Consider the following 54,115-nt stretch of genomic DNA (forward strand, 5'->3'; position numbering starts at 1 on the left):
CCACCCAAGATCGAGCCCTTTCCGAGCGCTACCGCACATGGCTCAATGAACAACCGAAAGTCAGCGCTTGACAACAATAGGAGCATCAAATTCCGAACAGCCGATGTCATTTTCGGTGCTCGTTTGCACGATTGCCCGCATGTTTTCAGGGCTGTGCAGGTAAGTGCTGAAAATGACGCACTGCTGGCGCGTGAATCTCAGAGGCAGGTGGTGACGTGTGGGTTGCTGGTCTCGTCAAAGGAACCTTTACTGAGATGAAGCTCCGCATGAAATGTCAGTGCTGGTGAGCGGCGCAGTCGCCTTCTGAATGTGACACTGTGAACGGGCTATGCACCCAGATATACCCGGGTGCATGGCTGGAAATGAATACGTTTTATCAGGACTGTCTCGTATACGGTGTTTCCGGTCGGCCGCGCGGGCCGGGGCGTCATGGTTTGGCCGAGTCAGCAGCAGACGTTGTGCTCGGATACCTGCTCGCCGGTGAGGGATGCGACGGGGACAGCGCAGGTGTCGCCCTTCCACGCCTCGATACCCTCTTTGATGGCGAAGCCGGCGATCACGAGTGCGGCAAGAGAGTCGGCCCAGGCCCAGCCGAGCAGGGTGTTTAGCAGCAGGCCGATGAGCAGGGCCGCGGACAGGTAAGTGCACAGCAGGGTCTGTTTGGAGTCGGCTACCGCCGAGGCGGAGCCGAGTTGTGTGCCGGTGCGTCGCTCGAACCAGCTCAGGAACGGCATGATGAGGAGGCTTGTCGCGGCCAGGACGATCCCGACCGGGCTATGCTCGGCTTCGCGCAGGCCCAATAGTGAAAGTGCGGCGTCGATGGTGACGTAGGCGGCGAGGCCGAAGAAGGAGAACGCGATCACGCGCAGCGCGACCCGTTCGCGTTTTTCCGGGTCGGGCGCGGAGAACTGCCAGGCGATCGCTGTGGCGGAGAGCACCTCCACGATGGAGTCGAGTCCGAAGCCGACAAGAGCTGCCGAGCTGGCGACCGTGCCAGCGGTTATCGCGATGACGGCTTCAATCACGTTGTAGGTGATCGTGAGAGCAACAATCCACCGGATACGGCGTTGAAGAACGCGCGTGCGGATTGGACCGAGGATGCGCACGGTTGCACCGGTTGTGGTGCTCATGCGGCCGTCCCGCAGCACACGGGTACGTCGCAGTTGTGGTCGGCGCACTCCTCGCCATCGTCAATAGCGAGCACAACGTCGACCAACGATCCGAGCGCACGGGTCAGATGTGGGTCGGAGATCTCGTACCGTGTCTGGCGCCCTTCAGGGATCGCAACGACAATGCCACAGCCGCGCAAGCACGACAGGTGGTTGGAGACATTCGATCGGGTCAACTCAAGTTCATGCGCCAGCCGAGCGGGGTACCCCGGTTGGTTGAGGAGGCTGAGCAGGATCCGAGATCGTGTCGGATCGGCCATCGCCCGTCCGAGTCGGTTCATGACGTCAAGGCGTGAGACGAGAGTCAGCATGTACTGACCATACAGTGAAGACTGACGTAGTTGGAGGAGTGTAATCCGGCTAAACGTAAGACTGCGCTCAATCCTTCTGGTGTTCCCGGCCAGTGTTGTTCAATAGCGGCGCTGCCGGCTCGTCGGGTGGCGAAGCGGAGTGCGATCACCACGACGAGTGCGTCGTCGGCGTAGCCGAGCACCGGAATGAAATCCGGTATCAGGTCGATCGGTGAGATCAGGTACACCAAGAGGACAGCCAACCAGATTCGCACGTCTGCCGGCACGGTCTTGTCTGTTGCCAGTCTTTTCAGAAGGCGCGCGACGTCGGGGGCGAGGCGGAGCAGATCGCATAGCGTTGCACTGTCGGGCTGCCGGCGTTGTTCACGCCAGAGGATGAGCACCAGGCTCAGCCAAGGAGTACGAGGCCGCCGATGATGCTGAGGAGCACCTGCCACCATTGCGTCATGATCTATTCTCCTGCGTGTTCGATGGTTGAGTGGTCATGGGAGCGGGACAGGCGCGAGGTGATGAACATGATGATGGCCAGTGCCTGCAATGCGATGGTCACTCCGATGAGGGTGGGGATTGAGATTCCGTAGAGCGCGCCGGTGAGTGCGCCGCCGCCGGCTGTGGCGACGCCGAGGACGGCGGCGAAGATTCCGTAGGCGGTGCTTCGCCGGTTGGAGGGGACGAGGTCGGCGATGGTGGCGCGGAGGGTGGATTCCTGCACACCGAGTGCTGCGCCCCACAGTAGCGATCCGATAATGACGGGCCAGAGGGCGTCGGTGAAGGACAGGATCGGCACGAGCGCTGCAATTACGGGCAGAAAGAGTAGGAAACCTGGCCCGAATCGGTCGTAGGCCCATCCGGTTGTCAGGGCTGCGATGGCGTCGATGAGCATGACTCCGGCGTAGAGCACGGGCACGAGGGCGGGGGGAAGGATTCCGCGTTCAACGATATGGAAGGACAAGACGCCGAAGGTTGCAAATCCCAGCATCGTAATGCCGGTGAATACGGAGTACAACCAGAACGTGCGAGGCAGGCGCACAGCGGGCGTCGTGCTCGCGCGTGGAAGTCCTATGGCCGTGTTGACCGTGGTGGGGGCATTTTCGTAGTCCAGGGGATGGCGTGCTTGTGAGCGGAGCCAGACCAGGAGTCCGAGTGCTGTCACCCCGGGGAGGGCCAGCACTGCAAGCGAGGGGCCGTAGTCGTTGCCGGTGAGGGCGAGCATTCCGGCGACGACGAGGGGCCCGATGATCGCTCCCATCTGGTCCAGGGCTTCGTGGACTGCGAACCCGCGCCCGCGACCGGTGGATGCGGTAGCGAAGGAGAGCAGCGCGTCGTTGGCTGGCGAACGGACGGCTTTTCCGATGCGTTCCAGGATCACGAGGGTGCACGCGACCCACAAGACGCCGGAGAACCCGAGAGTGGGGACGCTGATGACGGTGAGCGCGTAGCCGGCGAGGGTCCACGCCCAGAACCTTTTGGTTCGATCGGCCAGAGGCCCGGAGACCAGGCGCAGCAGCAGCGCTGCCGCCTCGCCGATGCCGGTGACAATGCCGACGACCAGCGCGGTGGCGCCCAGTTCGGCGAGCAGGGGGCCGGTGATGGAACGGGCGCCCTCGTAAACGAAATCGGCAAGTAGGCTGACCGTGCCAAACGTGAGCACGAATCGCCACGCACTGATCTTCAACCGAGTGACAGTTGTCACAGGGCCTTTCATTCACTATTTGGTCGCGCTCGTTCGCGAACCTGAGTTGATTATGCGCCTGTCGGAGGTCTCCTTTTTATTGGGCCCGTCGTTTGAAGGCGATGCGCTCGTGGTGCCCGTCTGCTTCGCATGGAGTAGTTCCGAGACGACCAGCATCCACCCAAGACGGACCGTGCTGCTGTGTCTCCCGGACGTGGTCGCTAGGGCGTAGTTTCGCACTTACAGTCGGGGCTCGCATTTGAGACACTGGAGCTAACGCTGAAGAGCGTTGTGGTGGTGGCTCTCACCGGCTGCCAGAACAGGCTGGAGGCCACTGGATGAGCGACACCGGATCACAAGTACCTGCTTCGGTCATCGTTGTCGCGGTCGAACTCGGCCAACCAGACGCTGTTATTTTGCAGGCGTGCGCTCTCGCCACGGACCTCAGATGCGAGCTGGTGTGTGCCCACGTGGATCTGGGGCGTTACCCGGTCCAGGAGCATCCTGACGGCACCATCGTGTCGGTGCCTTTCGACCCGGACTTGCCCGAGTTGGGGGAAGGAGAGTTCGACCCGAAACTCGCCGAACATGTTACGGCTGTACTCGCCCGGGTGAACGTGACCTACACATTGCGTGCTTTGGCTGGTGACCCAGCGCGTGCGCTGAGTCACCTGGCGGACATGGTGAATGCCCGGTTGATCGTCGTCGGCACACATCATCCTGGGATTCGACGCGGGGTGCGTGATTTCTTCAACGGTTCAGTTGCGGTGCATCTGGCGCACCGGCAACATCGCCCCATCGTTGTTGTTCCTCTCGCACCAGTGACTGGTGACGGCAAACTGCCCTGGGAATGATCTGGGGTATATTGGGCGGACGGTGATGGATCCCGCCGGAGCGTTTTCAACGTTCGAACCGCACCGCACGCTGATGGTTCCTATCTCTTCGACCGAAGGATAGGACACCTATGCCCGCATACCTGCACCCTCGCTGGTCGCCTGCCGCCGAAAGGCTGAACGGGCAGTGACGGATACGACGAGTGGGCACACATGTTCAGTCGACGGCCGCGGGCTTCCCGTCGACAGCGATCTCGAGGTCGCTGAAACTTCCACCGGGGCGCCGCGGCCGGTGCATCTGCGGTGGCGATACCTGGGCCTTGTCCTGATCGGTGGCAGTGTCGGCACCGCCGCCCGGTATCTGCTGACCGAGGTTCTCCCCGTGTGGCGCGGGATTCCGCTCGGAACAATCATGATCAACGTCATCGGTGCCTTCGCGCTCGGCGTTCTGCTGGAAATCCTTGCGCGCCGCGGTCCTGATCAGGGGATGCGCCGCACCCTGCGCCTGCTCATTGGCACGGGACTGCTGGGCGGGTTCACCACCTACAGTTCGTTAGCGGTGGACACCGACGGTCTGCTCGCCAGCGACCAGATCTGGCACAGCATCCTCTACGCGGCCGCCACTCTCGCGATCGGGGCAATCGCGTCAACCGCCGGCATCCTCGCGGGTGCCTCCAGTCACGGCTGGCGACCCACCCGAGCCACGTTCAACCTCCGCAACCGGGGAGCGCGCAGATGAGTCCAGTCGTGATCGTCGCCCTGTCCGTTGCCGGCGGCATCGGTGCGGTGACCAGACTCGTCTTTGACGGATTCCTCCGCAGCCGGGTCACAACCTCGTACCCGCTCGGCACCACCGTCATCAACGTGACCGGCTCGCTCCTGCTTGGACTCGTCACCGGTCTGGCACTGGCTCATGCGATGCCCCTCGAGTGGCGTCTGATCCTGGGGACGGGTTTCCTCGGCGGTTACACCACCTTCAGCACGGCGAGCTTTGAAACGGTGCGTCTCGCGCAACAGGGACGTTACGCCGCAGCCCTCACTAACGGGCTCGGCATGTTCCTCGGCGCCCTGCTGGCAGCTGGCGCAGGGCTCTGGCTCGGTAGCCTTCCGTGGTGACACGAACAGAATCCGTGTTCCCTGCACCATACCTCCACCCATCTCTCGATTGAATAGGCGACCATGACCTTCCTCCAAGCATTGATTCTCGGGATTGTTGAGGGTATTACCGAGTTCCTTCCGGTCTCCAGCACGGGGCACCTCACCTTCATCGAAAAGCTCCTCGGACTCCGCATCGACGACGCAGGGGTCACCGCGTTCACCGCGATCATCCAGCTCGGCGCCATCGCCGCCGTCCTCGTTTACTTCCAACGGGACATCCGCCGCCTGGCAGTGGCATGGTTCCATGGGCTGGGGAACCGTCAAGCACGCGATCAGGACTACCGCCTGGCTTGGTATGTCATCTTCGGCTCCATCCCCATCGGCATCGTCGGATTCCTCGCCAAGGACGTCATCTCCGGTGGGCTCCGCAACCTCTGGGTCGTCGCCATCGCGCTCATCGCGTGGAGTGCTGTCATGTACATCAGCGAACGCGCCGCCACGTTGAGACGAGACGAACAACAACTGCGACTCCGAGACGCCATCGTCATCGGCGTCGTCCAATGCGTCGCCCTGATACCCGGCGTCTCTCGCTCCGGTGCCACGATCAGCGCCGGTCTCTGGCAAGGGTTGAACCGTGTCGCCGCGACACGGATCTCATTCTTCCTCTCGATCCCCGCGCTCGTCGCTGCGGGCGCGTATGAAGGAATCACCCAGGCCGGAGCCGTCTCATACAGCGTGGGCTGGGCACCAACACTCGTCGCGACCGTTGTTAGCTTCATCGTCGCCTACGCATCCATCGCCTGGCTACTGCGCATCGTGGCCAAACACCCCATCACCGTCTTCATCGGCTACCGCATCGCCCTCGGCAGCCTCATCATGGTCCTGCTCATACTCGGGGTCGTCTCGGCCACATAAGTCATCATCTACCAAGCCCGTGCTGGCACTCAATCTCGTCAAACTCAGCTCGAAAACTAGCCGCCAGTTCAATGCACCAACCGCACCTAGCTCAATGAGAAGGGAACGCACATGGGAAACCATCAAGATCCGTCTGTTTTGCCCCCGGCCGATGAACCGGGTCCGCGCGGGAAGACTGCTTGGGGACGGTACATCGCCAGCTGTGTGCAATGGATCAGCGACCGGCTAGGTTCCCGAGCCACCCTTATTCTCATCCTCGCCGTGGGAGCTCTCCTCGTCGTGGGTCTCACGGTGCTCTCCGCGACCGTCTATGACGCCGTGACGGAAGGGGACGGGGTGGCCGCCCTGGATCACCCCGCACTTGCTGCTGTAAAGAGCATCCGCTCGCCCGCCTTGGACGTATTTGCCACCGCATATACGAATACTGCCGGCGGGATCGTCATGCCGATCCTTACCGTGATTGCCCTCATCGTTCTTTCGCTCAAACAACGCTCCTGGACACCGACGATCCTTATCGTCGCGGCTTCCGTCGGATCGCTCCTGATGACCATTGCTGGCAAACAAATCATCGGTCGCGCCCGACCACCGCTCAGTGATGCCGTGCCACCGTTTGAATACTCCGCATCGTTCCCGAGCGGTCACACACTGAACGCAACGGTGATCGCAGGGATCATCGCGTACGTGCTGATTATGCGGCAACGTTCTGTTCGCGCCCGCGTGCTCACTCTCATAACCGCAGCCATCTTCTCGATCAGCATCGGGGCGAGCCGGGTATACCTCGGGCACCACTGGCTCACCGACGTGCTCATCGCCTTCACCCTCGGGCTGACCTGGTTAGCGATCGTGATCACGGCGCATCGCCTCTACGTGACCACCCGAAAACGATGATCAGAAACAAGGACTACCTGTGAAACGGTGCCTCTGGCCGGACGCGCTGGACTTGGGTCTGGAGGCACCGGTTAGAGACAGTTCTTACAGCCATTCATCGTCGCCATTCACGCGTGGAAGTGATCGGAGTACGTCTCCGCAAAGGAACCCTTACTGAGATGCCCGACCCCTCGGACCGACTCGGTCGTGGCGACGACTACCACTTCGGCAGGCTCGTTCGGTTAAGGCTATGGCTGCCGCCCTGGGCGTGAAGAACCTACGGGCTTTGGGAAGCTGACCGAGTCTCGGTCAGGCGCCCCAAGAGTGATCGACGCACTTTTCGAGCAGACTAATGGCTTCGCGGGCATCTCCGGTTGTGAAGCCAAGAGAGGATCCGGACCTCGATGCCGCTGCCCGGTGGAGCAGCTCAGCATGTTCTGGCCAGCGCTCTGCCGCGTATGCGGCTGCGGCACTTTTGGAGATGATCTTCCCCGTCTCGATCGTCGCAACCAGTCGAGCCGGCCCGAGCGCCATCCATCGCACCGCGGTGGCTTCCACGACAGCATCCTCCTCACGATCGGCGAGCCGCTGGTGGGAATCAGCACCGAGACGAGCCCAGTATTCGCGAAGGTTTGCCCGCGAGAACGACCGCACGCCGTCGTCAGCCCCGGCGAAGCGGCGGCGTGATGGCCGCCATTCGGAGATGCCATTGGCGGTAGCGCTTCCCTCGACTCCGTGTTCTATCTCGCGCCAGGTCACCCACGTCAGTTGAGCCCCTGATTCGCCCTGCAACAGCTTTCCTTCGACGACTTGTGTCGCCGAACTGATTGATGCGGGACCGTTTAAGAGTTGCTCCTCGGTCAGGTAGATGCCGTCGATCGGGCCATCACCTGCGGAATCAGCGTGCAGCTTACCCACCGCGCTCAGTTCCAGCTCCGTGAGTGAACGGCCGAGGAGCAGCACCAGATCGATGTCGCTTACCCCCGGCCACCAGTCGCTTACGATCGCCGATCCGATGACAATTACGTCCATCAATGCGTCTGGCGCGATCGTGCGATGTGCACGCACAAACTTGTCCACTCGATGCTGCAAAATGTCCGGTAGCAACGTGTTGCGATCCACGAACTCAAACTAACAGATGAGGGCGAGGAGCCCCTGAGGAGTCAGCGCCCATGAGCGGGTGCTTCTACACGAAACGCCGGGGTGCAACTTTCTGGCCGGGTGGCTCAGTCAAACCTGTGTCGCTCCCAGAGTTTCGCATGACCAGCTGACGTCGGAATCGAAAAGTTAAATGAAGAGGGTCGGCTGCGGTTCCCAATAAGGGAACCCTTATTGAGATGATAACTGGGAATAAGTGCAAACGACTTCTGACATTCGTGCAGCCGGCTTCTTGACGTGTGGCTTTCGGATTTATTTGGTGGGGTTCTGTCTGATTTATTTGGTGGTGTCGGTTGAAGTCACTGCGATGACGCGGGTGAATATGCACCGCATTCACGCGATTGCGGGCAGCCGTTCGCCTGACGGGTGAAATTACGTAAGCGGGGAGATGTGCCAGCCACGCACGCGCGGCGTCAGCAATCGTATCGAAGTTGAACTAAAGCCGGCAGGCTTGTACCAAGTGCTTACGAACCGCTGTTCGCGAAAACGCTCGAAATCGAACGTGCCGAAAGTGCGTCATTTCAATAGCAGGGGTACTGGCCGCTAATTGGTCACAGGTGGGAATTAAAGAACTCGAGCACCTCGGAAGCGACGAGAGTTCGCACCTTACCGGGATCGTCCCGATTGCCGAGGAAGATATAGTGACCAACGTCTGGGCCGAGAGTTCGACCTACGGCGTGAGGGATGAGGTCTCTATAGACGAGAGCATTGTCCCCGGGGGACGTGTTCTCGTCGGCGTCGCCCCATCGCAGCAGAACCGGGGCCACGATTTGTTGCAAGGACTCCGGGGCCAGCAGCCGTCCGATTCCCGGAGCCAGGAGCACTCCGGCGCGAACCCGCGTGTCTTTCATCGAGGCCGAGCCGGCCTGTGCGATTGCAGCGAGCTCGGCATCCGTGTATTTGGTTCGGAGGGCTTCGATCAAATCGGGAAACTCCGGCACGTTGGGGGCGGGGATGTGTCCCTGGAACATAGCGGCCATGATGGCGGGGTCGATGCGCGCGCCGAGGAGCGCCGCGACGGTGTAGCCGCCAAAAGAAAAACCGGCCGCACCGATACGGTTTACGTCCACGTCATGCTCTGCTACGAGGTGGTCGAGGAGCACCCTGACGTCCTGTGCCCTCTCCCAGGGGAAGGTAAAGCCCTCGACAAGATATTCGTCGTTATAACTGTTGCCGTGGTGGTCGATCGTTGCGACGAGGTAGCCGGCGTCGTTCAGCGGCGCGGCCAACCAATCCAGGTCTTCTCCTGCGCCGCCCGTACCGTGTGACAGCACAACAACAGGCGCCGGTGTCGTTCCTTGAACCGCCCAGATGCGTGCTTGCTGGGGACGGGTTTTGTGCGGATTCGACCAGCTCGTGCGTGATGGGTCCGTGATGCTGATCGTGTCGAACGTCATAGTCGAAGCCTATAGGGGGTCTTCGTTTGAAGAGGTTTGGGTCGCACCTCGATCGCATCGTCCCCGATGGAGAGCGTTTCGGGCGTCGCTTGGATCGCCGTAGCCAAGCAGCATCCGCGTCTTCGACTGATCGAAAGGTCAAGGCAGCATCGATTCGTCAATTTTGGCCGCGTGCGCGTGACTGAAAAAATCTCCCCAGCACCGCCAGATAAATCAGGAAGAACCCCGCCATTTACATCCGAAAGCCACAGGTTATGGATGCAGAACACGATGCTCCCAAGACCAGATCGGACTCCGTCGAGATCACCAGCACCGCCTGCGTTGAGGATCTTGACTGCGTGGAGGCGTACGACACGGATGAAGCAACATATGTCCGATTTGAGAGCCGCGATCGCGCTGCCAAGTATGGCTCTTCGCTGGATGATGGCGTCGTCGTGAACTACATCGTCATGAACTTCGCGGAAAGGATGCCGCGTCACCCCAGCATCAGCGCTCGGCGATGGAAGTACTCGCCGGGACCTGGCAGGACTACCACGGCAAGTTCCCAGACCGATAAGCCCGCCGACGCACAAAACCGCTGATCGGTGGGCACATAACATCTGTGCGCTATATCGCATGGGATGCAGAGAACGCGGTCTGAGCTGGCGACGCCGAATAGCATGCGAAAAGGCAGCCATTCTTCGTCGTATCTCACGGCGTAGGCGGACAACGAACGCTCAGGCCCGGCCAGTATTCTCGATCCTCAGAACCAGCTGGGGGCTCTCGTGACTGGGGTCGGCTGGTCGCTGTGTTGATGATCGTCATCGGAGCTGCTCGCTTTTCCCTGGTGGCCAATGCGTTTGTGCAGGTTTGCGGTGCCTGGTGCTGATGAGCGGCGTGGTGACACTCGTCGTAGACGAGCGGAAGGATGCGTCACGGGTGAAATGGCCGTGTCAACGAGTTCGGGGCGCTGGGGGAGTACTGTCCGGGGAGCTGTCAGCCGATCGTGAATGTGCCGACGATGGTGTGCATTCGATGACGACGGCGACCGGTGCGGGTATCCGTGCCGTCCGCCTATGTCGTCAGCGGCAAGACCTTCGGAGGGGGTGTCGATTCGCTCGATCGCGAACTGCAGGTTGGCAGGCATCCGGACGCGGTCCGGCTGCTGAGCCGGATGGACGTTGATGGAGACGTTGGCCTCGCCGCCGTGCCAGGTGACCCATTCGGCGGTGTGTCGGCCCCACCCTGCCCAGCGAGGGTCGTCTGGGGGGCCATTCGGTCTAGCCAAGGTCGAAGCCGTACCGGTGCGCATCGCCGCCGATGGCGTCGACGAGGTGCGCCAGCTCCTGCCCAAGGGCAAAGACAGTCGCGTCCTCGCCACTGAAGAAGACCGAGAGATTGGGGGCGTGATCCGCCGACCACAGGTCCCACGCCGGGCTATCCGGATGGAGCCAACGACCGCCCTCAGCGCCGCCCGCCTCGTTGTATGGCATTGGTTGTCAACGTCGCTCGCGATCGACGCCTAAAAATATTCAACCACTGCCACGCTCTCCATACCCGAAGCGGGCGAGGAAGACCGACCACAGAACAAGCGCGGTGCGGGTTCCCCTGCGGGACGGCAATGGCTGCGCTGACATCGAGCTCTCGCCTTTACTGTTTCGCAACTGATCTGCGTCCAAACTCATGGGTTTGCGGACTCGTGAAGCCTGCTCATGGCCCTTCGGGTCGCGATTGTCGCTCGGCCGGAACTCCTACCGAGGAATCCGACAGGCCCGCCCCGGAATCGGGGCCGATATAGTCCTGCTCACTAGCTGTTTGGACAACGATGGCGGAGGGCGCGATGAGACAGTCGAACAGGCTCCTGAGAAGCGGACTCTTTGTTGTGGCCCTGAGCGTCGCTTTGACCGCGTGCAGCGGTCCTGACGACCTCACTTTCAGCAACGAAAGCCCTGCCGATGTGACCATCTCTACTGGAAACGAGGAGGTCACGGTCTCAGCCTGGGGTGGGGCAAGCATCCTCGGTTCCGGCTGCAGTAAAGGAGACGTCATCGTGACGTTCAATTCTGGTCAAAAGGTTGTGGTCGCCGGACCAATTTGCCCAGGGGAGCAGATCGTGGTTCATGACGGCAAGGTCGACCTGCAACATTCCTAAAGGCAGCGCAGCGGTCATGCGGCGGAGGTGAATTCTGGCCTCTTGATGCGTCGACGCAACCAGGCGCGGCCGGATCAGGCACCTTCGCGGGACCACCTGACGGACGGGTCATCCGGGATTGATGTGGCCACGATCTGCTGCGCCGTCAGTATCCACAGGGGAGTGGGCCGGGTGAGCTGCTTGCGCGGAGCGTGGACGTCCGTGCGCCAGACAGGTCTTCGTCAGGTCTTTGTCAGGACTCGAATAGGGCCGTGACCTGCTTGGCGGCGGCGTGACCACTGTGGATGGCGCCGTCCATATACCCGTCGTTGACAGTCGCGATATCCGAGCCTGCGAGGAAAACCCGGTGTCCCGGAACTGAAACGGGAATCTCGGCCTCGCCGAGCCCCGGTGGGGAGTAAGGCCCGTACCCCCCACGGACGTTCGGCTCGTCCGCCCAGCGCGCTTCGTGGATCGCGAGGGGCGTTGCAGCCTCGTTACCAAGAGCCGAAACGGCGGCCGCGACGAAAATGCGGTGACGTTCTGAGACCGGCAACATCGAAACACGGTGGACAGCGTCGCCGACGATAAAGGCGTTGAGTACGCCCCCCCGGCCGCCGTCAGGCGTACTGTCGACGATCGAGGCAACTTCATCTCCGACGAAAATGGCGGATCCCGAACGGCCATACCTTCGCCAAAAGGGCTCCGAGTACTCTAACGCCGCTTTGATCACTGCGCCCATCGGCCGTCGCTGCAGCCCCTGATCCAGCCATCCGGGCAGCGCCGGAGCCCATCGTATGCGCGGGATGGCCACGGACGGGACGGCGAGCACCGCCGCTGCTGCTTCGATGTAGAAATCGCTGCAGCTGTCACCGGACTGCGAGTGGGAGACCCCGGTGACGTGGACACGCACGGCATCTTGACGTGAGGTATCACCAGGTCGGTTCTCTATGCGGACGACCAAATGCTCCAGCCGGACGGGTTCGGCTAATGCGCCCGCCAGTGCATGCGCGATGCTCTCAGGACCGCCCACTACCCGATCGCTTTCGCTGTCTCGTAGGAGCGTGTCACTTGCAAGGTCGGAATACAGATCAAGCAGCCCGGTGGCGCTGACCTGAGAAGGTTCAGCGCACAGCTCGGTCCGCACGACGTACGCGAGCGCGCGTGCCACTCCGTCCTCGACGTTTGCGGACAGCCACGATTGTGCTGTCTGCGAGTCCAATACCGCAAGGGCCTCGGGGTCCTCTTGGACGGTGGCGGCGAGTCGGTCCAGAGTCGCGATGGCATCCAGGAGGGCCGTTCGCGTCGCCATCGCCTCCGGGATCCGGCCAGTGAACGGTGTGGCAGAGCCGTCTCTGACGAGAATGTGTGTCCCCGCAGTGGGGACCGACACCAGATCGATGCCGAGTTCATTTGCAAGCAACCGAACCGAGTTATGTTCAGGTCCAACCCATTGCGCTCCGAGTTCTACCGATCCACCACTGGACAACACGACGTCACGGACTCTGCCGCCCACGCGGTCGCTCGCTTCGAGCACAACTACGGCCAGGCCCAGCCGCGTCAAGTCGTGCGCGGCCGTGAGCCCTGCCAGTCCAGCCCCGACGACCACCACGTCAGCCTTCAAGTTCGATTCCACGTTTATTTCCCTCACTTTTGAACTAGTCATCACTGATGACTACACCGCAGACTATGGTCGCGACGGCGCGATTGACAAGATGATACAGGTGACAGTTGAGGCGGAACAGCGACGGTTGCCGCCCGCGTCTCTCACGCGAGATGTAAATCGGCAAGCGGCGCTCACTCGACCGTGACACGTAGGGGGCCTCCACGAGGAGGGATCTCGCGGTCTCAGCACGCGCGCTCTGGCCTGACGACTCGGCGCTGATCCCACGGCAATCTATCGACACTTTCGGAGCACGGACGAGCTGTTAGGTGATCTCGTAGATGGTTTACTTTCCCAACTCCCTCCTCTCGAGACAGCCAGACCGTGGCGGGTACAAGTTGAAAACCTTGCCTTGGCCCCTCATCGAGTCTTGGTCGCTCGCCCCGGTTCGGTGCGGGTGTTTGCGGAGGGGCCTCACACCCCGGCGAGTACCGAGCGGGTCGAACGTCTCGTTGGGCTGTTGCTCAGTCACGATTTAGCGCCCGGTCTGGCGGCGACGACCATTCAGGCCGTCCTCGGCCTCGTCTCGGGATGGGCCACTCAGGCACCGTATGGATCAGACCTCGAAGAGCACTACTGGCAGGGTCTGCCGGAAGCGGCAATGCTCGTTGAGCACTTCCCCGCGTTGGCTCGGTGCCGCACGTCGGGGCTGGCCGAGCCTGAGCAGCAATTGAGCCGTGCTCTTGAACTGCTACCTTCAGGAGTTCCAGACCGTTCCCCTTTCGGGCCCGGCCCGGTGGTACCGCGCAACCTCGACGGGCCCGTGCCGGCCGAGGAGGATGATGACGACCTGCCCGTCAGCTCCAAGTCCGTGACTCTCTGAGGAGGGTTTCACCTCCGGTGGGTGTCCAGTAATGTGAGGGCATGTCCACCGCGCACATCACCTCAGTGCGACGTCGGATGTGGATTATCGGGATCGTCTGTAGCCTCGCGATTCTCGCATTCGGGCTGTGGGTGAGCGTGGCCACCGGTGAATGGATCGCTCTCCTCTGCGCGGGAGGCTTGATTGTTCTTCCCGTCGGTGGCGTGGCGACCCGTTTACACAAATCGTCGCGGTAGAGGTTCACAGTTGATTCTTGCTCGGCGCTGTTTTTTCATTGACCGATGCGCGCAACATGAGGAGCGGATCAGGCGAACGGGCACCGAGCGCGGTGGGATGATCTTGGAATGGAACTCAAGGACCTTTCAGGACCAGCGCAGATCGTTCTTCATCCCGTGCACGACGAGTTTGAATCGGTGACTGGGGATGACTGGGATGACAATTGGCTCATCATGGCCGGTTCGGTTGTCTCTGCGGAGAATGAGCGGTGGGCCTGTCGATATCCCGCTTTGGTTGTCGACCAAGCGATGGAGATCGCCGGTTGGTTTGAACGGGTTGCGACTCGGCTTGAGGCGCTCATGGAAGTGGGTGAGAACGGTGGCATTGCCCCGTCCCTTGCGTTCACTGAGCCGAACCTTGGCTTTAGCGTCCAAAGCTACGGCGAAGATACAGTCGTCGTTAGAGTTCACCTCTCACTGGAAGCATTGCCTCCAGATCGACGTGACCCGGAAGCCGATCACATCACAGAGCACACCTTCTGGATCGAAATAGAGACCACTCTCACGGATGCTGCCAGTGCCGCCGCGACCTGGCGGACGGAACTCGCCGCCTTCCCAGGACGATGATCGCTGAAGTATCCGCTAACCGTTCCCCTGCGGACGCCCGATCAAGAGCGAATTCCGAACTCAACCACACGTTCGCGACGCTCTGAAATAGCGCCCGCAGACCGTCCGGCTTGCCTGCGTCAGAGAGTCATTCAAGCTCCAGGTAGGTATGTCTTTCGACTACCAGTCAGCGGCGACCTTGATGGCCATCGCGGTCTGCGTTGGTGTGAGAACCGTCGTGTCGATCACCAGGTTGTCGAGAGCGGCGCGCTCTAGAATCACCGCAAGTTCCCGATTGCGGTCACGGTGCCAAACCAAGCCGGACGGGTCGTTGACGTGACGCATGGCCAGACGCGCATCTATTACCGATGCGTCAGCAGTGAGACGGCAAATGAACATTCGCTTCACGCCGAGGGCCGTGACGTAGCGGGCAATCTCGCGGCGATCTTCAATGACGCCCGCGAGGATGAGTTGATGGGCGCCGGCTTTGCGATAGTTGGTCGCCAGATCTCGGATGTTCTCTAGTTCCAGTTCGTGCTGAAAACGATCGTCGATCGGACTCGGCCACAGGCGTCGTACGGTGTCCACGTCGATGAATGCGTGAGGGTGACCGGCATCGGCCTCGAGCGCGCTCAGCGCTTCGCCAGCGGATGTCTTGCCGACTCCGACCGTCCCGTTGATGAACACTGCATCGACCACGAACAGATCATGTCATAAGGAATCTCGGGTCATGCCCGTCAGTAAGGTTCCCTGGCGGGCGCCCGATCCGGCACCCAGATAGCTGATATGCCGCCAGAACGCCAGCGGCGTGGTCTTGACCGTCGGTAGGGGGCTGCTCTGTTGATCCGTCGGGACACGCCTCCCGTGTGCTTATTCCGAGGTGGCCTGTTCAGACTGCTCCGGGGTGTCAGCCTCTCGGGAGTCGCGGCGCTGCCGCTGCTCTCGGGCCAGCACAACGATCCCACTCGTGAATATGACCAAGCCCACCCCGAGTGTGAGCAGCCTCAGCCACAGAACATCAGCTCCCTGGAACTGGAAGATGAGCGTCGGGGAGAGGAACACGAACGTCGCGCCTACGAAGTACCAGACTGCGGTTTGCGGTGTGGTGGTGCGCTGCGCCATGTGAGTCCCCGTTCTCTCGTCATCTTTACTACAGTACGCCGCGGAGCCTTCGGTTCTTTGTCACGGCAGCATTTACTCTGCACGTGTGGTCGTGCCCGCGGGAGTTGCCCGCGGGGGATCGTGGGATCCCTGCTTGGCCATCCATCAATCGCCGGCTTTGTGCCGCTGTCCGCTTACAGCATGGCGGATCGTTTGGTCAGGGTCTGGAGGGCGATGATGAGTGCTGTGCCTAGCAGCACGATTCCCGAGCCGACACCGGATACCACGGTGACAGTATCCGCGTTGTGTGTGGTGAAGGCGAGTACCAGGCCAACGATGCCGAGCACTGTCATGGCGATGGCGATCGCCACTATCTGAGCGCGACCTGGAGCCCACAAGCGGGAGAGTGGGAAGAAGTGAACCCCGACGACGAGGGCGATCCAGCCCAGGGCTGCCGCCGGTTCGACCTGCCGCACGATCGCGAGTCCGCCGAACAGCATGATGACTTCGACGCCGATGATGATCCAGTAACGGCCGGTGAAGCCGACGACGGCGTGATCTGTTTCGTTTTGGGCCCTTCCGCGCCGCCGCGTCAGGCGAGTTGTGCGGATGAAGGCAGCGATGATGACGATGAAGACGACCACGGCCAGTACGCACGCGACAATGCGAAGACCAAGCGCGAACGGTGCGCTGTTTACGAGTACGAAAACTAGACCGAATGATGAGCCGATGACGTGGCCGATGTATGTGGGAGTGATCGGGGGCTGCTGTGACAGGGGCTGGTAGGAGGTCATTTGTATTGAGTAGATCACCCGCGCTTCTGATCCGCGAACCCATCGACAGCGTTGTCGGACGAATACTGTCCGTTGACCTTCCGCTTGCGACACGCGGCCGACTTCCCGTCGGGCCGCTCGATCAGCACCGCACCGCCATCAAAAGACAAAAAAACACCGTCATCTTTCGGTGAAAGCCACAGGTATGACGACGAACTGGTTGCCTGACCCGTTTCAGGAACCTACATTGAGATGACCGGCGAAAAATCGGATACACAGGACTTCTGACGGTGCGGGCGACTCCTGAAAATGACACCAGCCAGCTAGCCGTTTTCGAGCGTTTCGTAACTGACGGCGTGTATCTGGAATCAGCCCGAGACTGACGAGACATAGTTGCGCGAATCGTCGTCCAGCCCGTTTCCGCGCCGTGTTGTTGCGCCGGCCCCGCAGCGACGAGACGCCTCGTATCCGTGGGATTATGCGACGACAAGGGCAGGAAGCCGGCTGCTGGACTTGGCGCAAGAAGTCTCCTCTTCGAATTGCGCTCCGTTTATCGATTCGGGACCGAGGGGTTCGAAGAATTCGCCTCGACGATTTCACGTTGGAAGACTGCGACGATGCAACGTTCCCGCCGAAGGAGCTTGAGCTATCTGGGCCTCATCGCGGTGTTGCGCGTCCTTCGAAATCCACCAAGGAGTAAGTCGACGCTTTCCTCGACCGATAAGGCACCCGTATCGATCAGCACGTCATGCTCCATCTGGGGCATTTCCTCGGCCCAGCGCGCGAATTCGTCGGAGAGGAATGCGCGTTCTCGGGAGATTCCGCGAGATGGATCGGCGCTCGCGCGCGCGAAGGCGACGTCGAACGTGCTCGTCAAGACCGCGATCATTACCGGCGTTCGCGGAGGGACCTCAGGGACAAGGGCGCTGACCTCTCCCTCGCTTCCCGGTCCCTCCGCGACGACCACAGTGACCGGGGTTGCAAGCCACTGTCCGACCACCGAGTTGAATGTGCCGTGTGCCGCACTCCAATCCGGAAGCGTCGGCAGAGCAATCTCTGCAATTTGATCCAGCTCCACCAGGGCTACCTGCTCGCCACCGGTTCTCAATCGTTCCGCGAGCGCCCGTGCAACAGTGCTCTTCCCCGCAGCGATCGGACCCGAGATCAATACCAGCATCGGACGGACATTGCTTTCGACATCACTCGTCAGGTTCATCACTCCAGCCTGGTCGAACCAACTCTGGCCGTGGGCCCGTCCGTTTCCGGGCCTGCTCATGTCTAGACGGATGCGTGACGCATAAACGTTCTCTGAGATGGCAGCAGATCTTCCAATGTTGGATTCGAGGGGATGCGATCATGCACAGTGAATTGTTGGCGACGATCTTTGGGGACAGGGAAGATCCACGTCGTCGACCGGAAAAGATATTCCGCGGAGTGTCACCGTCGGCAGGTGCGCCACCCGCTGCACGTGCATGGGCAGCGAGTGTGCTCGAGTAAGCGGGAGTTAACCCCGCCGCCTCCGACTTCGCAGTGATCAAATGCCTCCGAAAGGCGCAGCCTCGACTGACTCTGAGCGCGTCGGTCTACCTGGCAAAGGACGTGACCACACGCTAGCGATCACGGCGGTTGGATTTGTGTGGGTTGATCCGACACTGCGAGCAATGTCATCCAGAAGGGCGAGAGTGCTCAGTCTGCGCTTACGGGTGAACTGTGTTCATAGTGGCTGTCCGGCTGCTGTGGGCTCGTCATGTTGTGCACCGACGAGCGCTCCGTGGGATGCAGGCCCGACCAGGCGGGCGTATTTAGCGAGAAAACCGTTTCCGGCGGGGGTGGTGGGTCGCCGCCAGTTGTGGCGGCGTCGGGTGAGTTCGGCTTCGTCGACGCCGAGGTCCAGGCGACGGCCGACGAGGTCGATATGGATGGGGTCGCCGGTGCGGACTAGTGCAATGGGGCCGCCGAGGGCGGCTTCGGGACAGACGTGGCCGATGCTGATCCCGGTGGTGGCTCCTGAGAAGCGCCCGTCAGTGAGTAGGGCGACATCACGGCCGTGCCCGGAGCCCGTGACGGCCGCGGTCACGGCGAGCATTTCGGGCATACCTGGCCCGCCGCGGGGGCCTTCGTATCGGATCACGATCACGTCGCCGGGTCGGAGCCGGCCGGTTGTGACGTAGTTCATGGCTTCGGGTTCGTCGTCGAAGACCCGGGCCGTTCCGGTAAAGCTGCTGCGAGTGATTCCCGCGAGTTTTACTACTGCCCCGTCGGGGGCGAGGGACCCGTGCAGAATTGCCAGGCCACCGTCGGTACGAAGCGGCGAGTCCAGTGGATGGACTACCTGCCCGTCCGGTGCGGGGGGTGCCAGTGCGGTGAGGTTCTCTGCCAGGGTGGCACCAGTGACGGTCAGGGTATCGCCATGCAAAAGGCCGGCTCCTAGCAGAGTGTTCAGCACGGTGGGGACGCCGCCTACTCGGTGCAAGTCGCTCATGACAAACTGTCCACCTGGGCGCAGGTCGGCCAAGTGTGGAACCCGGCGGCTGATCCGGTCGAAGTCTTCCAGGGTTAGTTTCACACCGGCTTCGTGGGCGATAGCGAGGAGGTGTAGTACGGCGTTGGACGATCCGCCGAGGGCCATCACGGTGGTGATCGCGTTCTCGAACGCGGGCCGGGTGAGGATATCGCGCGCCCGAATACCTTGATCTAGAAGGTGGACTGCGGCGGCCCCACTGGCCTCGGCGAAGAGAATCCGATCGGAAGTTGCTGCAGGTGGGGTCGCTGAGCCGGGCAGGGCGATCCCGAGTGCTTCCGCTTCGGCGGCGACTGTGTTGGCGGTGTACATCCCGGCGCAGGACCCGGCCCCGGGGCACGCCGCGCGTTCCAGACTGTCCAGTTCCGTGTCGGAGATCCGGCCCGCCGCGTGCGCCCCGACCGCCTCGAAGACGTCCTGAATTGTAATATCGCGGCCGCGGTGACGTCCCGGCTGGCTGGTGCCCCCGTAGAGGAAGACAGCGGACACGTTCAGCCGTGCTGCGGCCATGAGCATTGCGGGCAGGCTCTTGTCGCATCCGGCGATAGTGACCAGAGCATCAAGCTGCTCGGCCTGCATTACACACTCCACCGAATCGGCGATCAGATCCCGGCTGGGTAGCGACGCACGCATCCCGGTGTGTCCCATCGCGATTCCATCCGAGATCGCCACCGTCGAAAATCGCATCGGCACGGCGCCCGCGGAGCGCACCCCGGCCGCAACGCTGGCAGCCAGATCATGCAAGGTGACGTTACACGGGGTGAGGTCGTTACCGGCAGCTGCTATCCCGATTTGCGGGAGGTCAAAGTCGGCATCTTCGAAACCGACGGCACGCAGCATTGCCCTCGCCGGAGCGCGCGCCGCTCCAACTGTTATTTGGCGGCTATGCGGCCGACGATCAATCATGCGCTGATTTCCTCTCCATCGGGTTCGGTGTCTGATGCGGCTGCATGGGGGAGTGCTGCCCAAACTCATGTCTTTGGAGCACCGTGCGGAAGAGGCAGGGGGTGCAATTGGGGCCCCAGACGGGCTTGGCGTTGGCCTCCGGGCGGGGCACGGAGTGTGGGTAAGGACACGTGGCGCAGCTCAAAACATCGGCGCTCACCTGGTTGCTGGGCACACCGCAGTCTGCGCAGGGCAGCCCTGTTTGGGTATGTGTAGGCCCATATCCAGGGCCGGCACGCGCCGGACAAGCCATGGCAAGCCGGCGGGCCAGGGTAACGCCAAGGTCAATGAGGACCTGCTGCCGTGAGGGGTTGTAGTGGGCGCGCAAGTCAGGTTCAACAAGGGCGTGTCCGTCGGCAGACGCGGCGGCAGCGAGGGCGATCGCCGTGGTGAGCCGCCCGAAACTCGTGATGCCCTTCGTGATGGCCGTGGCCGCGGGTTGCCCGGTCAAGAGTGCGGCGGGGCGCACAATCACGGCTTGTCCGGGCCAACCAGTAGGGGCCAGCTTCTCAGCTATATCGGTGTTGCTCGTAGCGCGCATGTGACTGCCGGGAATACCCAGACTGCGGTGACTTTCCCCGATCTCAAGCCCGCGGGTGTCATCGAGAAACAGCAGGCTTTCGTAGTGTCTAGGCCAACCGATCCCGGGCAAAGGACCGTAGCTGGCTTCACCGGCCAGCGCGAAGAGACCACTGGAAGCTATCGCGAGTCGTGCTTTGGCGCGGACCGCGCCCGGCGGGTTCAAAAGACGGGGGATACCCCCGGTGAAGGTCCCGAACTGGTCCGTGTCCAGTCCGGGCACGGCGATCACGCGAGCGCCGAGGACCTCAGCAAAGGCCGGGGCGACCTGGCGCTCCTTTCCTTTCAGGGGGCCGAACACAACGACACGCCCACGATAGGTATCCGTGACCGGGCGGCCCCCGTCCATCGTGGCTGGAGCGGGAGCCAGCGCGGTACTCACGAGGCCGCACCCAGAGTGCTGGCGGGGTGGCGAAGGACCGCGAAAGTTATCCCGAACCAATAGGACTGTTCGGGGTACCGCAACGCCCCGTCGTTGCGCAGCGAATGGGGCTCGTGGCATCCCCCACGGAGGCACTGCAGGCAACCGGACTCGACGAGGTCGGCCGCGACCGGCGGCATCACGCGCTCGGCCTCCACGACTTCGCATGCGACATCGCACAACCGGATCCGAGGGTCGGTGATGATGCGAACCCCAACGGGGGCGTAGTTAGCGAAGAACATCCAGTCGGCCATACGGGGATACTACCTGTCTCAAGACAATGATGACGCGTTAATTTTAACACGATCTTAATTACACGATATACAAATCGTGTAATAATTCAGGCAACGAGGTCAGCGAAGTGAAGGAGAGATACCATGAGCGGTTCGACGGATTCCACGGTGGCGAGCCCACAAATGCCGGGAGTGGTGCCCGTGACGGTGGCCCGCGGTGATGGAATCGGACCGGAAATTATGGATGCCACCCTTCGGATCCTGAAGGCGGCTGGTGCCCGGTTGGCGATCGAGGAGATCACCATCGGGGAGGCGGTGTATGCCCGGGGGCACAGTGCGGGCATCGAGCCGGGCGCCTGGGAGTCGTTGCGCCGCACGAAGGTCTTCCTGAAAGCGCCAATCACCACCCCGCAGGGCGGAGGTTTCAAATCGTTGAACGTGACCATCCGCAAGTCTCTGGGGCTGTTCGCGAACGTCCGCCCGTGTGTTGCCTACGCCCCCTTCGTGCCGACCCGGCATCCCGGGATGGACGTGGTGATCATCCGCGAGAACGAAGAGGACCTCTATGGTGGCATCGAGCACCGCCAAACCGAGGAAGTTACCCAGTGTTTGAAGCTGATCACCCGCCCCGGCTGCGAGCGGATCGTGCGCTATGCCTTCGACTACGCCCGGGCCAACGGCCGATCAAAAGTGACCTGCTTCACCAAAGACAACATCATGAAACTCACCGACGGCCTGTTCCGACGGGTGTTCGACGAGATCGCCGCCGACTACCCCGACCTCTTGTCGGAGCATTGGATCGTCGATATCGGCGCGGCAAAGCTCGCTGACACTCCCGAGCTTTTCGACGTCATCGTCATGCCAAACCTCTACGGCGACATCCTCTCCGACGTAGCTGCGCAGATTGCCGGATCGGTCGGGTTGGCCGGCTCGGCCAACATCGGCGAACACGGCGCCATGTTCGAAGCCATCCACGGCTCAGCCCCCCGCCTTGCGGGGCAGAATGTCGCCAACCCGTCCGGGCTTCTGCTTGGAGCTGTGATGATGTTGGTCCACATCGGGCAACCGGAGGTCGCAGAGCGGGTCCACAACGCCTGGCTGGCCACACTGGAAGCCGGCATCGGCACCTCCGATGTCGCATCACCCGGCACACGCCCGGTCAGCACCGCAGCCTTCGCATCCGCAGTCATCGAACGGATCGGGCAGCTCCCCGCGACGCTGCCGGCAGCGGCATACCCAGCAGGGCAACCACCACTAGCTATCGCCCCCACGCTGATCGGGCCAGCACAGGTGAAGACCATGGACGGGGTGGATGTGTTTCTACACCACCGCGACCGTGACCCTGCCGCACTCGCGGCCGCACTCACCCAAGCCGCCGACGGGACCTGGCTGAGCCTTCAGATAATCACCAACCGTGGAGTGAAAGTCTGGCCCGACGGACTACCGGAAACGTTCTGTACCGACCACTGGCGGGCCCGCTTCCAATCCCGCCAACCCGGGCTAACGCATCGCAGCCATGTCATTCAACTTCTTCACCGGTTAGATCGGGCTGGGCTCGACTTCATCAAGACGGAAGGCCTCTACCGCTTCGACGACGAACTCGGTTACTCCCTCGGACAAGGCCAGTAAGGTCCGGCATTCTCCACGATCTAACAGGGCCTGAAAGCCGCGTCTGGGCTGCTGCGGATATCTTGGATAGTGGGCCCTCTCAAAATGAGGGTTCACTGAAAGTAGAGATCCGCAGCAGCCCAGACCGCGCCGAATGACGGTCGCGAAGACCAGTGGCGGCCACTATCTCCAGCATGTTCTCACCCGACACCGCCATATAAATCAGGAACAGCCCCACCACGTAAATCCGAAAGCCACAAGGTGGTGACGTGTCGGCTGGTCCCGTCAAGGGAACCTTCGCTGAGATGCAGGTTGTGACCCCGTGCGGTGGCCTCGCTGGGCGGAGCAGCAGCGTCAGGTTGTTCAGCCCACTCCCATCTGAGGGGCTACGCTGAGTGGTCACTCCAGGGTTCACGGGATCACCTTTGAGGCAGAACTGGCGGCTTCATGCGCTGCAGAGGTGCGGTCGTTCCAAACCTGCTAGCTGACAGGCGTGATGGGTGCGTGCATCATCCGGTCTGCGGTTCGTAGCGAGAGCGCCATCTGAGCAAGGCACGGGTTCGCGCTGAGCGAGCTGGGGAACGTGGAATTGTCCGAGATCCAGAGGTTCGGAATATCGTGGCTGCGCCCGTCGGCGTCGACGACGCCGTCACCCGGTTCGGCGCTCATCCGGCACGTGCCGAGGGTGTGGCAGGTGCGGGCGAGTACCCGCGTGTCGAGCGCACCCGCCGCTTCCAGAATGCGGGTCATAGTTGTAGTCGCGTGCTGGTTGATCGCCTGCTCGTTCGGGCCGGGTGTAAATGTGACGACCGCGCGTGGGATGCCCCATTCATCCACCTCGTCGGCCAATATGAGTTTGTTGTTCTCGGCGGGGAGGCATTCGCCGTTGATGCCGATGCCGGCCGTGTAGCGCCACGCGTCCAGCGCGTCGATTAGCTCGCTGCCCCAGAGCCCGGCACCGCGCACGAGGGAGGTTGCGTAGGCAAGCGGCATCACGCCGAGGCTTTGCAGGAGGTATCCGCCCGCGAAGTCGACCCCGTCGGGGCGTACGAAGTCTTCGCTGATGAGTGCGGAGGGGTAGCCGCGGTAGCCGCGAATCTGCCGGTCGAACCGGCCCCACACCTGCACTGCGCCGTGGGCGAGGAAGTTACGTCCAACCAGACCGCTTGAATTAGCGAGGCCGGTGTTCAGCAGCAGGCGCGGCGTCTCGATGCCGCCGCCGGCGAGTACGAGGGTCGCGCATCGCTGCCGACGTTCCTGACCGTTCTGGTGGTACACGACGGCCGAGATTCGGCCGAGCGCGTCGCGTTCGATACCGTGCACCATGGAGTCGGGCCGGATCTCCGCCCCGGCGGCAACGGCGGAGGGGAGATAGGTGTTCGCGGTGGTCGCTTTAGTGCCGTAGCGTTCGCCCTGGTGGATGGTGCCGAGATTTTGGCTGGCGAGGCGGCGACCGTGGTGTGCCTGGTCGCGATCGCGGCTGAGGATGGCGGCCGGTGCGTCAGTGGCTTCGATACCGAGGCGCGCGCAGCCGATCGCCATGATGTCGGCCGAGGCGTTTCGATCGACGGGCGGTTCGAGGTACTGCCGTTCCGGGTCCCACGGGTACGGAGTCGGGCCCGAGACGCCGATGGTGCGCTCGACGTCGACGATGTAGCGAATGAGCTCGGCATGGTCGACGGGCCAGTCTGCCCCGACCCCGAACTCGGTACGAAGGTGCAGGTCTCGGATGCCGGGGCGGGGTGTGAAGGCGCCCCAGTGCAGTGTGCCGCCGCCGAGTCCCCAGCCACTGTTGTTGGGGCCGAAGGCGGTCGGTGCGTCTCCGCCGCTGAGCCGCTCGGACATCCAGTTGATTCGGGGGGCTTCGACTTCGTCGTTGGTGAAGTCGTCAGGGTCAAAGTTGGGCCCGGCCTCAAGGGCGACGACTCGGAGGCCGCGTTCCGCGAGTCGCGCGAGGAGGGGCGCGCCGCCCGCGCCGGTTCCGACCACGACGACGTCGACAACGTCGTCCTGCGCGTACGTGCGCATGTCGTTGAGGTTCACGCTGCGTTCTCCTTGCCAACCTGACCGGCGTTGTTGGTCGTGCCCGGGTCGCCGCTGTCGCTGTTCTCGCTGTTCTCGTTGGGCCGATTGGCATGATCGGATATGAGCGCGCCGAGGTCCGCTGGCTCCCATGAGTCGCGCACGCCGGCGCCGAGGCCCACATACCCGGCGGGCTCAGCCCCCGGACCACTGGTCGCGAAACCGTCGTATCCGACGCGGGCGAGCGACGCGGGATGGGCCAGCCAGGTGCGCGTCAGATCATTGCGCACGTCTTCGAACCACCGGCGAAACACATCACCGGCCCACGGGGCGTCGATGATGAACTCGCCGGCGATAATCCCTTGAATTAGTGCGTCCTGCCGTTCCACACCGTCGGCCCAGACGGATGCGATGGCGTCGAGCCCCAGCCGGTAGGCGGCTGCGTCATCCGGAAGCTCTGCGGGCCGCCAACCATCACCGCGGCCGGACGCGAGGTCGGCGTCGATGCGCGCAGCGAGGTCGATCCGGCGAGCCTCGGACTGCGGCACGAGCCGATCGGCCAGCGCGCGAAGGGTCGCGAGCTGCCCCGGCGAGAGCGCCCGCGGCGAGTAGTCCACGTCGTCCGCGATCGCGCGCCGCGCCAACAGGGCGCGCGCCTCGACGCCGGTGCGGTCGGAGGCGATCAGGCGACCCCACTCAGGCGCCACCGGTGGGGATGCTGAAACTATCGATTCCCAGAACCGCGCGATCTCGGCGGCGACCTCGTGGGGTTGCTCGTAGGGGAGCAGGTGCCCCGTCGCGGCGAGAGACACGAAGCGCGCCCGCGGATACACGGCGCCGAGGAGTCGCGGCTGCACCGAAGCCCCCAGATCGTCGTCATCTTCGCCCCCCATTACGACGACGGGCAGGTCGATCACGCCAACTGCGGCCGAAATATTCTCACGACTGCCCTCTCTGAGCCACCGCTGCCAGGCGAGCGGAGACATCTGCCGAACTTGGTCGACAGCATCCTGCTCCAAAGCGGCGACCAACGATGTCGCCACGTTCTGCGCAACGAATTCGCGCGCGTCGACCTCCGAGAGCGGACCGTTTTCTGCCCATGAGAGCATGAGGGCACGCTTGTCGTCGTCCATGGGCTCGGGGGTGGGCGGGGATGGAGCGAGGAGTACAGCGCCCGCCAAGCCGAAGACGGCCTCGTGGCCGCTCAGCACGCGTGCGGCCACGAGTGCCGCGACCTTGCCGCCCATGCTGTGGGCCGCGAGCAGGCATGGTCCGCCATCGGCTTCGGCCTCGATCGTCTTGAGCGCGGCATCGGCCAGAGCGTGGACGGAGCCGTTCACAGCATCCGGGGTGCGACCCTGCCCCGGCAGGTCGATGCCGACGACGCGGAATCGGTCGCCGAGAGCTTCTGCGAGCGGTGCGGTTGATGCAGAGCCAAAGCCCAGACCGGGAAGAAAAAAAATGGTGCAGTCATGGTTGGTCACGGAGTGACCATGCCGCCGTTGACGTTCAAGGTCTCGCCCGAGACGTAGCTCGATTCTGCGGAGGCGAGGAACACGTAGGCGGGGGCCAGCTCGGCCGGCTGCCCGGAACGTTGGTAAGTACTTTCGTCATCGAATGCTCTCATTTGCTTGTCTGAAACACCGCCCGACACCTGCAGGGCGGTCCAAACGGGGCCGGGTGCGACGACGTTGACCCGGATACCGCGAGGAACTAACTGCAGCGCAAGACCCTTCGAGAAGTTGTTGATCGCTGCTTTCGTCGCCGCGTAGTCCAAGCGATCCGGTGCGGGCTTGTAAGCCTCCAGCGACGCCGTGTTGATGATGCTGGCACCTGCTGGCAGATGGGCGAGAGCGGCCTTCGTGATCCAGAAGTTCGCGAACACGTTCGTTCGGAACGTCAGTTCGAACTGCTCGTCAGACAAATCTTCGATACGGTCAACGGCTACCTGTTTGCCGGCGTTATTGACCAGGATGTCGAGCCCACCGAGTACGCGCACGGTCTCGTCAACGATCTCGCGGCACCGGGCCGAGTCCGTGATGTCCGCGGCAATCGCGTGGCCCGTCGTGCCTGCCTCCTTTATTTGGCCCAGGATATGGTCAGCATCCTCCTGCTCGGCGGGCAGGTGCACGATTACGACATCGGCCCCCTCACGCGCGAACGCGATCGCGACGGCACCGCCGATACCGGAGTCACCGCCTGTGATGAGCGCCTTGCGCCCGGCGAGGCGCCCGCTGCCGCGGTAGGTCGATTCGCCGAGGTCGGGGACCGGAGTCATACGCGCCTGCACCCCGGGTTCAGGCTGATGCTGAACGGGCGGGTCTACGCGGCTGTAGCGCTCAACAGGGTTTCCGAAACTGTACTGATCGCGAAACGTCATGCCCCCCATACTAAGTCGAATGCTTCACCATCGACATGACCGCGCGTACCTCATTGGCCCGGGTGCATATCGTCGCGGGGCTGCGCGGTGTCCCTGGGGCGAGCATCATTGTGCCGCGGGACCAGTTCGTGGACGCCACGGTCGGCCTCGTTTGTCAGCTCGAGAACCGGGCCGCATCTTTGCCCAAACTTCTCACGCACACGCACACGCACGCGCACACGCACACGCACACGCACACGGACACGGACACGCACAGAAACGCGTCGAGACGGCGACCACCATCACCGAATCGTGAGCATGTCCACGCGGCCGTTGCGGAACGGAACGCCTTCCGCTTCGAGCAACGCTCGGGCCGCTCCGCCATGACAGCTCGCTGGCATGCCGTCGGCATGAACAACTCGCCACCACGGCAAGCCCTCGTCAAGCAGTGCGACGGCCCGGCCCGCTTGCCGGGGGCCGATCCCCAGCTCCCGCCCGATCTCCCCCTACGCCACGACGTCACCCCGGGGAATCGCCGCCACGATTGTTCGACTTTTCGCTACCAGATCCATGCTCATCCTTCTTCTGGTTCGGGATAGGTGATTTTTCCGTCTCGCACGAGCGCGAACGCGGTTAGTTCCGCGCATCGGGTCGACGAGACCGACATGATGTCGAACACCTCTACCCCGGCGACGATGAGTGCGTCTGTGATTAACCGCCGGTGACAACGCCACGGCACGGCCTCACTGCACATGATCGCCGGCACCGAGTCACTCGCGACCTGCAGCAGCTCAGCGAGCCCGAAGTGAAACTCATCGGTCATCATGTAGTCGGCGTAATCGCGGAATGCCTTGACCTGCCACGCACCGTTTGGACTCGGCACACCGGCAGGGGTATGTCGCCGACCGCCGAGGTTCCTGACCCACCGGTAGGTGATGTCCGCCGGTAACGCATCTGCAATCGCGTCTTGGTTCCATTGCGGGAACTTCCGCGACGACGGAAACGACCGCACGTCAACCAGATCAGTCACGTCGTTCGCCTGCAGCATTGCAACCACTTCATCAAACCCGCGAGTGGAGTGACCGATCGTGAACACCCGATTCGGTGTACGTCCCTTCGTCATTGCACCCGGATCACTTGATCTTCGTCAACGCATCCGCTTTGTGCATTGCCACATGATCGGTTTTATCACTCTTGATTTCGTACTGTGGGTCATCTTCGCTGCAATGACGCGTGCGGCCTTTAAACTCCACATCTTTCGTGTGTTTCTTGGTGATCACGCCCTGAACGTGCCCGGCTTCGTAGTTCCAAGAGACGTGGTCTCCGACTGAGAAACTTTTCATGATTGCGGCTCCATTCACCCTGCTGCTTCTTCTCATCCTTGGGACTCCTGCCAGCTTATGCAGCTCTGCCGACTCGGACAGGTAAATATTTCTGAGCGGAGAATGGTCAGACCCTAGAACTGCAGCACGGTAAGAGCGGTACGCTCAACTATGGCTGGTGTGATGTCGATGCGCGGTGGGGCCAATGGTTGGTGACGTCGCGGTTGATCAGATACGCCGCGAAGGTTATGTGAACCTTCGATCGTACGCTGCACTCGGTGACGGTCGCACCGTTGCGCTCGTCGGATTAGATGGCTCGATCGATTGGCTGCCCATTCCGAACCTCGACTCCACACCCGTGTTCGCCCGCCTGTTGGACGAAGCCAAAGGCGGTTCGATCGAGCTCGCGCCGGTGGCAGCGTTCACGGTCACGCGCCGTTACCTGCCGCAGACCAACGTCCTAGAAACGACATACACGACTGCTGCCGGCATTGCACGTGTGACGGACGCCCTCGTCACGGGTCTCGCAGGACGGTTGCCTTGGGTGGAACTCGCCCGTCGAATTGACGGCATTGAGGGCGCTGTAGATTTTCGTTGGCGAATTACTGCGGGCACCTGCTTTGCGACAACTACCCCGCGGGTGGAAATGACCACGCATGGCACGATCATCCGGGCCGGCGATCTCATGCTCGCCGTGGAGGGCAGCAACCACGGAGCGGACGGAGGTGACAGCATCCTCGCCGGCCATTTCACTGCAACAGTGAAATCGCATCATATGCTTGTCGTCGCCGGCACTAAGAATGAACCATTGCATCTGCCCATTACGGATCTGACCGCGATCGGCCTCGCACGCACTGTCGACAATTGGAAGCACTGGTCTGACGACTTCAATTACGACGGCCCGTGGGCAGACGCGGTGCAGCGCAGCGCTCTTGCGCTCAAACTGCTGATCCACAGCCCGAGCGGCGCGATCGCCGCTGCCGCGACAACATCGTTGCCGGAAAACGTCAGGGGTGGGAAGAACTGGGATTACCGGTTCGCGTGGGTGCGCGATGTGACGTACACGGTTCGTGCTCTGGTGCGCTTCGGCCTGCGCGAGGAGACCCACGAAGCCGTCGCCTGGCTCATCCAAGCTATCAGGATGAGTGACTCAGAACTCCACATCTTCTACCGCCTTGATGGTTCGACGCCAGGCCCCGGAGAGATACAGGACCTGCCGGGCTGGCGTGGTATCGGACCCGTCATTGTCGGTAATGACGCGAGGACGCAACTTCAACTCGGGATCTTCGGTGACCTGGTCACTGCAATGCTCGAATATGTCGAGGCCGGCAACGTGCTCGATGCCCACACCCGCGTCATGCTGGCAGCAGTCGCCGACCATGTGTGCGAGGTATGGCACCAGCGCGATTCCGGCACGTGGGAATTGGTCGATCAACGCGACTACACGGCATCAAAAATGGGATGTTGGCAGGCACTCGACAGCGCCCTACGCCTCTACGAGCTCGGTCAAATCGCCGGCGATCCTGCCCGTTGGCGAGTTGTTCATGGCCAAATCACCCAGTGGGTTGCCGAGCACTGCTGGTCCGAAGCGCGGCAGAGCTATGTCACCTTCCCCGGAAGTGAGCAGCTCGACGCATCCGTTCTCCTGCACGCGACAAGTGGTTTCGACCGGGGCCCGCGCATGTCTGCGACCATTGACGCTATCCAGGCAGAACTTGGCAGTGGCGCGTTGCTCCACCGCTATACAGGGATGGAAGCGGAGGAAGGAGCGTTCGTCGCATGCTCCTTTTGGATGGCATCCGCCCTCGCCTGTGTCGGCAGGCATGACGAGGCGGTCAAATTGATGGACGAACTCATCGGTTTGGCGAACGACGTCGGGCTGTATTCCGAGATGATCGATCCGGCGGATCTCTCTTTTCTCGGGAACTTCCCGCAGGGGCTGAGCCATCTCGCGCTCATCAACGCGGCAATCACGATCGACGAGCTCGCGCCGCGGTGAACTTCACCTGTCACAACCGAAGACGTTTGGCGGCCGCCTGGCCGTGTCCGTTTCCATCGCGAAGCTGCCAGTTGCCGAGGCCGTCGCAGCTGCCTCGGTGCCTGGACAGCAGGAGCGGGAGTTGGCTTTCCCCGAGCTTGGCATGGTCCACCGACTCGTCCGGCTCGAGGTTCGGCGGCGCACGAGTCGCACTTTGACAGTGGCAATTGCTGCCGCTGCCGTAACTGTGGTTTCGCTAGGGGGCTTGTGGGCGTCGAAGGCTTTTTCCCCCAGCGTTCACAGCCATGAAATGTTGGCCTTGGGCCAGGAGGTCGTCACCGCCCAGCTATCCGTCACGCCCGAGGAGCACGGTTCCCGGATTGTGTGGTCGTGCCAGTAGCCCACGGTACCGGGCAATGAACAGAGCTACGACCTCGTGGTGATCGACACTGCGGGCGCGGCCACAACCGTGGCATCGTGGTCATTGGCCGGCGACGCGAGCGGTCTCACCACGACGCTACGACCGCGATCCCGGCGAGCAGCATCCGTTCGGTCGAGATCAGGCTAACGGGAAGAGATTCCGCGCTCTTGCGCGAAGACTTCCGAAGCTCGCGGCTACTGCCGGTAGGCCGTGAGAAAACGATCGCGGAATTCATCCATCCGCCACAGCGGCGCATTCGGCGAGGGGAGCATCCCGGGGTCCCAGCGCCACGACGAGATTCGGTTGATAATTGCGGAGTCCTTGGAGATGATGCTGATGGGCACAGCGTGGTTGGCGTCTGCCCCACTGACCACCGAAGCGGGCTGGTGGTCGCCGAGCACGACCAGCACCAGGTTGGGGTTGTCGTAGGTCGTCAGGAAAGAGAACAGGGTACTCATCGAGTACTGCACGGATTGGCCGTAGAGCAGTTGCACGTGCTGTGCGCTCTGCCATACCACGCTCGGCGCGAGCCCCTGAGCGGGCTGCGGGTCAAAGATTGAGCCGTCGCCAATGGATTCCCAGGGCACCTCATGGGGCAGGGGAGTCCACGGTGTGTGCGACGACACGAAATCGATCTCCGCCATCAGCGGCGGGTGTGGTTGAGCGAGTTCGTTCTTCTGGAAGTAGGCCCACGTGAATTGGTCCGGGATGCGCGCGTAGCTGAAGTTCGGGCCCCGATATCCCATGTTCTGAGAGTTGATCTCGATGTCGAAGTGATAGAACGATTCTCCGATTGACCAGGGCTGATCGTTGGAGGGCACGACGCTCACGGTGCGCCAGCCAGCCTTCTTGAACGCCGCGCTCAGGGTGAGTCGGCTCCCCGAGGTCACCTGATCGTACTTGTGTTGCGAGTCAATCCGTAGGCCGGTCTGGAGGGTGGAATGCGCGAGCCAGCTAATTCCACCGAACGTAGAGGAAGTGAGAAACGCGCTCCGCTCCGAATAGCCGTGTGCAGCAAGATCCGCGGTCCCCTTCAGGAGCACATCGTCGACGCCCTTCGAGAAGGTGGTATTTTGCACGGCGACCTGGCCGTAGCTTTCGATGAACGCGATGATCACGTCTTTGCCCTTCAGCCCGCCAAGAAGATCGGATGCTGGCACCTTCTTGAAATCGTCGGTTGCGACCGCACGCTCAAACGCCGCCTGCTCTGCCCTCGCGGTCGTCACCTGGTTGGCTTTCGTCATGATCATGCGGACGGTATCCGCTGCAGCGACCGGTTGCCCGCGGACGACTTGGGCGCCCACAAGCGCCAGGACGATCCAGCCCCCCGCGATGGCAGTAGCCCCGATCCGGGTCGCGCGCGGGTGGTGACGGATGACCGCAGCAAGCTGAAGCATCGCCCGGGTGAGAACGAGAACGAGAACGGCAGCGGCGAGAACGAGCAGGCCAACGATCACGGCCGCGACTGATGGTCTGGTCGAGTCGCTCAGTACGCCATACGCACTGACCAATTCCGGCCAGCCGGTCACGACGTTGAACGGATGACCTACGGCGGATAAGAAACCGCGATCGAGTGCGGCACTGACGATAGTGGTGACGAAGACCATGGCAGCCAGGCTCGCGACGACCCGACGGGCGGGAGCCCAGGGCAGGATGGCGAGAATCACGATCGCGAGGAGCGCTTCGAGCGGCACGCGCAGGAGCGCGAGCACCGAACCGGAACTGATGAGACCGGGCGCGATCACGCCGAAAAAGACGATAACGGCGGAGCTCACGGAACGCACCGTCGCTCGGACCGCGCGCGAACGGTCGGTCCGCGAGTCCGGGTTGAGTATTGCAGGGGACGTCGCCGGAGGTGCAGTCACGACGTTCCGACCGCGATCGGCGGCGCGGTGAGGCGCTGCTGGTCCTCGGCATCGTGCACGGCGAATCGAGCCGAGAGCGCGTACCGCAGGAGCACGACATCGCCGATCTGCCGCACGTCGGCGAGAGTTGCACGCCGGTCGCTGGTCCACGGGAACACGGCATCTCCCACGAAGCGCGGGGCCCGGGAATCACCCACGAATAGTGGCGCCACGACCAAATGCAGTTCATCGACCAGGTTCGCGGCCAGGAACTGGGTGTGAACGGTCGCGCCACCCTCGACCATGAGCTCGCGAATGCCACGATCCGCAAGGTCAGCGACGAGGTCGGCCATGGCGACAGCTGCGCCGAGGCCGACAACCAACGCGGTGTGCCCGAGACGTTGACGGATATGCGCCGCCGCCGAGGTGGGGCAGTACACGAGTTTCGGTGTGTCACCGGTCGTGAAGAATGCCGCGCTTGGATCGAGATCGCCCGTCTCGGTCACCGTTACTTTCCACGGCGAATTCGGCAGACCCGCGGCCTTTCGCCGTGACTGGCGAGCGGGGCTACGCACCAGTAGCCGAGGGTTATCCCGCCGCACGGTGCGTGCGCCAACGAGAATCGCGTCGTTTTGCGCACGCACACCGTCGACCCGGTCGCGGTCCGCCTCATTGGAGAGGGTCAGGCGCGGTGGGTCTGCCGTGTCGAGATACCCGTCGAGAGAGGTCGCACTGCTCAGAGTGACGTACGGCAGATCGCTCACGGGGTCGTCTCCAGATCTTTCGCGATGAGCACCGGGCTTGCCTCGTACCGAATCGGCCTGCGCCTTCGGGCGGCATAGACGAGCGTTACGAACGCGCCCGGAGCGACGGCGATGATGGTCAGAACGCCGAACAGTGCGGATGCCGCAACCCCCGCAGGGGCGCCGAATCCGGCCACGGCGAAAGCCCAGCCGGCAATGCCCTCGCGCGGCCCCCATCCGCCGATGCTGAACGGGATCGACGCACCGAGCAGCACCAGCAGGGCGAGGACGAGCAGCTGTCCGGGCGGCACGGTGATTCCGATGGCCGCGGTCGCAATGGCGAAGGTCACCACGTGACAGGAGATCACGATGACGGAGGCAAGCACGACCTGAGCCACAGTCCGAACCGATCCGATGCCCGAGCGAAGCTCTCGCACCTCCCGAAATACGGCCGCGCGAGCGCGCGGCCATTTGACCACGGCCAGCCCGATCGCGATAGTGCCGAGCCCGATAACGCCGAGCCCGATCGCACCCACCGCGAGGAGATACCCCCCAAACTGCGCACCGACAAAGGCACAAATCATCAGTGAGAGCACTATCTGCGTTACTTGACCCGCGGTGCGTTCCAGCACGACCGCACGCGCACTTCGCGCGACGTTGCCGGCGCTCTGGCCATGTGCGACTGCGCGGTGCACATCCCCCACGATTCCGCCGGGGGTGACCGTGTTCAGGAATTGGGACTGGTAGTACCTCCCGATCGCAGTTCGCCAGGAGAGATCGACTCCGAGCCGCGTGGCGATGACGCACCAGCGCCACGCGGCGGCAGCCGTCGCGACTGCGGATAGCGCGAGCGCCGCTGCAATCGTTCGTCCGTCTATGCTCAGGATGCCGTGAAGCAGCGGCCCGGTTCCCACGTAAGCAACCACTGTGATCAGCACCGCGAGGCCAACGAGGAGCCGAATGGTCACGCGAAGCCAGCGTGACCGCAGCGCCACGCGCATGCTCCAGAATTCGACCGGCGTCATGGGCTCGGCCACGCCAGAAGATCCACATGCTCGATGCGCGCGCTGAGTTCGCCGAGTTCGATCTGTGCCAAGCGACCCTGCCGGTAGCGGTCGGCTTCATCGCGCAGCTGAGGTTCCTGTTCCACGGCCGCATCGACCCAACCCGCGAACCATTCGCTCAGTAGGCCAGGCCGGCGATGGTCGAGCCGCCACAGAGTGGTGCTCTGGCGCACCTGCCAACCGGCGTCTGCGAAGAGTCCAGAGGCGATGGGCGCGGCGTACCGGCCCAACTGTCGTCGTCCGTTCGCGTGGCGCACCTGATGCGCGTTGAAGGCGTCCTCGAACGCCGTGTCGCGCTCGTCTCGTGGGTTGAGCTGCACGCCACCGGTCACGCTCAAGGAGAGAAGCACGGGAGCGCGCGCTGCTACGCACGCGCCGACGATGGTGTGGATCTCTTCTGAGGTCAGTACGTCCAGAAGCGCGGACGCCGTCACGAGAGACGCGCCAGCCAGATCGTTCGGGCTCAGGTCAGCGAGATTGCCGGTGCGGCCAAAGACCGAAATTCCGGCGTTGTAGCGGTCCGCCGGACGCACGTGGTTGATGGCCTGTTCGGTCAGGTCCGCACTCCAGTCGTGGAGAAACCACGTCTGCGGTCCTAGGACAGGGGCGAGCCACCGCATCATCGAACCGGTCCCGCTGCCGAGATCGTGCACAACGATCGGGCCATCGGGAAGCAGTTCGGCGGCGATGAGTGCGAGGTCGAGTGAGCGAGCCGCGGCGTCCTCTGGCTCGCGGAGGGCAAGCCAGTCGCCGCTGACCTCGAGGATTCCGCTCATGCCCGAACCACTGTTCCACTGCGCGACACTTCGTGGAGCACCGATTCGATGGTCGAGATTGTGGAGCTCCATGATCTGACTGTGGCTCTGGCCTCCACCGCTGCCGTCGTGAGTTCGGTTCGAAGGGGCGGACTCGCCCACCATTCGCGCAGGACCGTTTCGAAGGCCGCGGAATCATTTGCGGGAACCAACATTCCCGCACCGCTACTCGACAACGCTTCGGGTATGCCGCCAACGCGGGACGCAACCACCGGGATACCCCGCGCCAACGCCTCGGCGACCACCATGCCGAAGCTCTCAGTGCGCGACGGCGCAACGACGAGGTCCGCTCGGCCGTATGCCGCATCGAGTGACCGCCCCGCGAGGGTGCCAGCGAAACTCACTCTCGTCGCCAATTGCTCGCCTCGAACGGTCCGCTTCAGGTCGGCCACAAAATCCGGCTCCGTGCTGAGGGATCCCACGAAGGTGCAGGTCCAATCGCTGACCTCCTTGAGGCGCGCTACGGCGCGGACGAGAACGTCTTGACCTTTATGTGGTGCGACAACTCCAACGCACAACAGTCGCCCGCCGGCTCGTGAAGCGATCGTTGCCGGTGCTGGATCAGTTCCCGGGTAGGCGGTGACAACATCGCGAGGTTGCACGAGGGAGCGCGAAATGAGCTCGGAGCGAGTCCACCCGCTCGTCGCGATGACACGGTCTGCCGATTTCAGAGCAGTTCCCTCACGATCGACTAGATCGGCGAGGTGAGTCCTGTCCGCAGATAACCCCGATGTAAGACTCGCGACCATGTGTGCAAGCACGATCATCCGGAGCCTGGTCGACTGCGCCGCCAACGCGCTCGATTCGCGCACGGCGATGAGTCCATCGATGAGTACGAGGGCACCGTCGGGCAGCTCTGACAACGCCCGCGTCGCGAGCGGCCCGCTCTCCTCCGCGATCAAGACCATCCGTACGTCCCACCCGGTGTTCCGGAGCCCGTCACGCACGTACCGGTCATAGACGTTTCCACCGCTCACTCTGTCCGGGTCGTCGATCGCACCGGGGACAACGAAGTGCACCGTCCTTTCCGCCGTTGCGCTCACAGTGACCTTGAGTAGCTCGCCCACGCGATGTGGGATTCATGCAACGTGACTGAGAGAGACTGCATCTGCTGGCCGGCCGCAAGCGTTCCATCGTGCACCCGTTCTGCAAGGCGGTCAGCGATCACTTGACAGAGCACTTCGGTGGTCGTGTTCCTACCCTGAAAGTCGGGCTCCTCATCAAGATTGCGATAGGTGAGCGATTCCGTGATCTCACCGAGTATCTCCGCCGCTCGACCGATATCAATAACGACACCTGAAGCATCGAGACCTGCTGCGCTAAACGTGGCGTCGACGATGAACGTTGCTCCGTGGAGCCGCTGCGCAGGACCAAAGGATTCGCCAGCAAAGCTATGGGCGATCATCATGTGGTCTCGCACGGTTACCGTGAACGTCATACGGCATCTCTCCAGTCGATCGTGTGGCACAGGTCATTTCGCGATCCGTCGGCAAGGCTCGCCATCACCTCAGGCAGAGTGCGCCACGAGGATGCGCCCGTGAGCACGGCATCGAAGGCGGGGTCGCGCAGGAGTTCGAGGGCCAGCACGAGTCGTTCGCGAGTGGTCCGGGTTCCCCGCCGCCCCGATGCAACAGCGCCGACCTGACTGGACCGAATCGTCAATCGCCGCGAGTGGAAATCGGCGCCGAGCATCAGCGTTGCCGGGCGATCTCCATACCAGCTCGCCTCGATCACCGTGCCGTCGGTCACCACTGTCTCGAGAGCGAGTTGCAGCCCTGTGCCCGAGCCGCTCGTGTTGATCACGATGTCTTGATCCTGCGGAGCGGTCGCCACATCTGAGAAGCTCACGCCGAGTTGGTCGGCAACGACTTCTCGCGCTGGGTCGATGTCGACGAGCGTGACGGAGACACCTGGGATGCCGTGTGCGAGGCGTGCGACGCAGCATCCGATCATCCCCGCGCCGACGACTGAGATTCGGTCGCCGACCATCGGTGCGGCATCCCAGAGCACGTTGATGGCCGTTTCGACGGCGCCCGCAAGAACTGCACGCCGTGCCGGTATGTCGCGGGGAACAGGCGTGACAGCGCCGACGGGCACGACAAATGCCGACTGATGGGGGTAGAGCGTGAAGACAGTTGTTCCCACGAGAGATTCGGGACCACTGCCCACGACCCCGATATTGAGATAGCCGTACTTGACCGGCCCGGGGAAGTCGCCCGTCTGGAACGGGGCGCGCATCCGTTCGCGTTCACTCGCCGGCACGTGCCCGCCAAAGACAGATGTTTCGGTACCGCGACTCACGCCCGTGTACAGGGTTTTCACCAACACATCACCCTCACCCACAGGCGGGAGCTGCTCGTGGCGCAGAAGGCCTACTCCCGGTTTCTCGATCCAGAAGGCGGTGACGTCAAGCATGTTCCCTCGCTTTCCTGAACGTTAGCGGCACGGCTAACGTATCAATAGTTAATAGGTGAATCACCATAAAAACGAGACAGGGATGATCAGAGTTCAATTCGTACCGATCTTTATAGCCGTGGGCGGCGCGATTGTCGTGAGCCTGCTCGGGGCTGCCGCGACGCGGTCGTTCCCGTTGTGGATTGCGGCAGTCGGTTGGCTTGCGGCGCTCAGCTACCTCATGGCCTCGAACATCGCGCTTGTACGTGGTCTGAGAAAACGACGCGTCACCCGATTCGGGCAAGCGAACGTCGTGACTGCGGCGCGGTCATCTCTAGTTGGGGTGATCAGCGGGATCGTCGTTGCGTCGTTCTTCGCGCCGATACCGGTCTGGATCGTGCTCGCTCTGGTCGTGCCGGCCCTCCTCCTCGACGCGGTCGACGGCTGGGTCGCCCGGCGCACGAACTCCGCGAGCGAGCTCGGTGCGCGGTTCGACATGGAGGTTGACGCCTTCCTGCTGCTCGTGCTGAGCGCCTACGTCTCGCAGACCCTGGGAATCTGGGTGCTTGCCATCGGACTCATGCGGTACGCATTCGTCGTCGCTGGATGGATCTTTCCCTGGTTGCGTCGACAGCTCCCATCCCGCTACTGGCGCAAGGTCGTGACTGCCGTGCAAGGAATAGCGTTGACGGTGGCTATCACCGGATTGCTGCCCGCGGTCGACGCGGTGTTCGTCGCGATTGCGCTGGCGCTTCTCGTCGAATCTTTCGGTCGAGACGTCGTGTGGTTAGTGGCAAGGCGAGCGGAAGACTCACGTCGTCCGCCGGGCGCGCAACGCGAGAGCCGAGCTGACGGCGAGCACAGGAATGGCGATGCCTTCGACCAGGAACGTCTGTGGACCAAGGGTGACGCTCCACGTCACGGTGATACCACATAGCCCAACGATCAACGCGAGCACAAGCGAGAGAAAACTCGCGATGATAAACAGCAGACTCAGACCCGACGCGAGCTGCAGCAGTCTTCCGCGCAGGGCGAGTATTCCGACACCCAGGACGATGCTCGCGATGGTATTCAGATCGCGCTGAGGATCCGCATGACCCGGAGAAGGCCTTGGCTATTGTCGGTCAGGTGCTTCACCTGTTCCCGTCCTGGCCTCCGCCAGTGGAGGCCTCACTAGTAGCGTGGGTCGGTAGTCGATAACCGGTGTTGTGGCCCGTTTCGTGCTGGCCATGTGGCGCTGGAATGACCTGAACCTCGTCGTGTGAGGTGACGGGGTTCAGGTCTTGCCGGCTTGCTGCCGAGTGAAAAGAGGGCCAGAGTCGCCAGATACCGTCGAGCCCGTCTGCCCGGGGTGGTGGGCTTGGGCTTTGGGTCGTCGGTTGGGGTGTCAGGGCGGTGTGCGCGGCCAGGACGGCTCGGGTCTGCATACTGTGCAGCTTCATCAGGTTGTGGCAGGCGGCGATGAGGTTCCACTCGTGGGCGGCTTGATCCAGGCCGCGCAGCAGAACGAATTTGCCTTGCCGAGTGTGATCCTGATCAACGATGGCCTGCGCGTTATAGGCGTAGTGAAATGATCCGTCGGCGGTCTTCATGATCCGGGCGTCCAGGTCGGTGAAGTCGCGTTGCGCCTTCGGGGTGACGACCGCGTTCGTCGCCGCGTTTGTCCTGCCCGAAGCGAGTGTCCTCTTCCGTCGCGGCCGGGTTAGTCCTGTTTGCCGTTTTTAACGGCCACGCCGTTGACGTCGTCGCTCGTGTCTTCCGTACTGGCCTGCGCTCCGGCGGTGAGGGTGATGTCACCGACGATGGCCAGGACGACGGCGAGTGCTGCGCCGCCAGCGATTTTGGTTTTCCTCGGCATTGTCTTCTGCCTTTCGAAAGTAACCCACGCGGCTGCGTGACCCTTATTTTCAAGTGAGGCAGTGGCACGTGAGAAGAGAATGAGAGCATCTGCGTTGCGGGCGGATTAGGACCGGAGCGGCAGGGTCAGCGTGACGGTCGTGCCGAGGCCGACTCGCGACGTGAGCGAGATGCGGCCGGCGTGTGCCTGGACGATTTGGCGGACCACGCCCAGGCCGAGGCCATGCCCGGGGTGCGACCTGGCTTGATCGGATCGCCACAAACGCTCGAAGGCGTGCTTGATTTCCTCGTCGCGCATGCCGATGCCGGTGTCGCGCACCGTGATGGTGCAGGTTCCGTTGTTCGCTCTCGTAGCGACGCTGACGGTTCCATTTTCGGTGTCTGGTGTGAACTTGAGCGCGTTGTCGATGATGTTGCCCAGTGCGCGGGCCAGCAGGGCCGGAGAGCCGAAAACGACCGCCTCCTCGCCAATGTCGGTGGTGAGGCGGGCGGCATCCGCCTGATTGACTGCGCGGGCGGCGATGTCGTGTCGCACGAGATCATTCACGTCGACCAGTTCAAATGTGTGGTCGAGTTCCGTTCCCGCTCCGCGAGACAGCAGCAGTAGGTCGTTGGTGAGGCGTGTGAGTCCGTCGACGGCCGACAGCGCGTTCTGCATCGCCTGTTCGTACTCAGCGGGGGTGCGAGTTGAGAGCAGAGCGAGTTCCAGTTCGCCCTGAATGACGCTGAGGGGGCTGCGCATTTCGTGGGACGCGCCGTCGACGAAGCGTTGTTGCAGCTCATAGCTCTTCTGTAAGGGAGCGAGGGCAGCGCGTGCCATGCCATAGCTCGCCGCGGGGATCAGGACCAGGAGCGCCGCGTATAGCACGATTAGGGCGGTGCGGAGGTTGGCAAATCCCTGCTCGGCCGCGTTGAGGGCGCCGGCACCGTCGGATTCGGCTGCGTCGAAGTCGAACGTTCCGGTGACGAAAATGTAGATTCCGACCGCGAAGGCTGCGAACAGTACCAACTGCACGGCCGTATAGGTCATGGTCAGTCGAACGATGGCCCTTCGGAACATCAGTGATCCGCGTTGATGACGTAGCCGGCACCGCGCCGGGTTTCGATGATGTCCGTTTCACCGGCCAGTGTGAGTTTCTGACGCAGGTAGCGAATGTAGGTTTGCACGACGTTACTGAACCCTTCATAGTTGCTATCCCAGGCGTGATCGATCAGCTCGGTGGCGCTGATGATGGTGCCGGCGTTGCTCATGAGATATTCCAGTACCGCGAATTCCTTGGCCGTCAACACGATGGTGCGCCCCGCACGCTTTGCGGTGCGGGTGGCGGGGTCGAGTGTGACTCCTTGCGCCGTCAGGAGTGGTGCCTGGGCACGCGGTGAACGTCGAAGCAGTGCGCGTACCCGGGCGAGCAGTTCGACGAGGTGGAACGGTTTGACGATGTAGTCGTCGGCGCCGGCGTCGAGTCCCTCTACTTTGGTGCGCATCGAATCCAGCGCGGTGAGCATCAGCACCGGCACGTCGCTATTGATCGAACGGATGCGTCGGCACACGTCCATCCCTCCGCCGGGAAGACCCGGGAGCATCAGGTCAAGAACGATTAGGTCGTAGGTATCGATTTCGAATGCCTGAACTCCGTCGGGTGCGGTGTGGGCGACGTCGACGGCATAGCCGGATTCGATCAGGGTACGACGGATGACGTCCGCGATGCGGACGTCATCCTCAACGACGAGGAGCTTCACACCGTGCCCGTTGAGAGGCGGTGCTCCGGATGCCTAGTCGGCTTGTTCACCGGTGCCTGCTCCTTTGGTCGCTGTGCCGTCGACGATCTGCACGCCGTCGGCGCTGACCTGAATGGTGAAATCAACCTGGTTCGTGGAACTGCGGTACAGGCTGAACGTGTTTTCCGGGTAATGGCCGGGGCCGGTGTCGGTGTCGAAGGAGATTGTCGTTTCAGCCTTGGGCGCCAGGGTGAGGCCGTCCAGGGCGAGGTAGTACGCCTCGGTTGCCCCAGTAGTGATGTCCTTCATCACATAATAAGTCTTCAGGTTGGTCAGCGGGCTGGTGGTGGTGTTGCCGAGCGTAATCTGGAGCCGGTCGGTGATAGCGGCGCCGGAACTCGGGTCGACGTTGTCTTCGGCAGCCGCGGACACGATCGTGAGCCCGGGGGTGGTGCTGGTGTTGGTGATGGGGTTGGTCGTTACCGGCAGCACCGAACCCGTCGATGTCTTCGGTGCGACCTGACCGGGTGGCGTGGCCGGGGTAGTGGCCTGAGACATGGCAATTCCGCCAGCAGTGACGAGTGCTATCAGGGCGACGGGGAGGATGATTTTCCACTTCATAATTGCTTCCTTTGCAGAGTGCGCCTCGTCGTTGCGAGGGCGGCGAAAAGCACGGAGGCCGCGGTGGCCGCTGTGAGAGTGATGGCGTAAGGGAGCATTGCTGCCCACACCCGGCTGAGAGGCTGCTGGTTGTATTGGTCTTTGATGCCGAGGAAGGCGAAGGTGAGGCGTTCGAAGTGTTTGGTCACCGACGACACTTCCAACCCGTTGCGGATGCCATCGAACGCGGAGAACTGGGCTAGAACGGCCAGTTCGTTGGATTTCTGAATCTGAAGGGTGGCGAACAGGCCGCCGGGCACCTGGTTGTCCGGGTCCATCGTGTCCCCGATTTGGGGTATGACGAGCACGAAGGCGAGCCAAATGACCAGGGCCACGATGAGTCCGGTGCTCAGCCGAGAGGACAGGGCCGTCAGGCCGACGGCAAGGGCAGTCCAGAAGACTAGGTAGAGCCACGCGAAGGAACCGGCAATGAGGAGGCGGGCCACGTCGATCCCCTGGATAGGGGCATGACCGATCGTGACAACGGCCAGGAGCGACAGCGCGGTAAGAGCGGCGACGACTCCCAGCCACACGATCGACAGGCCGAGTACCTTGCCGCCGGCGAACGAAAACCGGCTGACCGGACGGCTAAGAAAGAGGGCCAATGTGCCCCGGTACTTTTCTTTGGCGATGGTTCCGTAGCCGAGCACGATGGCGAACAGTGCTCCGAGAATCTCGAGGTACTCGATTCCGCCACGCAACAATTTCAGGGGAAAGAGTTGCGGCGCGGCCGCGGTGACCGTGCTTCCGCTCCGGGCAAGGTTGGCGACGTAGACGTTGTACGCATCCAGTTGGTTGCGAAAATCGGCCGACGCCACGGCGACGGAAACGAGCGTGGCGACACCCAGGAACGCGATGAGGAGTGCGAAGAGTCGGTCCCTCCGCAGGTCCCGTAACTCCTTTTCGGCGACAATCCAGGTGTCATTCATTCAGACCACTCCTCAGGGTGCGGCGCGGTGTGACGACCACTACCCAGGCGATCGCGATCAGAACAGAGACCAGCAGCACGATGCTGGCCAGTGGGCTGCCGGTGACGCTGTCATCACGCAGCACGATGCTCGCGGCGCGTTTGAACTGCTCGGTGATGGCGAACGGGCCCGTAATCGCCCCGACGAGATCGAAGGACGTGCTGTCCGACGGCGCAAGCGCCGCGACGGGGTTCAATAAGGCGACGGGGCGAGCGGCGGTGCCGATCTGCGGGAGCACAAACGCGACCGCACTCCAGATAACAAAAGGCACAAGCAGCGCCGTCGTTTCCTTGCGGCTGTAGAGGCCGGTGAGCATGCCGAGCAGGGCGAAGATCATCATCAGAACCCAGGACAGTGCGGCGAACCCCACCAGCCGCAGCGTCGGGTCGATGCCGAGCGGCGCGCCGACGATGACGCTGATCGAGGCCCAGCTGATCACTGTGCTCGCAGCCAGGACGGACGCAATCACAGCCCCGAGGCCGAGGAACTGTCCAGCAAGTCGCAGGACGATGTTGACGGGTCGGCTCAAAACAAGATCGGTCGTGGCTGACTTGCGGTCGCGGAGGGTGGCTTGCACACCGAGGATGATCGCCATGAGTGCACCGATCAGCACGACATAAATCACTGAATTTCGGGAGTAATACAGCGAAGAGACGCCCGCGAACGGGTTGGGAGCCGTCGTGAGTCCGTCGGCCAGAATCTTCGCATACACCCGGGTGACCGTCGTATTGGTGATCCAGCCGATGAGTGAGGACAGCGACACCATGCCCAGAAACACCACCAACAGCAGCAGCGCGACCCGGGCACGCAGGGTGCAGAGGACTTCGTGCCGTGCGCTCGTGAGGAGCGTGTTCATGCGGCAGCCGAGTCGAGTTGAAAATAGATGTCTTCCAAGGACTCATCGGCGGGAAAAGCTGCGAGCGTGTTGCGCAGTGAATCGTGGTGCACCAGCCGTCCATGATTGAGAATCCCGATGCTCGTACAGGTTTTGGTGACCTCGCTCAGCAGGTGCGTGTTCATGAAAATCGTCATTCCGAATTCATGGTTCAGTCGCACAATCGTCTCCCTCAAGGTGCGCACGCCCTCCGGGTCCAGCCCCGAGGTCGGCTCATCCAGAAACAACACCTCAGGCGAGTGGAGCACGGCCTGAGCGATACCCACGCGCTGACGCATTCCCTTACTGAACGTCCCCACCCGGTGATTGTCATGGCCGGTGAAATCCAAAAAGCCCAAGACGTCCCGGATACGGGCGTCCGGACGGCGCAACCCCGACAATCGGGCGAAGAACCGCAGATTCTCCAACAACGTCAGATTGTCGTAGAACTGCACATTTTCGGGGAGGTAGCCGATGGACCCACGCACGCCCGCCGCATCCGCTTTCACGCTGTGGCCGTGGATTATCGCGTCACCCGACGTCGGCTCGAGCAGGGTCGTGAGCAGATTGACGGTCGTGGTCTTTCCGGCCCCGTTGTGTCCGAGGAGGCCGAAAACCTCGCCCGTGGGCACGTCGAGGGTGAGAGGCGCGAGGGCCTGGTGCGTGCCGAAATTACGCGATAAAGCCGAGGTGGAGATTGCCGATGGTGTCATACTCCGAGGCTATTGACCACATCGTGAGACCACGATGAGAGGACTCACATGCGCTACGAACGGACGGTTACAGGAGTACGGGCGCACCCGGCTGGACTTCGGACGACCCACCGACAGACCCACCGACAGGCCCACCGACACAAATCCGACAACCGACGGCCAGAGACCGGCTTTACCCAATCAGAACGAGCCGTACCCCAATCACACCGGAGAATCGATTAACGCAACGGTATTGGGGCTAAGAGTGGACGCTGTGGGAGACCGCTAATTTCGGCGGAACGGCCAGTGTCTGGAAGACGACGCAATAGCGTTCCGTCAAACGAATAAGGGTGGCGATCTTTTCCTCATCCGCATCGGATGTCAACTCGAAGCGCATCCTGATGTCCTGAAAGCCGACCGCCGTCTGCTTGTCGACGGCGAGCGTGCCGCGAAAATCGAGATCCCCCTCGGCGTGCACCACACCGGTGACGTCGATGCCAAGCGAGGAAGCGACCGCGGCAAGAGTCACCCCCGCGCAGGCAACGAGTGCCTGGAGGAGCATATCGCCTGAGCACACGGAGAGATTGTCGCCTCCGGTGGCGGGGTGCAACCCGGCCTCCACCAGGGCCTGCCCGGTCTGCACCGAACAACTGATACCCGCGCCCAGTTCACCGTTGGCCCGAAGCGTCACCAGAGCGGCGTCGGGGTCGTCGCGGTACTGCTGCTTCAGAGGAGCTTGCACCGTGCGCAGGTCGCTGATAGTCACTGGTCATCATCTCCAAGTAGTTTCGAAGCGTGCGGTCGGCAGCACTTCCTCTCTTACAGTATCCGCCGGCAACTGGAGCTACCGCAGATCGCTCCCATTGTTACCGTGCATGGCGACACAAAGTTGCGGGGGAGCACGTTCCGGTAGCTTGAAGGCATGGCAGACCACGACCGCACAGACAGGGAGTGGGGTTTTCGCACCCGTTCCATCCACGCAGGAAACGTTCCGGATGCGGTGACCGGCGCCAGAGCCATTCCCATCTACCAGACCACGGCCTTCGTGTTCGATGACACCGCGGATGCTGCGGCCAGGTTCGCCCTGCAAAAGTACGGCAATATCTACTCCCGCCTCGCCAACCCGACGGTCGCCGCATTCGAGGAGCGTGTGGCAAGCCTTGAGGGTGGACTGGGCGCTGTCGCCACCTCGAGCGGCCTGTCTGCGCAGTACATTACCTTCGCGTCGCTCGTGGGTTCCGGCGACCACATCGTCGCATCTGCGAGCCTCTATGGCGGTTCCCTCACGCAGCTCGACATCACGCTGCGTCGTTTCGGAGTTGAGACCACTTTTGTGCCGGGCACGGATGCTGCCGACTATGCCGCGGCGATTACTGACAAGACCAGGCTGATCTTCGCCGAGTCCATCTCCAACCCCTCCGGCGAGATCGCCGACCTCGAGGGTCTGGCCGACGTCGCCCACGCCGCGGGTATTCCGCTCATCATCGATTCGACCTTTGCCACCCCCTACCTGAACCGGCCAATGGAATGGGGAGCAGACGTGGTCATCCACTCCGCGACGAAATTTCTCGGCGGCCACGGGACCACGCTGGGCGGTGTAGTGGTGGAGTCTGGTCGGTTCGACTGGAACAGCGGCAAGTTTCCCTTGTTCGACATTCCGGTGCCCGCCTACGGCGACCTCAACTGGTCGGGCAACTTCGGCGAGTATGCCTTTCTCACCCGCCTGCGTGCCGAGCAGCTGCGCGACATCGGACCTGTCCTGGCCCCACACTCCGCGTTCCTCCTCGCCCAAGGCGTCGAAACCCTGGCCTTTCGGATGGAAGCGCACGTCGCCAACGCCAGGATCGTCGCGGAGTGGCTCGAGGCCGATCCCCGAATTGAATTCGTCAATTGGGCGGGGCTCACCTCGCACACGCACTTCGACCGCGCAAAGAAATACCTGCCGAAGGGACCGAGCTCGATCTTCAGCTTCGGCGTCAAGGGCGGCAGGGATGCCGGGCGTACCTTCATCGAGTCGGTGAACCTGGCCAGCCACCTCGCCAACGTCGGCGACGCGAAGACGCTGGTCATTCATCCGGCTTCCACCACTCACGCGCAGCTCACCGAGCGGCAGCTTGTTGACGCGAAGGTACTGCCGGGCCTTGTACGCATTAGCGTGGGAATCGAAGATCCAGAAGACATTATTTACGACCTCGACCAGGCGCTAAGCCTGGCGACCGGAGGCAAGTGATGAGCACAGAAGCAGTCCCCTCACCGTTGACCAACGGCCCCGCCTGCGAACTGCCAGCGAGCTCGCCCGTCGCGAACCGGTTGAAGTCTCCGCGCACCTGGATCGGACCCAGTGCCAAGGACCGCCTCAAGATTCTGCAGAGCGCCACGTCGGTCGCCATCGTGGGCGCATCGCCCAACGCGGCGCGGGCAAGCTACTTCGTGGGAACCTACCTGCTGCAGTCCAGCACTTACCGGGTCTATTTCGTCAACCCGAACGCCGACGAGATTCTCGGCCACAAGACCTACCCCACCCTTGCCTCGCTGCCCGAGGTGCCCAGCATCGTCGACGTGTTCCGCCGGGAAAGCGAAATCCCCTCGGTCGTCGACGACGCCGTCGCCGTCGGCGTTCCGACCGTCTGGATGCAGCTTGGCATCTGGAATCAGGATGCGGCGATCTACGCCGAGAGCCAGGGCCTGACGGTAATTATGGACCGCTGCCTCAAGATTGAGCACGCCCGCTTCAACGGCGGCCTCTATCTGCTCGGCTTCAACACCGGCGTGATCTCGGCACGAAAGACCGCCCGCTGAGAATTGGCACTGCCCTGGTCATTTCACCGGTCGTCGCCGCCCAGCGGCTCTCTGATTACTCGAGAGCCGCTGAGCGGCTGGCCGCGCCCTAAGCGGAACGCACCCGGTAGTTCGCCCCCTTGTGCTCGTCGGGAAGTCGGTCGCCGCGGCCGTGCAACTTGTTGCGCAGCGTGCCTTCGACGTAATCTTCCGGGTACGCACCACGCGCCCGAAGTTCGGGAATCACATAGGTGACGACATCCTCAAACGTGCCTGGGGTGATGGCGTAGGCCAGGTTGAAGCCGTCCACATCCGTCTCCTCGACCCACTCCTGCAGGGTGTCCGCAATCTCTGCGCCGGAACCGACGATGAACGGGCCGAGGCCGCCGATGGCCGCCAGCCGGGCGATGTCTCGCACCTTCCACTCGCTACCGTCTTCATTGGCCTCCTGATAGTTGGCCACGACAGACTGGATCGCGTTGCTCTTGACATTTCCGATGGGCTCATCGAGGTCGTACTCGGACAGGTCGATGCCCATCCAACCCGACATGAACACGAGTGCGCCTTCCTCGCTGGCGTACGTGAGGTAGTCCTGGTACTTGGCCGTGGCCTTCTCCGACGTCTCGTCGGTGATGATCGTGAGGAGCGTATAGATGCGCGCGGAATAGCGGCTGCGGCCGGCTTTTTCGAGGGCATCTCGTATGTTCGAGACGGTGGCCTTCAGACCGGCCTTGGTCGATGACGCGACGAAGATCGCCTCTGCATTGCCGGCGGCGAACTCGATACCGCGAGAGGATGCCCCCGCCTGGTAAATCACCGGTGTGCGCTGCAGCGACGGCTCAGACAGGTGAATCCCCGGTACCGTGAAGTGCGTGCCGTGGTGACCGATCTCGTGCACCTTGCTCGGGTCGGTGAAGACACCAGATTCGCGGTCGCGGATGACCGCATCGTCCTCCCACGAGCCTTCCCACAGCTTGTACAACACCTCAAGGTACTCGTCCGCGTGGTCGTAACGCACGTCGTGCTCGAGCTGGTCTTCCTGGCCCATGTTTCGTGCGGCGGATGGCAGGTATCCGGTGACCACGTTCCATCCGACTCGTCCGTTGGTCAGATGGTCGAGCGTCGACATCCGTCGTGCAAAAGGATAGGGATGCTCGTACGCCGTACCAGCGGTCACCCCGAACCCCAGATGGTCTGTCACCAATGCCATCGCCGAGATCAGCAGCACGGGGTCATTCACGGGAACCTGCGCACCGTGCCGGATCGCGGCTTCATTCGAGCCGCCGTACACGTCGTAGGTGCCCAGCACGTCAGCGATGAAGATGCCGTCGAATCTCCCGCGCTCCAGCAGTTTTGCGAGCTCGGTCCAGTAGTGCAGGTCTTTGTACCGCCAGGACTGGTCATCCGGGTGCCGCCACATTCCAGAGGACTGGTGGGCGACGCAGTTCATGTCAAAGGCGTTGAATCGAATCTGTCTGGGCATCTTCCCATCGTGACTGCTGAGACTCGCACCGCCGAGTGTGACGCAACATGGCGTCACACTGCGACACACATTCACGATCGGAGCCCTCCGCGGTGGACCCTTGATTCTCTCCTTGATTATTTTGCGAACGGAACCCGATGAGAACTCAAGAACAGGCCCGAATCGCCCATCCGTGGCCGACCGACGGCGACCAGAGTGCGAAACATCTCGGTGGGCTGCATCCAGAAGAGTTCAAGCTGGCGTTTCGCAACCACGCCGCCGGCGTCGCGGTGATCACCGCCGATGGCGGCGACGGCCCGGTCGGACTGACCGCCACCTCGGTGTTCTCGGTGAGTGCCGAGCCACCGCTACTGGTGTTCTCCCTGTCGAACCACGCCTCCAGCGCTCCGACCATCCGCCGCGCCGACACCGTTGTCGTGCATCTCCTCGGAGCTGAGCAATTGAACATCGCAACGCTCTGCGCCACCAGCGGCGTCAACCGCTTCGCCGATACTGAAATTTGGGCCCGGCTCGCTACCGGTGAACCGTATTTCCCCAGCGCACACGCCTGGATTCGTGGGCGCATCATCAACCGGATGGCCGCGGGCAGTTCCACGATCATTGCCGTGCACGCCCTCGAGGCGACGGTCTCCACCGATCAATCCGGATCCGACCCGCTGGTCTACCACAACCGCACCTGGCACAGCCTCGGCGAGCACTCGGCGCTGCGGATCGGACAAGAAGTGTGAGGAGCACCTTCATTACGCCGCCTTACCGCCCGTGTGCGCAGCCCGGCGCGGCCCGGTAGCGTCAAAGCGATGAGCATTCCCCTTGAGAGCGCTGTAGCCAACGACCGCCTCTACTCGCCGCCTGCTGGCCTCGTCGACTCCGCCAACGTGGGCTCCGGCGAGCGGGCCGCCGCCGCCGGCGACCCCGTGGCATTCTGGGAGCGGCAGGCCGACCGCCTCGACTGGGCGGAACGCTGGCACACCGCACACACGTGGGAGCCGGCCCGCGCCGACGAGAGCGGCGCGCTCGAAACGGACGGGCCTCCGCTGCTCTCGATCCCCCGTGCCCAGTGGTTTCTCGGTGGTCGGTTGAACGTGGCGGTCAATTGCGTCGACCGCCACGTCGATGCCGGGCGCGGCGATCGGGTCGCCATCAACTTCGAGGGAGAGCCCGGCGACCGTGAGGTGATCACCTATTCAGACCTCCAGCGCAGGGTCGCGCAGGCCGCGAACGCCCTCATCGCCTTGGGAATCGTGGCGGGCGACCGCGTGGTCGTCTACCTCCCGGTCATACCGGAGACCATCGTCATCACCCTCGCCATTGCCCGGCTCGGCGCGGTGCATTCCCTGGTTTTCGGCGGCTTCTCGGCCGAGGCGCTGCGATTTCGCATCGAGGACACCGGGGCCAAACTGCTCGTCACCTCCGACGGCCAGTTTCGCCGTGGGGCCGCCATAGCGGTGAAAGGGCAGGCGGATGTCGCTGTCGCCGGCATCGACGCCGTCGAACACGTGCTCGTCGTGCGGCGCACCGGAGAGCTGACCCCCAACGTGCCGTGGACCGCCGGCCGGGATGTCTGGTGGCACGACATCGTCGACACCGCCGAAAACACCCACGAAGCCGAGTTTTTCGACGCCGAAACGCCGCTTTTCATTATCTACACCTCGGGCACCACCGGCACCCCCAAAGGGCTGGTGCACACCTCCGGAGGCTATCTCACCCAAGCGTCGTGGAGCCACTGGGCGATCTTCGATGCAAAAGACTCCGACGTGTACTGGTGCACGGCCGACCTCGCGTGGGTCACGGCCCACACCTACGTGCTCTACGGCCCGTTCTCCAACGGCGCGACCTCCGTCATTTACGAGGGAACCCCCAACACCCCGCACCCTGGGCGTCATTTCGAGATCATCGAACGCTACGCCGTGACAACCTATTACACCGCTCCGACCCTCGTGCGCACCCTCATGACCTGGTTCCCAGACGGCGTGCCCGCCGCCTTTGACCTCTCCAGCATCCGCCTCCTCGGCTCGGTCGGCGAGGCGATCAATCCGCACGCCTGGTTGTGGTTTCGAGAGAACATCGGCGCTGGCACGGCCCCCATCGTCGACACCTGGTGGCAGTCCGAGACCGGCGCGGCAATCGTGGCCCCGCTGCCCGGGGTCACTGCCCTGAAGCCGGGGTCAGCTACCCACGCGCTGCCGGGACTCACCGTGCGTGTGGTCGACGATCAGGGCACGGATACCGAGCCCGGGTCGAGCGGATCCCTCGTGGTCGACGGCACGTGGCCGGCTATGGCCCGCACTGTGTGGGGCAACCCCGAGCGATACCGCGACGCGTATTGGAAGAAGTACGCCAAGCAAGGCTACTTTCTCGCCGGCGACAGCGCGAAGATCGACGCCGACGGCTACCTGTGGCTGCTCGGACGCATCGACGACGTCGTCAACGTTTCCGGACACCGGCTGTCGACCATCGAGATCGAGTCGGCACTTGTCGCGCATCCCGCCGTCGGCGAGGCCGGGGTTGTCGGCGTTCATGACGAGACGACCGGACAGGCCATCGCCGCCTTCGTGATCCCCGCTCGGTCGCTCTCCGCTGCGGAGTCCGCCGATCCCCGAATCTGGCGTGCCCTCGAAGCGGAACTCTCGCAGGCGCTACGCTCCCAAGTCGCCGTGCAGATCGGAGCGATCGCGAAGCCGAGGGAGATCGTGGTGGTACCCGACCTGCCGAAGACTCGATCCGGCAAGATCATGCGTCGCCTGCTCGGAGACCTCATGGACGGACGTGAACTGGGCGACACGACGTCGCTGCAGGATGACACGGTGCCGCTCCAGCTACGGGAGATCCTAGACGCCAGGCGCTCACTGGACTAACCGCGTCAACACCCGATACATCGTCGACGATGATCCCACCAAGGTGCCTGTTCAGGCGGATTGCCACACACTGTTAGCCGGTTCCCGGCTAACAGTGTGCTTCAATGTGACCGTTACCTTGTTCATATCCCCGGATGGTGTGAGTAACTGAGGACGTTGGCCCGTCGGGTCCGGCATGATTCTCGCCCCCAGTTGTTGATGATCCGGGGGGTGCTGCCACCGGGCCGGATCGGTATCAGGTGATCGCGAATAGGGGCCGGACTGACGTCCAGGCCGTTCGTAACGTGGATGTGAAACTCGATATCGCGGCGCTGACCAACACAACGGTTCAGAGACGGGAGTAGAGACATGATTGAGCACTACGACTCCGTGGACGTATTCGTCGGCGTCGACGTTGGGAAGGGGGAGCATCACGCGGTCGCCCAGGATCGGGCTGGCAAGGTGCTCGTCGACAAGGCTCTACCCAACGACGAGGCCAAGCTTCGAGAGGTTGTCGGGAAGCTGAAGAGGCACGGCCAGGTTCTTTTCGTCGTCGATCAGCCCGCCACGATCGGCGCGCTGCCGGGGTGCAAAGAACTCAATTCGCCATCCTCGATCGGCGCACGATCGCGCTGGTCAGAGGCGACCCAGGGGTCCACGGCGAACTCGTGTCCAGGCCCTGTTTCTAGCAGCGACTCAGTGACCCCGGCACGCACTCCGCTCATCATGCTGGACAACCGGGGGAGTCCCTGACTCTCCCCGGAACTAGATGTCACGCAGCCGCTCACCGCAATCATGTGTCCTGAACGACTTGCCGCCTTACGCATCATATGAGGTCCCCGTTCCAGCTTTGGGCGGCAGTGCCGCATCCGCCACCTTGCCGAGCGTTGAACATTTGGCCCCGGTTGGCGCAGGAAACCCGGCGGTGAAGCATCCTCGTGATCAGGGCGTGGCGTAGGCGGAGCCTGGCGGCACGTGCGGCGTGCTGCTGGACATCACCGTTCCGTCGGTGAGCCAGCTGGCCGTCAGGTCGAGAAGCGCGGGTGGGCTGGTCTCGTCGAAGCCGAGGGTACCTAAAACCACGGCGTTGAGGTTCAACCCCTCGTGGGCGATCAGGCTGGCTCCCGCGCAGATACTAGAGGCGGTCAGGTCGACATGTTGGATGACGAGGCAGTACTGGCTGGAGCCGCGCTGGGCCAGGTAAATACCGTAGCTGCCCCGCGGCGTCAGCCCCACCGCCCGTACGGTGTTGTAGGCGGGTCCGAGGTCAGCCAGCTCACCAGCGAGGGGGTCCGCCGGTTGGTCGAAGATCGCGGTGATGGCGCCGATAGCGGCCTCGTCCGGCAGCGAGGCGGGTATGGTCTTACCTGGCGGGAGGGCGAGATTCGAGGCGCCACCCGCGAAAGTTACTGTGACCGTGTGCTGCAGGGTTTGGGCGCTCAGGGTGCCCAGTACCCCGACGGCGATCCCGGTGGCCAGCATGATTGTGAGCCAACGCGCTCGGCCTGCTGGCTGAGCGCCGTGGGTCACACGGTCACGGGTTGCGTCGGTCAGCGGGGGAGCGCTCACACCGGCGGCGAGTTCGTCATTGACCGGAGTCGGGTCGTCTGTCGCACGGGCCAGGCCGGGACCAAAATGCGCCAGTACTTGGTCGACGGCGTGGGCGCGTGCAGCAAGACTGAGCGTGAGCCGGCGCAGCCTGTGCTCACTTGCGGTCGCACGCACGGTCGATCCCGCCTCCATGCGCTCGAGCTGCGGTTCGAACGCAGCGGCCCGCGAGAAGACTGCGGCCTGCAGCTCGACAAGGTGCACGGCCGGGTCAATCCGGCAGGCGGGAGTCGGCTGCAACGGATGCATAGCCCACCACAGCGCGTCCATCACGTTCGAGGCGTCCAGACCGGTACCGATTAGATCGGAGAATTCCTGCTCCAATGCAGCATGAAGGCCATCGTCCTGTTCAGCGGCTTCACGCAATTGGAACGCTAGATTCTCCACACGCCCCCGTATCGTCAACCTCACCCTAGCGCGGGCTCGACCGCACGAATTCAATGGGCGTCGGGAAGCGCGCTTGGCCGCGGCGGCTGATATTTGGGCGAAGACTTTCTAGGGACGTACAAAATTGGGGTATGCCCGCCCGCGGTGTCAGACAGTGGCATCGCGGTGCGTCTCAATTGAGGAACCATTCTCAAGTCTCATTGATCTTGTTGGGACGATGGGCACTGTGGATGTCCTGAGTATGGGGAGACGTACGTCATCAGGGATTGGGACGC

Annotated in this window: 54 protein-coding genes, 1 pseudogene and 1 riboswitch; of the genes and pseudogenes, 17 read left to right on the top strand and 38 right to left on the bottom strand. The window is 62.7% G+C overall.

All coding sequences use genetic code 11. From position 1 onward, the window contains the following. Nucleotides 1-443 precede the first annotated feature (443 nt). From IWX77_RS14380 to IWX77_RS14395, 4 genes are all read right to left on the bottom strand, one after another. The gene (locus IWX77_RS14380) at nucleotides 444-1,130 is read right to left on the bottom strand and encodes a cation transporter (RefSeq protein WP_196845212.1); all 687 of its coding nucleotides are present in this window, start codon (nucleotides 1,128-1,130) and stop codon (nucleotides 444-446) included. Continuing rightward, nucleotides 1,127-1,480 carry a Cd(II)/Pb(II)-sensing metalloregulatory transcriptional regulator CmtR gene (gene cmtR / locus IWX77_RS14385; RefSeq protein WP_196845213.1) on the bottom strand — a complete coding sequence of 118 codons (354 nt, stop codon included), beginning with the start codon at nucleotides 1,478-1,480 and terminating at the stop codon, nucleotides 1,127-1,129. Before cmtR ends, IWX77_RS14380 begins: the two co-directional genes overlap by 4 nt. Continuing rightward, nucleotides 1,474-1,863, bottom strand: coding sequence for a YkvA family protein (locus IWX77_RS14390; RefSeq protein WP_327012228.1), 390 nt, complete (start codon nucleotides 1,861-1,863; stop codon nucleotides 1,474-1,476). The genes cmtR and IWX77_RS14390 overlap by 7 nt, the downstream gene beginning before the upstream one ends. A gap of 68 nt (nucleotides 1,864-1,931) precedes the next feature. Further along, nucleotides 1,932-3,173: an MFS transporter gene (locus IWX77_RS14395; protein WP_327012227.1), complete on the bottom strand. Its 1,242-nt coding sequence runs from the start codon at nucleotides 3,171-3,173 to the stop codon at nucleotides 1,932-1,934. A gap of 317 nt (nucleotides 3,174-3,490) precedes the next feature. On the opposite strand from IWX77_RS14395, the gene IWX77_RS14400 reads away from it, so the two are divergent. The 5 genes from IWX77_RS14400 to IWX77_RS14420 all read left to right on the top strand — a co-directional run bounded on the left by IWX77_RS14400 (nucleotide 3,491) and on the right by IWX77_RS14420 (nucleotide 6,886). Beyond that, entirely contained in the window at nucleotides 3,491-4,006 is a 516-nt protein-coding gene (locus IWX77_RS14400) for a universal stress protein (protein WP_196845214.1), read from the top strand. A gap of 12 nt (nucleotides 4,007-4,018) precedes the next feature. Beyond that, nucleotides 4,019-4,096, top strand: a riboswitch (Fluoride riboswitch). A gap of 76 nt (nucleotides 4,097-4,172) precedes the next feature. Beyond that, complete coding sequence (crcB, locus tag IWX77_RS14405) at nucleotides 4,173-4,724, top strand: fluoride efflux transporter CrcB (RefSeq protein WP_327012226.1); 552 nt, start codon at nucleotides 4,173-4,175, stop codon at nucleotides 4,722-4,724. Next, nucleotides 4,721-5,101 (top strand): fluoride efflux transporter CrcB, encoded by a 381-nt coding sequence (gene crcB / locus IWX77_RS14410; protein WP_196845215.1) that lies wholly within the window; start codon nucleotides 4,721-4,723, stop codon nucleotides 5,099-5,101. Before crcB (IWX77_RS14405) ends, crcB (IWX77_RS14410) begins: the two co-directional genes overlap by 4 nt. 63 nt (nucleotides 5,102-5,164) lie before the next feature. Beyond that, entirely contained in the window at nucleotides 5,165-5,998 is an 834-nt protein-coding gene (locus tag IWX77_RS14415; RefSeq protein ID WP_196845216.1) for an undecaprenyl-diphosphate phosphatase, read from the top strand. A gap of 204 nt (nucleotides 5,999-6,202) precedes the next feature. Then, nucleotides 6,203-6,886: a phosphatase PAP2 family protein gene (locus tag IWX77_RS14420; RefSeq protein ID WP_327012225.1), complete on the top strand. Its 684-nt coding sequence runs from the start codon at nucleotides 6,203-6,205 to the stop codon at nucleotides 6,884-6,886. Between the two features lie 288 nt (nucleotides 6,887-7,174). Here the strand turns inward: IWX77_RS14420 and IWX77_RS14425 are convergent, their stop codons facing one another. Beyond that, entirely contained in the window at nucleotides 7,175-7,987 is an 813-nt protein-coding gene (locus IWX77_RS14425) for an aminoglycoside adenylyltransferase domain-containing protein (protein WP_196845218.1), read from the bottom strand. Between the two features lie 587 nt (nucleotides 7,988-8,574). Then, on the bottom strand, nucleotides 8,575-9,420 hold the full coding sequence (locus IWX77_RS14430) for an alpha/beta hydrolase family protein (protein ID WP_196845219.1): 846 nt from the start codon (nucleotides 9,418-9,420) through the stop codon (nucleotides 8,575-8,577). 254 nt (nucleotides 9,421-9,674) lie between these two features. On the opposite strand from IWX77_RS14430, the gene IWX77_RS14435 reads away from it, so the two are divergent. After that, nucleotides 9,675-10,001 (top strand): hypothetical protein, encoded by a 327-nt coding sequence (locus IWX77_RS14435; RefSeq protein ID WP_196845220.1) that lies wholly within the window; start codon nucleotides 9,675-9,677, stop codon nucleotides 9,999-10,001. Between the two features lie 678 nt (nucleotides 10,002-10,679). On the opposite strand, the gene IWX77_RS14440 is transcribed toward IWX77_RS14435, so the two are convergent. Beyond that, the gene (locus tag IWX77_RS14440; protein ID WP_196845221.1) at nucleotides 10,680-10,892 is read right to left on the bottom strand and encodes a hypothetical protein; all 213 of its coding nucleotides are present in this window, start codon (nucleotides 10,890-10,892) and stop codon (nucleotides 10,680-10,682) included. Between the two features lie 347 nt (nucleotides 10,893-11,239). On the opposite strand from IWX77_RS14440, the gene IWX77_RS14445 reads away from it, so the two are divergent. After that, nucleotides 11,240-11,551, top strand: coding sequence for a hypothetical protein (locus IWX77_RS14445; protein ID WP_196845222.1), 312 nt, complete (start codon nucleotides 11,240-11,242; stop codon nucleotides 11,549-11,551). Between the two features lie 232 nt (nucleotides 11,552-11,783). Here IWX77_RS14445 and IWX77_RS14450 read toward each other — a convergent pair whose 3' ends face one another. Beyond that, entirely contained in the window at nucleotides 11,784-13,166 is a 1,383-nt protein-coding gene (locus IWX77_RS14450; RefSeq protein WP_196845223.1) for a flavin monoamine oxidase family protein, read from the bottom strand. A gap of 289 nt (nucleotides 13,167-13,455) precedes the next feature. On the opposite strand from IWX77_RS14450, the gene IWX77_RS14455 reads away from it, so the two are divergent. Continuing rightward, nucleotides 13,456-14,016 carry a TetR/AcrR family transcriptional regulator C-terminal domain-containing protein gene (locus IWX77_RS14455; RefSeq protein ID WP_334353676.1) on the top strand — a complete coding sequence of 187 codons (561 nt, stop codon included), beginning with the start codon at nucleotides 13,456-13,458 and terminating at the stop codon, nucleotides 14,014-14,016. 344 nt (nucleotides 14,017-14,360) lie between these two features. Next, complete coding sequence (locus IWX77_RS14460) at nucleotides 14,361-14,858, top strand: WapI family immunity protein (RefSeq protein WP_196845224.1); 498 nt, start codon at nucleotides 14,361-14,363, stop codon at nucleotides 14,856-14,858. A gap of 159 nt (nucleotides 14,859-15,017) precedes the next feature. Here the strand turns inward: IWX77_RS14460 and IWX77_RS14465 are convergent, their stop codons facing one another. The 7 genes from IWX77_RS14465 to IWX77_RS14490 form a co-directional block, all read right to left on the bottom strand. Then, nucleotides 15,018-15,536: a hypothetical protein gene (locus IWX77_RS14465; RefSeq protein WP_327012224.1), complete on the bottom strand. Its 519-nt coding sequence runs from the start codon at nucleotides 15,534-15,536 to the stop codon at nucleotides 15,018-15,020. A gap of 171 nt (nucleotides 15,537-15,707) precedes the next feature. Further along, the gene (locus IWX77_RS14470) at nucleotides 15,708-15,959 is read right to left on the bottom strand and encodes a hypothetical protein (protein ID WP_196845225.1); all 252 of its coding nucleotides are present in this window, start codon (nucleotides 15,957-15,959) and stop codon (nucleotides 15,708-15,710) included. 173 nt (nucleotides 15,960-16,132) lie between these two features. Continuing rightward, on the bottom strand, nucleotides 16,133-16,732 hold the full coding sequence (locus IWX77_RS14475; protein ID WP_196845226.1) for a hypothetical protein: 600 nt from the start codon (nucleotides 16,730-16,732) through the stop codon (nucleotides 16,133-16,135). Between the two features lie 625 nt (nucleotides 16,733-17,357). Further along, nucleotides 17,358-17,927 (bottom strand): zeta toxin family protein, encoded by a 570-nt coding sequence (locus IWX77_RS14480; RefSeq protein ID WP_196845227.1) that lies wholly within the window; start codon nucleotides 17,925-17,927, stop codon nucleotides 17,358-17,360. Between the two features lie 498 nt (nucleotides 17,928-18,425). Beyond that, nucleotides 18,426-20,138 (bottom strand): dihydroxy-acid dehydratase, encoded by a 1,713-nt coding sequence (gene ilvD, locus IWX77_RS14485; RefSeq protein WP_196845228.1) that lies wholly within the window; start codon nucleotides 20,136-20,138, stop codon nucleotides 18,426-18,428. Beyond that, nucleotides 20,131-21,105, bottom strand: a complete 975-nt coding sequence (locus tag IWX77_RS17480; protein ID WP_442784482.1) for a DUF6671 family protein — start codon at nucleotides 21,103-21,105, stop codon at nucleotides 20,131-20,133. The genes ilvD and IWX77_RS17480 overlap by 8 nt, the downstream gene beginning before the upstream one ends. Before the next feature lie 29 nt (nucleotides 21,106-21,134). Beyond that, nucleotides 21,135-21,431 (bottom strand): hypothetical protein, encoded by a 297-nt coding sequence (locus IWX77_RS14490; protein WP_196845229.1) that lies wholly within the window; start codon nucleotides 21,429-21,431, stop codon nucleotides 21,135-21,137. Between the two features lie 123 nt (nucleotides 21,432-21,554). On the opposite strand from IWX77_RS14490, the gene IWX77_RS14495 reads away from it, so the two are divergent. Then, a complete protein-coding gene (locus IWX77_RS14495; protein WP_196845230.1) occupies nucleotides 21,555-23,039 on the top strand; it encodes an NADP-dependent isocitrate dehydrogenase in 1,485 nt (494 codons plus the stop codon). A gap of 459 nt (nucleotides 23,040-23,498) precedes the next feature. Here the strand turns inward: IWX77_RS14495 and IWX77_RS14500 are convergent, their stop codons facing one another. The 5 genes from IWX77_RS14500 to IWX77_RS14525 form a co-directional block, all read right to left on the bottom strand. After that, on the bottom strand, nucleotides 23,499-25,061 hold the full coding sequence (locus IWX77_RS14500) for a GMC family oxidoreductase (RefSeq protein ID WP_327012223.1): 1,563 nt from the start codon (nucleotides 25,059-25,061) through the stop codon (nucleotides 23,499-23,501). Further along, on the bottom strand, nucleotides 25,058-26,524 hold the full coding sequence (locus tag IWX77_RS14505; protein ID WP_196845231.1) for an alpha/beta hydrolase: 1,467 nt from the start codon (nucleotides 26,522-26,524) through the stop codon (nucleotides 25,058-25,060). Before IWX77_RS14505 ends, IWX77_RS14500 begins: the two co-directional genes overlap by 4 nt. Further along, entirely contained in the window at nucleotides 26,521-27,420 is a 900-nt protein-coding gene (locus IWX77_RS14510) for an SDR family oxidoreductase (RefSeq protein ID WP_196845232.1), read from the bottom strand. Before IWX77_RS14510 ends, IWX77_RS14505 begins: the two co-directional genes overlap by 4 nt. Before the next feature lie 553 nt (nucleotides 27,421-27,973). After that, nucleotides 27,974-28,495, bottom strand: a complete 522-nt coding sequence (locus tag IWX77_RS14520) for a DUF488 domain-containing protein (RefSeq protein WP_297412889.1) — start codon at nucleotides 28,493-28,495, stop codon at nucleotides 27,974-27,976. 37 nt (nucleotides 28,496-28,532) lie between these two features. Beyond that, nucleotides 28,533-28,742: a DUF2945 domain-containing protein gene (locus IWX77_RS14525; RefSeq protein ID WP_196845234.1), complete on the bottom strand. Its 210-nt coding sequence runs from the start codon at nucleotides 28,740-28,742 to the stop codon at nucleotides 28,533-28,535. A 184-nt stretch (nucleotides 28,743-28,926) separates the two neighbouring features. Here IWX77_RS14525 and IWX77_RS14530 point away from each other — a divergent pair, with 184 nt between their 5' ends. Next, a complete protein-coding gene (locus IWX77_RS14530) occupies nucleotides 28,927-30,720 on the top strand; it encodes a glycoside hydrolase family 15 protein (protein WP_196845235.1) in 1,794 nt (597 codons plus the stop codon). A gap of 594 nt (nucleotides 30,721-31,314) precedes the next feature. On the opposite strand, the gene IWX77_RS14535 is transcribed toward IWX77_RS14530, so the two are convergent. The 7 genes from IWX77_RS14535 to IWX77_RS14565 all read right to left on the bottom strand — a co-directional run bounded on the left by IWX77_RS14535 (nucleotide 31,315) and on the right by IWX77_RS14565 (nucleotide 38,001). Then, nucleotides 31,315-32,895, bottom strand: coding sequence for a CDP-alcohol phosphatidyltransferase (locus IWX77_RS14535; RefSeq protein WP_196845236.1), 1,581 nt, complete (start codon nucleotides 32,893-32,895; stop codon nucleotides 31,315-31,317). A gap of 86 nt (nucleotides 32,896-32,981) precedes the next feature. Beyond that, nucleotides 32,982-33,728, bottom strand: coding sequence for a RibD family protein (locus IWX77_RS14540; protein ID WP_196845237.1), 747 nt, complete (start codon nucleotides 33,726-33,728; stop codon nucleotides 32,982-32,984). After that, nucleotides 33,725-34,744, bottom strand: coding sequence for a lysylphosphatidylglycerol synthase transmembrane domain-containing protein (locus IWX77_RS14545; protein ID WP_196845238.1), 1,020 nt, complete (start codon nucleotides 34,742-34,744; stop codon nucleotides 33,725-33,727). The genes IWX77_RS14540 and IWX77_RS14545 overlap by 4 nt, the downstream gene beginning before the upstream one ends. Continuing rightward, on the bottom strand, nucleotides 34,729-35,547 hold the full coding sequence (locus IWX77_RS14550) for an SAM-dependent methyltransferase (RefSeq protein ID WP_196845239.1): 819 nt from the start codon (nucleotides 35,545-35,547) through the stop codon (nucleotides 34,729-34,731). The genes IWX77_RS14545 and IWX77_RS14550 overlap by 16 nt, the downstream gene beginning before the upstream one ends. Then, nucleotides 35,544-36,605: a glycosyltransferase family 4 protein gene (locus IWX77_RS14555; RefSeq protein WP_196845240.1), complete on the bottom strand. Its 1,062-nt coding sequence runs from the start codon at nucleotides 36,603-36,605 to the stop codon at nucleotides 35,544-35,546. Before IWX77_RS14555 ends, IWX77_RS14550 begins: the two co-directional genes overlap by 4 nt. Nucleotides 36,606-36,625: 20 nt before the next feature. Next, entirely contained in the window at nucleotides 36,626-37,024 is a 399-nt protein-coding gene (locus IWX77_RS14560; RefSeq protein WP_196845241.1) for a 6-pyruvoyl trahydropterin synthase family protein, read from the bottom strand. Beyond that, complete coding sequence (locus IWX77_RS14565) at nucleotides 37,021-38,001, bottom strand: zinc-dependent alcohol dehydrogenase (RefSeq protein ID WP_196845242.1); 981 nt, start codon at nucleotides 37,999-38,001, stop codon at nucleotides 37,021-37,023. Before IWX77_RS14565 ends, IWX77_RS14560 begins: the two co-directional genes overlap by 4 nt. 82 nt (nucleotides 38,002-38,083) lie before the next feature. Here IWX77_RS14565 and IWX77_RS14570 point away from each other — a divergent pair, with 82 nt between their 5' ends. Beyond that, the gene (locus IWX77_RS14570; protein ID WP_196845243.1) at nucleotides 38,084-38,917 is read left to right on the top strand and encodes a CDP-alcohol phosphatidyltransferase family protein; all 834 of its coding nucleotides are present in this window, start codon (nucleotides 38,084-38,086) and stop codon (nucleotides 38,915-38,917) included. Between the two features lie 196 nt (nucleotides 38,918-39,113). On the opposite strand, the gene IWX77_RS14575 is transcribed toward IWX77_RS14570, so the two are convergent. The 9 genes from IWX77_RS14575 to IWX77_RS14615 all read right to left on the bottom strand — a co-directional run bounded on the left by IWX77_RS14575 (nucleotide 39,114) and on the right by IWX77_RS14615 (nucleotide 45,516). Continuing rightward, complete coding sequence (locus IWX77_RS14575) at nucleotides 39,114-39,572, bottom strand: hypothetical protein (protein ID WP_196845244.1); 459 nt, start codon at nucleotides 39,570-39,572, stop codon at nucleotides 39,114-39,116. A gap of 110 nt (nucleotides 39,573-39,682) precedes the next feature. Further along, nucleotides 39,683-39,838, bottom strand: coding sequence for a hypothetical protein (locus tag IWX77_RS14580; RefSeq protein WP_196845245.1), 156 nt, complete (start codon nucleotides 39,836-39,838; stop codon nucleotides 39,683-39,685). Between the two features lie 105 nt (nucleotides 39,839-39,943). Beyond that, nucleotides 39,944-40,897, bottom strand: a complete 954-nt coding sequence (locus IWX77_RS14585) for a sensor histidine kinase (RefSeq protein ID WP_196845246.1) — start codon at nucleotides 40,895-40,897, stop codon at nucleotides 39,944-39,946. Then, a complete protein-coding gene (locus IWX77_RS14590) occupies nucleotides 40,897-41,577 on the bottom strand; it encodes a response regulator transcription factor (protein WP_196845247.1) in 681 nt (226 codons plus the stop codon). Before IWX77_RS14590 ends, IWX77_RS14585 begins: the two co-directional genes overlap by 1 nt. A 33-nt stretch (nucleotides 41,578-41,610) precedes the next feature. Continuing rightward, nucleotides 41,611-42,177: a hypothetical protein gene (locus tag IWX77_RS14595; protein ID WP_196845248.1), complete on the bottom strand. Its 567-nt coding sequence runs from the start codon at nucleotides 42,175-42,177 to the stop codon at nucleotides 41,611-41,613. Continuing rightward, the gene (locus IWX77_RS14600; protein WP_196845249.1) at nucleotides 42,174-43,145 is read right to left on the bottom strand and encodes an ABC transporter permease; all 972 of its coding nucleotides are present in this window, start codon (nucleotides 43,143-43,145) and stop codon (nucleotides 42,174-42,176) included. The genes IWX77_RS14595 and IWX77_RS14600 overlap by 4 nt, the downstream gene beginning before the upstream one ends. Continuing rightward, complete coding sequence (locus tag IWX77_RS14605) at nucleotides 43,138-44,040, bottom strand: ABC transporter permease (protein ID WP_196845250.1); 903 nt, start codon at nucleotides 44,038-44,040, stop codon at nucleotides 43,138-43,140. The genes IWX77_RS14600 and IWX77_RS14605 overlap by 8 nt, the downstream gene beginning before the upstream one ends. After that, nucleotides 44,037-44,771 carry an ABC transporter ATP-binding protein gene (locus tag IWX77_RS14610; RefSeq protein WP_196845251.1) on the bottom strand — a complete coding sequence of 245 codons (735 nt, stop codon included), beginning with the start codon at nucleotides 44,769-44,771 and terminating at the stop codon, nucleotides 44,037-44,039. Before IWX77_RS14610 ends, IWX77_RS14605 begins: the two co-directional genes overlap by 4 nt. 238 nt (nucleotides 44,772-45,009) lie before the next feature. Then, a complete protein-coding gene (locus tag IWX77_RS14615) occupies nucleotides 45,010-45,516 on the bottom strand; it encodes an OsmC family protein (protein WP_196845252.1) in 507 nt (168 codons plus the stop codon). A gap of 156 nt (nucleotides 45,517-45,672) precedes the next feature. On the opposite strand from IWX77_RS14615, the gene IWX77_RS14620 reads away from it, so the two are divergent. Together IWX77_RS14620 and IWX77_RS14625 are read left to right on the top strand one after the other, a co-directional pair. Next, nucleotides 45,673-46,980: an O-acetylhomoserine aminocarboxypropyltransferase/cysteine synthase family protein gene (locus IWX77_RS14620; protein ID WP_196845253.1), complete on the top strand. Its 1,308-nt coding sequence runs from the start codon at nucleotides 45,673-45,675 to the stop codon at nucleotides 46,978-46,980. After that, nucleotides 46,980-47,549: a CoA-binding protein gene (locus IWX77_RS14625; RefSeq protein WP_196845254.1), complete on the top strand. Its 570-nt coding sequence runs from the start codon at nucleotides 46,980-46,982 to the stop codon at nucleotides 47,547-47,549. Before IWX77_RS14620 ends, IWX77_RS14625 begins: the two co-directional genes overlap by 1 nt. Nucleotides 47,550-47,637: 88 nt before the next feature. Here IWX77_RS14625 and IWX77_RS14630 read toward each other — a convergent pair whose 3' ends face one another. Beyond that, a complete protein-coding gene (locus IWX77_RS14630) occupies nucleotides 47,638-49,011 on the bottom strand; it encodes an LLM class flavin-dependent oxidoreductase (protein WP_196845255.1) in 1,374 nt (457 codons plus the stop codon). A 137-nt stretch (nucleotides 49,012-49,148) separates the two neighbouring features. On the opposite strand from IWX77_RS14630, the gene IWX77_RS14635 reads away from it, so the two are divergent. The 3 genes and pseudogenes from IWX77_RS14635 to IWX77_RS14645 all read left to right on the top strand — a co-directional run. Further along, nucleotides 49,149-49,739: a flavin reductase family protein gene (locus IWX77_RS14635; protein ID WP_196845256.1), complete on the top strand. Its 591-nt coding sequence runs from the start codon at nucleotides 49,149-49,151 to the stop codon at nucleotides 49,737-49,739. 69 nt (nucleotides 49,740-49,808) lie between these two features. Next, nucleotides 49,809-51,866: an acetate--CoA ligase gene (acs, locus tag IWX77_RS14640; protein ID WP_196845257.1), complete on the top strand. Its 2,058-nt coding sequence runs from the start codon at nucleotides 49,809-49,811 to the stop codon at nucleotides 51,864-51,866. 348 nt (nucleotides 51,867-52,214) lie between these two features. Next, a pseudogene (locus tag IWX77_RS14645) lies at nucleotides 52,215-52,430 on the top strand (IS110 family transposase); the annotation flags it as partial. 357 nt (nucleotides 52,431-52,787) lie between these two features. Here IWX77_RS14645 and IWX77_RS14650 read toward each other — a convergent pair. Beyond that, the gene (locus tag IWX77_RS14650; RefSeq protein ID WP_196845258.1) at nucleotides 52,788-53,840 is read right to left on the bottom strand and encodes a hypothetical protein; all 1,053 of its coding nucleotides are present in this window, start codon (nucleotides 53,838-53,840) and stop codon (nucleotides 52,788-52,790) included. Between the last annotated feature and the right edge of the window lie 275 nt (nucleotides 53,841-54,115).

The sequence above is a fragment of the Cryobacterium sp. CAN_C2 genome (assembly GCF_015751745.1).
GTDB lineage: Bacteria > Actinomycetota > Actinomycetes > Actinomycetales > Microbacteriaceae > Cryobacterium.

What these genes read in the sequence shown, in the direction of transcription:
- IWX77_RS14570 (WP_196845243.1), top strand. Translation starts at nt 38,084, where the DNA reads ATGATCAGAGTTCAATTCGTACCGATCTTTATAGCCGTGGGCGGCGCG.
- IWX77_RS14550 (WP_196845239.1), bottom strand. Translation starts at nt 35,547, where the DNA reads ATGAGCGGAATCCTCGAGGTCAGCGGCGACTGGCTTGCCCTCCGCGAG.
- IWX77_RS14575 (WP_196845244.1), bottom strand. Translation starts at nt 39,572, where the DNA reads ATGAAGACCGCCGACGGATCATTTCACTACGCCTATAACGCGCAGGCC.
- IWX77_RS14440 (WP_196845221.1), bottom strand. Translation starts at nt 10,892, where the DNA reads ATGCCATACAACGAGGCGGGCGGCGCTGAGGGCGGTCGTTGGCTCCAT.
- IWX77_RS14415 (WP_196845216.1), top strand. Translation starts at nt 5,165, where the DNA reads ATGACCTTCCTCCAAGCATTGATTCTCGGGATTGTTGAGGGTATTACC.
- IWX77_RS14490 (WP_196845229.1), bottom strand. Translation starts at nt 21,431, where the DNA reads ATGGCCGACTGGATGTTCTTCGCTAACTACGCCCCCGTTGGGGTTCGC.
- IWX77_RS14480 (WP_196845227.1), bottom strand. Translation starts at nt 17,927, where the DNA reads ATGAACCTGACGAGTGATGTCGAAAGCAATGTCCGTCCGATGCTGGTA.
- IWX77_RS17480 (WP_442784482.1), bottom strand. Translation starts at nt 21,105, where the DNA reads ATGGACGGGGGCCGCCCGGTCACGGATACCTATCGTGGGCGTGTCGTT.
- ilvD (WP_196845228.1), bottom strand. Translation starts at nt 20,138, where the DNA reads ATGATTGATCGTCGGCCGCATAGCCGCCAAATAACAGTTGGAGCGGCG.
- IWX77_RS14560 (WP_196845241.1), bottom strand. Translation starts at nt 37,024, where the DNA reads ATGACGTTCACGGTAACCGTGCGAGACCACATGATGATCGCCCATAGC.
- crcB (WP_196845215.1), top strand. Translation starts at nt 4,721, where the DNA reads ATGAGTCCAGTCGTGATCGTCGCCCTGTCCGTTGCCGGCGGCATCGGT.
- IWX77_RS14630 (WP_196845255.1), bottom strand. Translation starts at nt 49,011, where the DNA reads ATGCCCAGACAGATTCGATTCAACGCCTTTGACATGAACTGCGTCGCC.
- cmtR (WP_196845213.1), bottom strand. Translation starts at nt 1,480, where the DNA reads ATGCTGACTCTCGTCTCACGCCTTGACGTCATGAACCGACTCGGACGG.
- IWX77_RS14460 (WP_196845224.1), top strand. Translation starts at nt 14,361, where the DNA reads ATGGAACTCAAGGACCTTTCAGGACCAGCGCAGATCGTTCTTCATCCC.
- IWX77_RS14435 (WP_196845220.1), top strand. Translation starts at nt 9,675, where the DNA reads ATGGATGCAGAACACGATGCTCCCAAGACCAGATCGGACTCCGTCGAG.
- IWX77_RS14585 (WP_196845246.1), bottom strand. Translation starts at nt 40,897, where the DNA reads ATGTTCCGAAGGGCCATCGTTCGACTGACCATGACCTATACGGCCGTG.
- IWX77_RS14625 (WP_196845254.1), top strand. Translation starts at nt 46,980, where the DNA reads ATGAGCACAGAAGCAGTCCCCTCACCGTTGACCAACGGCCCCGCCTGC.
- IWX77_RS14400 (WP_196845214.1), top strand. Translation starts at nt 3,491, where the DNA reads ATGAGCGACACCGGATCACAAGTACCTGCTTCGGTCATCGTTGTCGCG.
- IWX77_RS14635 (WP_196845256.1), top strand. Translation starts at nt 49,149, where the DNA reads ATGAGAACTCAAGAACAGGCCCGAATCGCCCATCCGTGGCCGACCGAC.
- IWX77_RS14380 (WP_196845212.1), bottom strand. Translation starts at nt 1,130, where the DNA reads ATGAGCACCACAACCGGTGCAACCGTGCGCATCCTCGGTCCAATCCGC.
- IWX77_RS14595 (WP_196845248.1), bottom strand. Translation starts at nt 42,177, where the DNA reads ATGAAGTGGAAAATCATCCTCCCCGTCGCCCTGATAGCACTCGTCACT.
- IWX77_RS14605 (WP_196845250.1), bottom strand. Translation starts at nt 44,040, where the DNA reads ATGAACACGCTCCTCACGAGCGCACGGCACGAAGTCCTCTGCACCCTG.
- IWX77_RS14470 (WP_196845225.1), bottom strand. Translation starts at nt 15,959, where the DNA reads ATGGCGCAGCGCACCACCACACCGCAAACCGCAGTCTGGTACTTCGTA.
- IWX77_RS14620 (WP_196845253.1), top strand. Translation starts at nt 45,673, where the DNA reads ATGGCAGACCACGACCGCACAGACAGGGAGTGGGGTTTTCGCACCCGT.
- IWX77_RS14565 (WP_196845242.1), bottom strand. Translation starts at nt 38,001, where the DNA reads ATGCTTGACGTCACCGCCTTCTGGATCGAGAAACCGGGAGTAGGCCTT.
- acs (WP_196845257.1), top strand. Translation starts at nt 49,809, where the DNA reads ATGAGCATTCCCCTTGAGAGCGCTGTAGCCAACGACCGCCTCTACTCG.
- IWX77_RS14430 (WP_196845219.1), bottom strand. Translation starts at nt 9,420, where the DNA reads ATGACGTTCGACACGATCAGCATCACGGACCCATCACGCACGAGCTGG.
- IWX77_RS14600 (WP_196845249.1), bottom strand. Translation starts at nt 43,145, where the DNA reads ATGAATGACACCTGGATTGTCGCCGAAAAGGAGTTACGGGACCTGCGG.
- IWX77_RS14610 (WP_196845251.1), bottom strand. Translation starts at nt 44,771, where the DNA reads ATGACACCATCGGCAATCTCCACCTCGGCTTTATCGCGTAATTTCGGC.
- IWX77_RS14510 (WP_196845232.1), bottom strand. Translation starts at nt 27,420, where the DNA reads ATGACGTTTCGCGATCAGTACAGTTTCGGAAACCCTGTTGAGCGCTAC.
- IWX77_RS14580 (WP_196845245.1), bottom strand. Translation starts at nt 39,838, where the DNA reads ATGCCGAGGAAAACCAAAATCGCTGGCGGCGCAGCACTCGCCGTCGTC.
- IWX77_RS14525 (WP_196845234.1), bottom strand. Translation starts at nt 28,742, where the DNA reads ATGAAAAGTTTCTCAGTCGGAGACCACGTCTCTTGGAACTACGAAGCC.
- IWX77_RS14475 (WP_196845226.1), bottom strand. Translation starts at nt 16,732, where the DNA reads ATGACCTCCTACCAGCCCCTGTCACAGCAGCCCCCGATCACTCCCACA.
- IWX77_RS14495 (WP_196845230.1), top strand. Translation starts at nt 21,555, where the DNA reads ATGAGCGGTTCGACGGATTCCACGGTGGCGAGCCCACAAATGCCGGGA.
- IWX77_RS14445 (WP_196845222.1), top strand. Translation starts at nt 11,240, where the DNA reads ATGAGACAGTCGAACAGGCTCCTGAGAAGCGGACTCTTTGTTGTGGCC.
- IWX77_RS14530 (WP_196845235.1), top strand. Translation starts at nt 28,927, where the DNA reads ATGGTTGGTGACGTCGCGGTTGATCAGATACGCCGCGAAGGTTATGTG.